Origin of the sequence: Geopseudomonas sagittaria (genome assembly GCF_900115715.1) — a bacterium.
In the GTDB taxonomy this organism is placed as follows: Bacteria; Pseudomonadota; Gammaproteobacteria; order Pseudomonadales; family Pseudomonadaceae; genus Geopseudomonas; species Geopseudomonas sagittaria.
Genome location: NZ_FOXM01000005.1, coordinates 113,697 through 170,312 on the forward strand (window position 1 = coordinate 113,697; position 56,616 = coordinate 170,312).

Genomic DNA, 56,616 nt, shown 5'->3' on the forward strand with positions numbered 1-56,616 from the left:
GCGGGTGGTTTCCTGCTTGGCCAGCTGGGCTTCCTCCTTGGTGATGCGCAGCAGGCGGTCGCGCGGATGCAGCTCGAGCAGCAGCAGGAAGCTGCTCAGGCCGGGAATCGGCGTGGCGGCGTAGTCCACCGCCAGCTGCTGGCCGCTGGCGGTGATCAGCTGGGCCTCGCGCTTGGTGAACGGATTGCCGCTGGCCACCGCCTGGCGCAGGGCCGGCAGGCCGTCCGGGCTCTCGTTGCACAGCTCGCTGATGAACTGGCCCTGGCTGCGCTGGCCGCTGACGCCCAGCAGCATCTCGGCCGCCGGGTTCATGTATTCCAGGCGCAGTTCGGCATTGAGCAGCAGCACGGCGGTGGTGAGGTTGTCGAGCAGCAGGCGCTGCAGTGAGTCGTAGGCCATGGCAAGCATGCGCTCCTGTGAGTGCACCGATTCTGCAAAAAACGCGCCAGCGACTGGCGGTACAGATGTGGGCATGCCTCTGCCGCTTTTTTGTGCATGGCCGCAGCGTGCGCCGGCTGCCCTCGCGGGGCGCGCGAAGGCCCGTCGTGCAAGGCCTGTCGTCCACTCGTGGCGGGCCCGGCAGGGCGTACCGCAACTCGCCGGAAGACGCCCGGCCGGGCGCGGGGCGGATGCCCGGCGTGAGTCAGTATAGGTCGTGGGGCATATTGGCGCACCAATGTGGTGCGCCGTGCTCAGGGCAGGGGCACGCCGAGGAAGCGTCGCGGTTCGGCTGGCTTGTCGCTCAGCGGGCACTCCGGGCGCACGCCGTAGTCGCCGCGCTGGCAGGGGTTGACCCGGCGCTTGTCGGCCAGGGTGGTGCGCTTGAGGTGGAACGGCTGGCTCGGCGTGCGCTCGACGATGCGCCCCTCGGCGTCGACGATCTCGGCGGCCAGCTGGTGGCTGCCGCGGTCGAGGTTGTCGAGGGCGAACACCGGGCTGCGTGCCGGCGCGCCGTGCACCTGGCCGTCCAGCAGCAGACGGTAGCTGTGGCCGTCGAGCAGGCCGGGGTCGCTCTCCAGGGTGACGATCAGGCCGCCGCTGTTGTCGCGGATGGTGGCGTCCGGTTCCGGCAGGGTGATGCGCAGCAGCTGGTAGGCCGGCAGCAGGGCGGTGGGCAGCGCCGGCGGCGCGCTGGGCGGCGGCGCCGGCAGGTCGGCGCTGTTGGTCGGCGCCAGCTCGATGCGCTGGGCATTGGCGCTGCGCGGCTTGTCGGTGAACACCCGGTTGCCGTCGGCGTCGAGGTAGGTGTACACGCCGGCGAAGGCCGGCAGGCTGGTCAGCAGGAGGAGGCAGAGCAGGACGTGCATGGGGTCAGTTGGCCGGTCGTGGTTGCGGGCGGGGCAGGGCGGGACTGCCGATGTGCACGCGCTGCACGGTGAAGCTCACGCTGGCGCTGCTCTGCAGCGGCTCGCCGTCGCGCAGGATCACCGCCTGCAGGCTGTGGGTGCCGCGGTCGACCTGGCCGAGCTGGAAGCTGGTTTGGGTGCCCGGGGCGCTCAGCGGCTGGCCGTCGAGCAGCACTTGCAGCAGGTCGCCCTCGTGCAGGCTCGGCTCCAGGCTGACCGCGAAGGTGAAGTTGCCGGCATTGGCACGCAGGGTGGCGTCGTCATCCGGCACCCCGGTGATCTCCAGGCGGCTGTAGTTGCCCGGTCCGGCGTCATCCTGGCTTGGCGCGCCACTGCCCGTGGCCGCCGGTGCGGCGACCGTGTTGGTCGGTCCCAGCCGGACGCTCTCGCTGGCCACGCCCTGCGGCGGCTGGTTGGTGTAGACCGGGTTGCCGCGTGCGTCGGTGTAGCGATAGATCTCGGCGCTGGCCGGCAGGGCCAGGGCGAGCAGCAGGCAGGCGCAGATCGGGCGCATGGGCGAATCCTTCCGGAAGCAGCGATGATGGAGCAAGCGTTGCACTGTCGCGGCACCCTGGCAAGTGTCGGTGCGGCGGGCTGTGCGGCCGGGCGCAATCGGGTGGTTTTTCCACCACACAAAGCACAAAGGCCTCCCGAGGGAGGCCTTTGTGACAATGCCGCTGCAGGGCCGGGCCTATGCAGTCCCGGCGACTGGCTTAGCAGCTGTAGTACAGATCGTATTCCAGCGGGTGCACGAAGGTGCGCACCTTGATTTCCTCGGCGGCCTTCAGCTCGACGTAGGAGTCGAGGAAGTCCTTGGTGAACACGCCGCCCTTGAGCAGGAACTCGTGGTCGGCTTCCAGGGCTTCCAGGGCTTCCTTCAGGCTGCCGCAAACCTGCGGGATGTGGGCAGCTTCTTCCGGCGGCAGGTCGTACAGGTTCTTGTCGGCGGCATCGCCGGGGTGGATCTTGTTCTGGATGCCGTCCAGGCCGGCCATCAGCAGGGCGGCGAAGGCCAGGTACGGGTTGGCCGCCGGATCCGGGAAGCGCGCCTCGATGCGGCGGCCCTTCGGGCTGGCCACGTACGGGATGCGGATGGAAGCGGAACGGTTGCGGGCGGAGTAGGCCAGCATCACCGGGGCTTCGAAGCCCGGGACCAGGCGCTTGTAGGAGTTGGTCGCCGGGTTGGTCAGGGCGTTCAGCGCCTTGCCGTGCTTGATGATGCCGCCGATGAAGTACAGGGCGGTGTCGGACAGGCCGGCATAGCCTTCGCCAGCGAAGGTGTTCTTGCCGTCTTTGGCGATCGACATGTGCACGTGCATGCCCGAGCCGTTGTCGCCGTACAGCGGCTTCGGCATGAAGGTCACGGTCTTGCCGTAGGCTTCGGCGACGTTGTGCACGCAGTACTTCAGGGTCTGCACTTCGTCGGCCTTGGCGACCAGGGTGTTGAACTTCACACCGATCTCGTTCTGGCCACCGGCCACTTCGTGGTGGTGCACTTCGACGATCTGGCCCATTTCTTCCAGGGCGTTGCACATGGCGGTGCGGATCTCGTGATCCGGGTCGCTCGGCGGGGTCGGCAGGTAGCCGCCCTTCACCGCGATGCGGTGGCCGTTGTTGCCCTGGCGGCCGTCGACGTCGGCGTCGCTGTTCCAGGCAGCCTGCTCGGAGAAGATCTTGAACATCGAGCCGGACATGTCCGACTTGAACTTCACGGCGTCGAAGATGAAGAACTCCGGCTCCGGACCGGCGAACACGGTGTCACCGATACCGGTGGTCTTCAGGTATTCCTCGGCGCGCTTGGCGATGGCGCGCGGGTCGCGCTCGTAGCCCTGCATGGTGGACGGCTCGATCACGTCGCAGACCAGGATCAGGGTCGGCTCTTCGGTGAACGGGTCCATCACGGCGGTGCTGTCGTCCGGCAGCAGGATCATGTCGGAGGCTTCGATGCCCTTCCAGCCTTCGATGGAGGAGCCGTCGAACATCTTGCCGACTTCGAAGAAGTCGTCATCGGCGTCGCGTGCCGGCATGGTGATGTGGTGCTGACGGCCCTTCGGGTCGGTGAAGCGCAGGTCAATCCACTTCGCGTCGTGTTGTTGAATCAGTTCAAGCGCCTTCGACATGCTGTCCTCCAGGGTGTAGACGTGGGCGATGGGGCGCCCGCTATTCGATTTTTCTTCGGGCATCAGGCCCGCCGGAAAATTTGACCCGTTTCCAAAAGCAAGTTGCGTGCCATTCCTCGCGTGCAGGCGCGAGGCGCGGAAAATGCGGCTTTTCCGTGCGTCGGCAACGAATTGGGCAAGGATCGTGCACCAAGGTCGTGCTTTCAAGTATCGGAGTGAAACATTTTGGTGCAAGAAGGCGCCTTGCGGATTTCTGCTCAAAGCTTGAGCAATTTCCGCTATAATCCGCGCCCGTCTTTTTTCCAGCTGTCGCCCTTGCCTGTTCGCCCATGAAACTCATCGTCAAACCCTTCGCGGAAATCACCATCAAGAGCCGGCCGGTGCGCAAGCAGTTCATCCGCCAGCTCGGCAAGAACATCCGCACCGTGCTCCGGGACCTCGATCCCGCGCTGGAGGTTGCCGGTGAGTGGGACAACATCGAGCTGCAGACCGCGGTCAGCGATCCGCACCTGCTCGGCGAGATGCTCGAGCGCCTGCGCTGCACGCCGGGCATCGCGCACTTCCTCGAGGTGCACGAGTACCCGCTGGGCGACTTCGACGACGTCCTCGACAAGTGCAAGACCCATTTTGGTGCGCAGCTGGCCGGCAAGATCTTCGCCGTGCGCTGCAAGCGCTCCGGCACCCACGCGTTTTCCTCGGTCGAGCTGGCGACCTACGTCGGCAGCCGCCTGCGCCGCGAGTGCGGTGCCGCCGGCATCGACCTCAAGCATCCCGAGGTCGAGGTGCGCTTCGAGGCGCGCTACGACCGCCTGTACATCATCCATGCCCAGCACGACGGCATGGGCGGCTACCCGCTGGGCTCCATCGAGCAGACCCTGGTGCTGATGTCCGGCGGCTTCGACTCCACCGTGGCCTCCTACCAGATGATGCGCCGCGGCCTGCTCACCCACTTCTGCTTCTTCAATCTCGGCGGGCGCGCCCACGAGCTGGGGGTGATGGAAGTCGCCCACTACCTGTGGGAGAAGTTCGGCCGCTCGCACCGCGTGCTGTTCATCAGCGTGCCGTTCGAGGAAGTGGTCGGCGAGATCCTCGACAAGGTCGACAACAGCCACATGGGCGTGGTGCTCAAGCGCATGATGCTGCGCGCCGCCTCGCGGCTCGCCGAGGAGCTGCACATCGACGCGCTGGTCACCGGCGAGGCGATCTCCCAGGTGTCCAGCCAGACCCTGCCCAACCTCTCGGTGATCGACGCGGTGACCGACACCCTGGTGCTGCGTCCGCTGATCGCTGCCCACAAGCAGGACATCATCGACACCGCGACGGCGATCGGCACCGCCGAGTTCGCCAAGAACATGCCCGAGTACTGCGGGGTGATCTCGGTCAACCCGACCACCCGCGCCAAGCGCGGGCGCGTCGAGCACGAGGAAAAGCACTTCGACATGGCCATCCTCGAGCGCGCCCTCGAGCGCGTGCGCAAGGTGACCATCGACAAGGTGATCGACGAACTGGGCCAGGATATCCAGGTCGAAGAGGTGCGCGAGGCGCTGTCGGGGCAGATCGTCCTCGACATCCGCCACCCGGATGCCGCCGAGGACGCCCCGCTGGTGCTGCCCGGCATCGAGGTGCAGGCCCTGCCGTTCTACGCGATCAACAACCGTTTCAAGGAACTGGATGCCAATCGCCAGTACCTGCTGTACTGCGACAAGGGTGTAATGAGCCGCCTGCATGCCCACCACCTGCTCAACGAGGGGTATGCCAATGTGCGCGTTTATCGTCCGGCCTAAACAGCCGGGCCTGCTGGGCGGCAGTATCCGTCACCGCCCTCCCGACTGCCGGCTGTCGCGTTAATCAAGTTGTCGCCGGCAGTCGGGGAGAATCCCCTCCGGCATCCGAATTCCAGCGTTATCTATCGAGAAGACCCACAAGTGATCGAAAATCTGCGCAATATCGCCATCATCGCCCACGTCGACCATGGCAAGACCACCCTCGTCGACAAGCTCCTGCGCCTGTCCGGCACCCTGGACCGCAAGGAACTGGAAAACGAGCGCGTGATGGACTCCAACGACCAGGAAAAGGAACGCGGCATCACCATCCTGGCCAAGAACACCGCGCTGAAGTGGGGCGACTACAACATCAACATCGTCGACACCCCCGGCCACGCCGACTTCGGCGGTGAAGTCGAGCGCGTGATGTCGATGGTCGACTCCGTGCTGCTGGTGGTCGACGCCCAGGACGGCCCGATGCCGCAGACCCGCTTCGTGACCCAGAAGGCGTTCAAGGCCGGCCTGCGTCCGATCGTCGTGGTCAACAAGATCGACCGTCCGGGCGCCCGTCCGGACTGGGTCATCGACCAGATCTTCGACCTGTTCGACAACCTCGGCGCCACCGACGAGCAGCTCGACTTCCCGATCGTCTACGCCAGTGCCCTGAACGGCATCGCCGGCATGGACCACGAGAAGATGGACGACAACATGGACGCGCTGTTCCAGGCGATCATCGACCACGTGCCGGCCCCCAAGGTCGACACCACCGGTCCGTTCCAGATGCAGATCTCCCAGCTGGACTACAACAGCTTCCTCGGCGTGATCGGCATCGGCCGTATCGCCCGCGGCACCGTGAAGACCAACACCCCGGTGGTGGCCATCGGCGCCGACGGCAAGAAGCGCAACGGCCGCATCCTGAAGATCATGGGCCACTCCGGCCTGCAGCGCGTCGAGGTGGCCGAAGCCACCGCCGGCGACATCGTCTGCGTATCGGGCATGGACGAGCTGTACATCTCCGACACCCTGTGCGACCCGCAGAACGTCGAGGCGCTGCCGCCGCTGACCGTCGACCAGCCGACCGTGAGCATGACCTTCCAGGTCAACGACTCGCCGTTCGCCGGCAAGGAAGGCAAGTTCGTCACCAGCCGCAACATCAAGGACCGTCTGGACAAGGAGCTGCTGCACAACGTGGCGCTGCGCGTCGAGCAGGGCGATTCCCCGGAGAAGTTCAAGGTTTCCGGCCGTGGCGAGCTGCATCTGTCGGTGCTGATCGAGACCATGCGTCGTGAAGGCTTCGAGCTGGCCGTGGGCCGCCCGGAAGTGGTGATCATCGAGAACGAGGCCGGCGAGAAGCAGGAACCGTACGAGAACGTCACCATCGACATCGAGGAACAGCACCAGGGTCCGGTGATGGAACAGATGGGCCTGCGCAAGGGCGATCTGACCAACATGATCCCGGACGGCAAGGGCCGTGTACGTCTCGAGTACACCATCCCGGCGCGCGGCCTGATCGGCTTCCGCAACAACTTCCTGACCCTGACCTCGGGCACCGGCATCCTGACCTCGACCTTCAGCCACTACGGCCCGATCAAGGCCGGCGAAGTCACCAACCGCCAGAACGGCGTGCTGGTCTCGATGGCCACCGGCACCGCGCTGACCTACTCGCTGGAAACCCTGCAGGCCCGCGGCAAGCTGTTCCTCGAGCCGGGCCAGGACATCTACGAAGGCCAGCTGGCCGGCATCAACAGCCGCGACAACGACCTGGTGATCAACCCCACCAAGGGCAAGAAGCTCGACAACATGCGCGCTTCCGGCAAGGACGAGGTCATCGCCCTGGTGCCGCCGATCAAGTTCACCCTCGAGCAGGCGCTGGAATTCATCGCCGACGACGAGCTGGTGGAAGTGACGCCGAAGTCGATCCGCCTGCGCAAGAAGTACCTGAACGAGAACGACCGCAAGCGTTACGAGCGCAGCAAGGTCTGATTCGCGTCCAGTGAGCTGAACCGAAAAAGCCCCGCCAGAGCGATCTGGCGGGGCTTTTTTCTTTGCTGCACTCGAAAGGGGGCGATTGTTGCGTCTCACGTAAAACAGGCTTCTCCACTTCGGCATTTTTCCCGCCGGAGGACCGGCGGAAAATACGCACATGCCCGATGGCGAACCAGCCGCCGGGTGCTGCTTTCCACCCAAGAGGTCGAGTTGCTCATGAAATCCAAAGCCCTGTTCCTGACCGTCATGCTGGCCTCTACCGGGGCCTTCGCCGCCGAGGCCTCGGCTGGCAACGACGTGCAGGCAACCCAGTACACCTATGGCATGGATCTGGATGTCGCCGAGGTGATTTCCATCCAGGAAGCGCCCCACGCGCGTTGCGACCTGGTGCCGACCGAGATGACCTACCGTGATTCGCAGGGTCAGGTGAAGTCCGTCAGCTACACCAAGCAGGACATGTACTGCGAGTAAGTTGGTTTCTGTAGTCCGCTTTTGTTTCCAGTTTCTCCACGGAGTGCCCCGCGAAGTTTTTGACTTCTCAACGCTCCATTTTCAGGCAGGCTCTTCGAGTCTGCCTTTTTTTATTTCAGCTTCAGGGAAGAACCGTCCGGGACAGGGATGAGCGTCACGGCCCAGCCATGTCCGGCGCGCCGGTCTGCGCGGGAGCCGCTGCGCTATGCTGGCGCGGCAGATCCGCCAGGCCGGGGATCGGTCCCACTCATGTTGCGGAGGTGGTTTTTTCCATGGATATCCTGCAGGCCATGCGCGTGTTCACCCGGGTCACCGACAGCGGCAGTTTCACCGCCGCCGCCCAGGCCCTCGAGCTGTCCACCGCCCAGGTGTCGCGGCTGGTCTCCGAGCTGGAGGCCAGCCTGCAGGCGCGTCTGCTCTATCGCACCACCCGTCGTCTGCGCCTGACCGAGGCGGGCGAGCGCTATCTGGAGCGCTGCCGGCAGATTCTCGCCCAGGTCGACGAGGCCGCCGCCGAGGCCAGCGGCGCGCACCTCACACCGCGGGGCAGCCTGCGCGTGCATGCCTTCACCGGGCTGGGCAGCCAGTACCTTGTGCCGCTGGTGGCGCGCTACACCGAGCTGTACCCGCAGGTCGACGTCGACCTCACCCTGTCGCAGCGCACCCCCGACCTGCTCGAGGAAGGCCACGACGTGCTGATCACCCACTCCCGCGATCTGCCCGATTCCGACCTGGTCGCCCAGCGCCTGGGCAGCATCTACAGCGTGGTGTGCGCCGCGCCGGCCTACCTGCGCCAGCACGGCGTGGCGCAGAGTCCGGAGGAGCTGCGCGAGCACCGCTGCCTGCGTCTGCTCGATCCGGTGTATCCGGGCGACTGGGTCTTCGAGCGGCTGGGCGAGATGCAGGTGATCAGCCCGGGGCGGACCTTCCAGGTCAATGTCTCCGAGGCGATGGTGCAGGCCGCGGTGGCCGGCATGGGCGTGTGCCTGCTGCCCAGCTTCGTGGCCGCCAAGGCGCTGCGCGAAGGCGGCGTGGTGCGCCTGCTGCCGGAGTGGCAGTTGCACGAGCGCAGTCTCTACGCGCTGTATTCCTCGCGGCGCTTCCTCGATGCCAAGATCAAGACCTGGGTCGAGTTCCTCAAGGCCGAGCTGCCGCGCCTGCTGGCGCGCGACAGTGCGGATCTCGACAATCCCGTCTACTGGGCCTGAGCCGCTGCGCCGGCGGCGTCCGTGGCGCGCGGCTTGACGACCACCGTGCAGGTGATCCCGGCGGCCAGCAGCACGCCGTCGGGCACCCGGTCGATGCTGATGCGCACCGGCACGCGCTGGGCCAGGCGCACCCAGTTGAAGGTCGGGTTGACGTCGGCGATCAGCTCGCGGCTCTGCGGATTGTCGCGGTCGTAGATGGCGCGGGCGATGCTTTCGATGCGGCCTTCGAGTAGCTGGCCGCTCATCAGCTGCATCTCCACCGCGTCGCCGACCTTGAGCAGCGGCAGCTTGGTTTCCTCGAAGTAGCCGTAGACCCAGTAGGAGTGGCGGTCGACCACCGCCAGCTGGGCTTCGCCGGCGTGCGCGTAGTCGCCGGGATAGACGCTGAGGTTGGTCACGTAGCCGTCCACCGGGGCCAGCACGCGGGTGCGGCGCAGGTTCAGTTCGGCGACTTCCAGCAAGGCCTGCGCCTGCTGGTATTCGGCGCGGGCCCGGGCGGCGGCGTTGCTGGCGTCGTCGCGGTCCTCGCGGGAGACCACCTGCTCGTCCAGCGCCAGGCGGCGCTTGGCGTTCAGCTCGCGCATCGCCAGGCTGGCCTGGCGTGCGGCGAGCAGGGCGCGGGCTTCCTGCACGGCCAGCTCGAAGCGCGCCGGGTCGATGCGCAGCAGCAGGTCGCCCTTCTTCACCGCCTGGTTGTCGCGCACCGGCACCTCCAGCACCAGGCCGGCGACGTCCGGCGCCACGGTGACCACCTCGGCGCGCACGCGGCCGTCGCGGGTCCACGGCGATTCCATGTAGTTGACCCACAGGCTGCGGCCGAGCCAGAGGGCGGCGAGCACCACGCTGAGGGTGGCGAGAAAGCTGATGATCGATTGGCGGGACAACATGGGCGGTCTCGGGCTCAGGGGTGGACGGTCAGGGCGAGGCCGGCGAACACGCAGGCGAACAGGCTGATGCGCAGCAGGATCGGGTGCCAGACGTGGCGGTAGACGCCGCTGCCGGCGAGCAGGCGGTCGAGGCCCCAGCTCAGCAGCATGGCGAGCAGGAACAGCGCGGCGACGGTGGGCAGCAGCACGCCGTGGAAGGCGATCTCGCGCGGCAGGGGATCAGGCAGCATGGGCGGCTCCGGGGCAGGGCAGGTACTCGGCCAGCGGCGAGTGCGGGTCGAGCAGGGCGGTGCGGATGAAGTGCAGGTAGCTTTCCAGGCGGCGCAGCGGCGAGCTGTCGAAGTGCGGCGCGCGCGCCTCGGGGGTGCGCCGCACGGCGTCGATGGCCCGCTCGACCTGGGCCAGCGCCTGGCTCAGGTGCGCCGGGCTGGGCTTGGAGAACAGCCGCACCAGTGCCGCGGCCAGGGCGTCGAAGGCGCGCCGCCAGGCGGTACCCTGGGCATAGCTGGACTCGTCGGGCAGCCGGGCCTTCTCCTGGCGCAGCTCGATCACCGCGTGGCCGATCTCCAGCACCAGGGTCATCCAGCGCAGCAGGTCGCGCTGCACCGCCGGGTGGCCGGCGGCGAGGTCGTGGGCCTGGCTCAGCAGGTCGCGGGTCGAGCTGTCGAAGGCGGCGGCCACTCCCTGGAGCGGTGCGCGCACCGCGTGCACTACCCGGCGGCGCAGGTCGCGCTCCAGATGCCGCCACAGCCAGGGACGGTTGGGCGGCAGCACGCAGGCCATCACCACCGCCACCAGCAGCTGCGAGAGCACCAGGGCGATGTAGTTGTTGAGCAGGGTCGCGGGGTCGTGGACGGTGAGGTTGGCCGGCAGGGTGCCGAAGCCGAACAGAATCAGCAGGCCGAGGCCGTAGCCGGCCCAGCGCGGGCGGGTGGCCAGGTACAGGCCGAACAGGAACACCGGGGTCACCGCCAGGGCGAGCATCGGGAAACCGCTGATCCGCGGGAACACCAGGAAGCTCTCGACGAAGCCCAGCAGCGCGGCGAGGCAGGTGCCGCCAGCCATCTGCAGGCCCATGCGCGCCGGGTTGGCGGTGGTCGAGGCCAGCGCGCCGATGATCACCGCGGTGATCAGGAACATGTTGCCGCTGGGCCAGGCGGTGTGGATCCACAAGGCGCTGCCCAGACCGGTCAGCAGCAGCATGCGCAGGCCGACGACGGCGACGGCGAGGCGGTTGGCGCGCGGCGCGAAGCTGGCGCTCCAGCGCTCGCGGTGGTGGCGGGTCGGCGCCAACGAAGCGTGGGTCAGCGCGTAGTCATGCAGATCGTCGGCGAGGCGGTAGAGCAGTTCGGCGGCGGTGTCGAAGTCCAGGCGCAGCGGGCTGTCCGCGGGCAGCTCGCCCAGGGCCTGGCGGCTCGCGCGGATCAGCGGCATCAGCTGCGCGCGGTAGTCCTCCAGCTGCGCGGCCAGCTGCGCCGCGCCGCGCTCGTCCAGCGCGCCGTGCTGCCAGGGGGCGAGCAGGGCGCTCAGGCTGTCCAGGCAGGGGGCGAAGGCGTCCAGGGCCAGGCTGTCGCCCTGCTCAGGCAGGCGCTCGAGCAGCTGCTGCAGGGAGTGGAAGCGGCTGGTCATGGCCATGAAGTCGTGGTTCAGGCGGGTCAGCCGGCCCATGCGCAGGTTGAGCTGCGGGTCGTCGTAGCCGCTCATGCTGCGCAGGGTCTCCAGGCGCACGGTGTGCGCGGCGAGGCGCGCCTGGGCGTCCTCGAAGGCGCGGCGATCGCCGCCGTGCAGGTGCGTCACGACCACCGCGGCGAAGTCGCCGAAGCGCCGGGCGACGGCCTGGCGCATGGCGGCGCCGGTGGTCTGCGGCAGGATCGCGGCGCTGAACACCGAGCAGCACAGCACGCCGAGGCCGATCTCCAGGACCCGCCACAGCGCCTGGATGAAGGCGGTCTGCGGGTTCTGGATGGCGGTGAGGCTGACCAGCGTGGCGGTGTAGCCGGCCAGCACGCAGCTATAGCTGCGCAGGTCGCGGTAGCGCGCGGCGCCGGCGGTGCACAGGGCGACCCAGACGGCCATGCCGGCGAGGAACAGCACCGGCTCCTGGTTGAACAGGGCGATCAGCGGCAGCATGGCCAGCATGCCGATGACGCTGCCGAGCAGGCGGTGCAGGCCCTTGGCGATCACCTGGCCGCTCTGCGGCTGCATGACGATGAACACCGCCATCACCGCGGTGCTCGGCTGCGGCATGTCGAGGCGCATGGTCAGCCACAGGGTGGTCAGCGCCGCCGCCAGCATCTTGAATATGAAGATCCAGCTAAGCCCCTCGCTGCGCGCCCACACGCTCAGGTCGTGGCGCAGGCCGGAGGCGATGGTGCTCATTGCGGCGCCGCTCCGCCATGGGCGACCGGCACGCGGCGCGGTTCGAGCAGGTGCTCGGCGGGGCTGCGCTGCGGGTCGAGCAGGCCGCCACCGAGGGCGGCCATCAGCTCGGCGTGGGCGGCCAGGCGCGCCGCCCAGACCTGCTGCTGCACGCGCTGCTGGTCGAACAGGCGGGTCTGCGCCTCGAGCACGGCGAGATAGTCGGTCAGCCCGCCGCGCCAGGCCTGCTCGGCGATGCGCCAACTGGCCTCGGCGGTGGCGGTGGCCTCGGCGGCCAGACGCTGCTGCTGGTCCAGCGAACGCAGGCGGATCAGCTGGTCGGAAATCTCCCGCAGCGCGCCGATCAGGGTCTGGTTGTAGCGCGCCACCGCGGCGTCGTAGGCGGCGCTGGCGGCGCCCAGCCGGCCGCGCAGGCGGCCGCCGTCGAACAGCGGCAGGCTCAGCGCCGGGCCGACCGCGCCGCCCAGCTTGCCGGCCTGCAGCAGGTTGAGCGCGCCGCCGCCCACCGCGCTGAAGCCGAGGCTGGCGACCAGGTCGATGTTGGGATAGAAGTCGGCGCGCGCCACGTCCACGCCGCTGGCGCGCGCGGCCACCTGCCAGCGCCGGGCGACCACGTCGGGGCGGCGGCCGAGCAGCTCGGCGGGCAGCACCGCCGGCAGTGTCGGCTGGGCGGTGAGCTGCAGGTTCGGCCGTTGCAGTTCGGCCGCCGCACCGGGACCCTGGCCGGCGAGGGCGGCCAGCTGGTTGCCGGCCAGGGCGATGCGCGCGTCCAGCGCGGCGATCTGCCGGCGGGTTTCCGGCAGCGGCGCGCTCGCCTGGCTGACCTCGAAGGCGGTGCCCAGGCCGCCGGCCAGGCGGCGGCGGGCGATGGCGAGGATGTGCTCCTGCTGGGCCAGGGTGGCGGCGAGGATGTCGCGCTCGGCATGGCGCAGGGCCAGCTGCACGTAGACCCGCACGATGTTGCGCTCCAGCTCCAGCTGCACCACCCGGCCCTCGGCGGCGCGGGCGTAGGCGGCGTGCAGGGCGCCTTCGCTGGCGCTGCGCTCGCGGCCCCAGAGATCGAGGGCGTAGCGCAGGCCGAGGCCGGCGGAGCTGTTCCAGTGGCTGCTGCCACCCAGTGCGCCGGGGCCGTGCAGGCTGTCGTCCGGCCAGTGCTGGCGGTCGAGGCGGGCGCCGGCAGCGAGCTGCGGTGCTTCGGCCGCCTGCGCCACGCCGGCCAGGGCCATGGCCTGGCGCACGCGCGCCTCGGCTTCGGCCAGGCTCGGGCTGTGCGCCAGGGCGCGGGCGATCCAGGTATCCAGCTGCGGGTCGCGGTACTGCCGCCACCAGCTCTCCCGCGGCCAGCCGGCCTCGCGCTGGGCCTGGCGCAGGGCGGCGTCGCTGCTCAGGGCGTTGGCGTCCAGGCGCTGCTCCTGGGGAGCGATGCCGCCCGTGCCGATGCAGCCGCTCAGGATGACGGCAACGGCAATGAGGACACTGACGAGGGTCAGGCCCGATTTGAGACGGGAAGGCACAGAGGGGAGTCCTGGGAACGACGGGGGAACGCGGGTGGGAACCCGCCCGGTCATTCTAGGGAAGCGCTCTGCAGTGGATAAATCCGGGCTGGCGAGAAGCTTTGTTGTGCGCTGTGCAACAGTGGCGGCGGCGCCGTTGCGCGGCGCGGCTGGCCTCCCGACGGGGCGGCCTTTTGCCGGCGGACTGATCCGGCGCAAGATTGGCGGGCGCGCAGGCCGTTAGGCTGCGCGCAGGCAAGACTGGATGGGGGCGGGACATGGCACAGACTTCATCGGTGGTGGCCGGCTGGCTGGCCGCGGTGACGCGCACGCTGGAGGCGCTGGGGCACGACGCCGACCAGCTGCTGCTGGAGGCGGGTGCCGACCTGGCCGACAAGTACGTGCAGGAGGCGCGCTTCTCCTCGGCGCTGACCCGGCGCTTCTGGCCGCTGGCGGTGGCGCGCACCGGCCACGCGGACATCGGTCTGCATGCAGCGCGCTTCGTCTGCCCGACCACCTTCCACGCCCTGGGCTTCTCGCTGTGGGCCAGCGCCTCGCTGTACGAGGCGCTCGAGCGCATGGTGCGCTTCGCCGCGCTGCTCAACGACGGCGCCGATCTGGCCCTGGAAGCCGAGGGCGACAACTACCGTTTCTGCATGCGCGTGCAGGTGATCGACCAGCAGGCGCAGATCGCCCCGGAAGGGGTGGACTACTTCCTCGGCGCGGTGAGCAAGCTGCTGCGCGACATGCGCGGGCCGACCTTCGCCCCGCTGCAGGTCAACCTGCGCCGCGCCGCGCCGGCCGATCCGCAGCCCTGGCGCGAGCACTTCGGCGCGCCGGTGCACTTCGCCGTCCATGACGACAGCCTGTTGCTCAACGCCGCCGAGCTGCGCCGGCCGTTGCCCACCGGCAATCCCGAGCTGGCGCGGCAGAACGACCGCCTGGTCGGCGAATACCTGGCGCGTCACCAGCTGCTCAACCCGGCGCTGCAGGTGCGCGCCCGCCTGCTCGAACTGCTGCCCGGCGGTGTGCCGACCCTGGAGGCGGTGGCCGCGGCGCTCGGCAGCAACCCGCGCACCCTGCAGTACCGCCTGACCCGCCAGGGCACCTCGTTCAGCGAAATCCTCGACGAGGTACGCGCCAGCCTGGCCCGCCAGTACGTGCAGCAGTCGCAGCAGTCGTTCAGCGCGCTGGCCTATGCGCTGGGCTTCTCCGAGCCGAGCCACTTCAACCGCGCCTTCAAGCGCTGGACCGGCGAGACGCCGAGCCGCTTCCGGGCGCGGCTGGGGCAGGAACCTGCGGCGTCGTAGGCTAGAAGACTCGCGCAGCGATCTTCTACCGATGCCGGTGCCGCGGCCCGATTGGTGGGTAATCGCTGCGCGAGTTAACCACCCTACGGGTAGCCTCTGGATGCAGCACCTTGCGCGTAAAGGCTAGTCTTTTGCCGCCAGCGGCAATGTCCTCCCCACGACACGTGCGGATACTGGACTCACCAAGCGCCGGCCATCGCCGCCGCCAGTCCCAGAGCCCACAACAAGAGGAAGCCGCCATGGGTGAAGTCGTTCTTGCCGCCAAGGTCACGCACGTGCCGTCGATGTTCATCTCCGAGCAGCCCGGCCCGCACCACGGCTGCCGCGCCGCCGCCATCGCCGGCCACCGCAAGCTGGGCGAGATGATCCGCGCCCTCGAGGTCGACACCATCGTGGTCGCCGACACCCACTGGCTGGTCAACGCCGGCTACCACCTCAACGCCAACAGCGACTGCTCGGGCCTGTACACCAGCACCGAGTTTCCGCACTTCATCCGCGACCTGCCCTACGACTACGTCGGCGACGCCGAGCTGGGCGACCTGATCGCCGCCACCGCCACCGCCAACGACGTGTTCACCCGCAGCCATACCGACGTGCCCTCCTTGGGCCTGCAGTACGGCACCCTGGTGCCGCTGCGCTACATGGGCATCGACAAGAGCATCAAGATCGTCTCGATCGCCGCCTGGCTGTACGACGCCGCGCTGGAGGACTCGAAGACCATGGGCGAGTCGATCCGTCAGGCCGTGGAGCAGTCCGACCGCCGGGTGGCCTTCCTGGCCAGCGGCTCGCTGTCGCACCGCATCGCGCCGAACCGCGAGGTCAGCGACCACCTGATGAAGATCAGCCGGCCGTTCAACAAGCAGGTCGACCTCAAGGTGATGGACATGTGGCAGCGCGGCGAGCACGCCGACTTCCTCGACATGCTGCCGCAGTACGCCCGCGACTGCGACGGCGAGGGCGGCATGCACGACACGGCGATGCTCTACGGCCTGCTCGGCTGGAAGGACTACAAAGGGAAAGCCGAGGTGCTCACCCCGTACTTCGAGAGCTCCGGCACCGGGCAATGCAACGTGCTGTTCCCGCTTGACTGAAGCCGGATGGGAAAGAAGAAGGGCGCCAATCGGCGCCCTTCGTCGTTTCAGCGGTTGTGCAGCGCCTTCTGCTGGTACGCGCAGTAGCCGGGCTTGGGGCCGATCTTCGGATGGTTGCGGCAGGTGTCCGGACGGTTGGCGTAGACCGTGCACAGGCGGGTCTTCTGGTCCAGGTACAGGCAGTCGCCGCTGGAGTGTTGTTCCAGGGTGAAGATGCCGGACTTCTGGTTGAAGCGGCCGACGATGCCTTCCTTGCTCAGGCGCTTGGCGATCTGCTTGGCCGGCTCGCCGGCCTCGAACTCGTCGATCACGCCGAGGCGGATCAGATCCTTGAGGCGCACCTCCACCGGCAGGCTGCAGCAGGTGGCGCGGCAGGTGTGGCACAGGTCGTTGCCGGTGAACTTGATCCAGGTTTCAGTGCGCTCGGGGTCGGCGCCGACCAGCAGGTGTTTGCTCATTGGGTTCACAGGGTGACAGGGCGGAAGGCGCGCGATGATAAGCAGTCGGCGGCGGCCTTGCAGCAGTTTTTACCGGCAGCCGGTCGGCTGGATGGCGGCGGATTGATGCGCGGCAGGAGGCGGCGGCGGCCGAGTCGGGTTAAAATGCGCCGATTTACCCCTTGCCCCATCTTCGGAGCCGTCCATGTCCCGCGTTACCCTCAGTCGCTACCTGATCGAAGAGACTCGCAGCAACCACACTCCGGCCGACCTGCGCTTCCTCATCGAGGTGGTGGCGCGCGCCTGCAAGGAGATCAGTCACGCGGTATCCAAGGGCGCGCTGGGCGGCGTGCTGGGCAGCGCGGGCAGCGAGAACGTGCAGGGCGAGGTGCAGAAGAAGCTCGACGTGCTGTCCAACGAGATCCTCCTCGAAGCCAACGAGTGGGGCGGCCACCTGGCCGGCATGGCCTCCGAGGAAATGGACAACGCCTACCAGATCCCCGGCAAGTACCCCAAGGGTGCCTACCTGCTGGTGTTCGACCCGCTGGACGGCTCCAGCAACATCGACGTCAACGTCTCGGTCGGCACCATCTTCTCCGTGCTGCGCTGCCCGGAAGGCTGCGACAACGGCTGCGACCTCGGCGAGGAAGCCTTCCTGCAGCCGGGCACCCAGCAGGTGGCCGCCGGCTACGCCATCTACGGCCCGCAGACCATGCTGGTGCTGACCCTCGGCAACGGCGTCAAGGGCTTCACCCTCGACCGCGAGCTGGGCAGCTTCGTGCTCACCCACGAAGACATCCGCGTGCCGGCAAGCACCGCCGAATTCGCCATCAACATGTCCAACCAGCGCCACTGGGAAGCCCCGGTGCAGCGCTACGTCAGCGAGCTGCTGGCCGGCAAGGAAGGCCCGCTGGGCAAGAACTACAACATGCGCTGGATCGCCTCGATGGTCGCCGACGTGCACCGCATCCTCACCCGCGGCGGCGTGTTCATGTACCCGCGCGACGGTCGCGATCCGTCGATGCCCGGCAAGCTGCGCCTGATGTACGAAGCCAACCCGATGTCGATGATCATCGAGCAGGCCGGCGGCGCCGCCACCACCGGCACCCAGCGCATCCTCGACATCCAGCCGACCTCGCTGCACCAGCGCGTGCCGGTGTTCCTCGGCTCGAAGGAAGAGGTCGAGCGCATCACCGGCTACCACCAGGCCTGACCGGTGGCCGCACCCTGGCAGCCGCTGCTCGACTGGTGGTTCGGCCCGTCGAGCCAGGCCGCCGAGGTGGTGGCGCACAAGCACGGGCTGTGGTTCGCCAAGCGAGCCGCACAGGACTGTGATGCGCGCGAGCGCTTCGGCGTTTTCGTTGAACAGGCGCTGAACGGCGATCTGGAGGAGTGGAGCGGTGCTGCCGAGGGCTGGCTGGCGCTGCTCCTGCTGCTCGACCAGCTGCCGCGGATGATCCACCGCGATACGCCACGTGCCTTCGCCGGCGATGCCCGCGCCCGCGCGCTGGCGCTGCAAGGACTCGCCGCGGGCCGCGAAGCGCGGCTGCCGGCGATCCGCCAGGTGTTCGTCTACCTGGTGCTCGAACATGGCGAAGACCTCGCCCTGCAGGACGAGGCGGTGCGCCGTTTCCGCCAGCTGCACGAGCAGGCCGCCCCCGCCGAGCAGGCCGCGTTCGCCGACTTTCTCGCCTACGCCGAGCGCCACCGTGCGGTCATCGCCCGCTTCGGCCGCTTTCCTCACCGCAACGCGATCCTCGGCCGCCCCTCGACGCCCGAGGAGCAGGCCTTCCTCAAGGAACCCGGCACGCGCTTCTGACGTCCAATCGGCAGAGCGGCGGGCGCCAGTGTGGCAAGCTGCGCCGCTCACTCGTCCACGGGAGTTCGTCCATGTCGTTTCGCTCTGCCCTCGTACTGGGGGCCTGTCTGCTGCTGGCGGCCTGCAACAAGGTCAACCAGGAAAACTTCTCCAAGCTCAAGACCGGCATGAGCAAGACCGAGGTCGAGCAGCTGCTCGGCGCGCCGCGCGAGTGCGCCGGCGCCCTGGGCTTCACCAGCTGCACCTGGGGCGACGAGAAGACCTTCATCAGCGTCCAGTTCGCCCAGGACCAGGTGCTGATGTTCTCCGGCTCCGGGCTCAAGTAGCCGGCGGTTGGTACCGGCGGGGCGCCGCCAGCCCCTCGCGCCGCTCGGCTAGCCGCGGATGTACTGCTCCAGCTGCTGGATCAGCTCGTCCTGTTCGGCGAGGGCTTCCTTGACCAGGTTGCCCACCGAGAGCATCCCCACCAGGCGCCCGTCGTCGATCACCGGCAGGTGGCGCAGGTGGCCCCGGCCCATCAGGCGCAGGCAGTCGCGGCTGGTCTGGTCGGGGGTCACGCTGATCACCGGCGCGGACATCACCGCGCTGACCGGCGTGCCTACCGAGGAGCGCCCCTCGAGCACCATCTTGCGCGCGTAGTCGCGCTCGCTGACGATGCCGACCACCTGGTCCTCTTCGGTGACGATCAGCGCCCCGATGTTCTTCTCCGCCATCAGCTGCAGGGCCTGCAGCATCGTGGCTGTGGGCGCGATGGTGTAGATGTCCTGGTTCGGCTTGGCGCGGAGCATATGCGCAACGGTCTTCATGCTTCCTCCTGATCGGTTGTCCCTGGGGCATGTCCGGGTGGTTGTTATTGTTGAAGCACGTTTCTTGCCATGGCTTGTGGCGGCAAAGGACGACAACGCGCAACGGCGCCATGAGCATGTTCAGGCGCGGTGCGCCAAGACCAGTATTTAACCGATCCCGGCGGGACGCGCACCTGCCCAAGCGTTGCCGGATATGCCCGCCTTCACCGTTCTGTCATGCCGACGGCCTACAACACAGGGAATGTCCGCCCGCGGGCGGGCGGATCGCTTGCAAGGAATCGCCATGACTCAGGATCTCCAGCTGTTTCACGCGGCGCTGGCCGCCCCCGACGACCAGTCGATCAACCCCAGCGGCAATCCCGGTCTCGACCAGCTGGTCGACCGGGGGCGGCGCACCCTGCTCAAGGGTGGCCTGGGCCTGGCCGCGCTGAACCTGTTCGGCGGCGTGCTGGGCAGCCGCGAACTGTTCGCCCAGCCGGCGCCGCTGCTCGGCTTCGCCGGCGTGCCGGTGCAGACCGCCGCCGACTTCGACCGCGTGCTGGTGCCGCCGGGCTACCGGGCGCAGGCGTTCTTTTCCTGGGGCGATGCGGTGCTGGCCGACGCGCCGGTGTGGCGCAGCGATGCCAGCGACGACTGGCAGGCCCAGCTCCGCCAGGCCGGCGACAACCACGACGGCATGCACTTCTTCCCCTTCGCGGACGCGCCGCACAGCCACGGTCTGCTGGCGATCAACCACGAGTACGTCAACCCGACCCTGCATCCCGACGGCATGACCTTCGAAGACGGCCGGCGCCCGTTGGCCGAGGTGAAGAAGGAGCAGGCGGCGCACGGGGTGAGCGTCATCGAGGTGCGCAAGGACGCCGCCGGCCACTGGCAGCGGGTCATGCCCTCGCGCTACAACCGGCGCATCTCGGCGCTGACGCCGATGGCCATCGGTGGCCCGCTGGCCGGCCACGCGCTGATGAAGACCGCCAGCGACCCGTCCGGGCGCGAGGTGCTTGGCACCCTCAACAACTGCGCCAACGGTTTCACCCCCTGGGGCACCTACCTGGCCTGCGAGGAGAACTGGCACCACTACTTCGTCAACCGCGACGCGGCCGACCACGGTCAGCGGGTGGCGCACCAGCGCTACGGCGTCGGCAACGGCGGGCGCAGCAAGTACTACGCCTGGGAAACCGCCGACCCGCGCTTCGACGCCACTCCCGACCCGCGTCAGCCCCACGGCGGCCAGGTCAACGAACCCAACCGCTTCGGCTGGGTGGTGGAGATCGATCCCTTCGACCCGGCCAGCCAGCCGGTCAAGCGCACCGCCTTCGGCCGCTTCAGCCGCGAGTGCGCGGTGCTCTCGCTGGGCGCCGACGGGCGCATGGCCTTCTACTCCGGCGACGACGCCAAGGGCGAGTACGTCTACAAGTTCGTCCCCGCCGGGCGCTTCGACGCCGACAATCCGCAGGCCAACCGCGACCTGCTGGACGAAGGCACCCTCTACGTCGCCCGCTTCGATGCGGACGGCACGGGGCGCTGGCTGGCGCTGCTGCACGGGCAGAACGGCCTGACCGCCGAACACGGTTTCGCCAGCCAGGCCGAGGTTCTGGTCAACGCCCGCGCCGCCGCCGACCGGGTCGGCGCCACGCCGATGGACCGCCCGGAGTGGATCGCCGTGCATCCGCAGAGCCGCGAGGTCTACGTCACCCTGACCAACAACGACGAGCGTGGCGAGACGCAGCCGCTGGATGCGGCCAACCCGCGCCCGCACAACCTGCACGGGCAGATCCTGCGCTGGAACGAGAAGGATGGCGACCCGACCGCCAGCGAGTTCCGCTGGGAGCTGTTCCTGCTCGCCGGCGAGCCGCCGGGGGCGAAGGATCCGGACGGCCAGGCGGTGGCGGAGCACCTGACCGGCAGCATCCGCGGCGACATCTTCTCCTCGCCGGACGGCCTGGCCTTCGACGGCGCCGGACGGCTGTGGATCCAGACCGACTACGACGATGCCGAGTCGGCGATGCAGGCCATGGGCTGCAACCAGCTGCTCTGCGCCGACCCGCTGAGCCGCGAGGTGCGTCGCTTCCTGGTCGGCCCGCGCGGCTGCGAGATCACCGGCATCACCTGGAGCCCGGACTACCGGGCGATGTGGATCAACGTCCAGCACCCGGCGCTGAGCTATCCGGCCAGCGACGGCCAGACCCGCGCGCGCTCGACCACGGTGCTGGTGACCCGCGACGACGGCGGGGTGATCGGCGCCTGAAACAAAACGGGGCGGGCCGCGCCTGCGCGCGACCCGCCCCGGGTGCTTGATCAAGCCGGCGTAGAACCGGCTTACGATCTCGCGAGCTAGAGCCAGGCAAGGCGAAATCGGTTGAGGAAGCGGAGTTTGCTGGCTGCAAATGAGCATTCCGAAACCGATTTCAACGCAGCATGGCCGACGCGCAGCAGATCGTCAGCCGGTTCTCAGAACAGGCCGAGGCTGTGCAGAAACATCAGCGCAATCGCCAGCGGGGTGATCCAGCGAATCGCCAGCCACCACAGGCCGAAGCCGCCGGACTGCTCGAGGCCGAGGGCCTGCGCGGCGAGGGCGCGCTGCATCACCCAGCCGGTGAACAGCACGGTGAACAGGCCGCCGAGCGGCATCATCAGGTTGCTGGTCAGGAAGTCCAGGCCGTCGAAGAAGGTCTTGCCCAGCAGGGTGACCTCGCTCCAGGCGTTGAACGACAGCACCGAACCGATGCTCAGCAGCCACACCGCCGCGCCGCTGAGCAGCACCGCCTTGACCCGGCCCATGCCGAACCGCTCGCCGAGCCAGGCGATGGCTGGCTCGATCAGCGAGATGGTCGAGGTCAGCGCGGCGAGCGCCAGCATGACGAAGAACAGGCCGCCGACCAGCGCGCCCAGCGGCATCTGGCCGAAGGCGATCGGCAGGGTGACGAAGATCAGCCCCGGGCCGGCGCCCGGCTCCAGGCCGTTGGCGAATACCAGCGGGAAGATTGCCAGGCCGGCGAGCAGGGCCACCGCGGTGTCGGCCAGCGCCACCATCAGCGAGGTGCGTACGATCGAGGTGCCGGCCGGCAGGTAGGAGCCGTAGGCCATCATCGCGCCGCTGGCCAGGCTCAGGGTGAAGAAGGCATGGCCGAGGGCCATCAGCACGCCCTGGCCGGTCAGCTTGCTGAAGTCGGGGGCGAACAGGAACTCCACCGCCTGCATGAAGTACCCGGTGGTGGCGGCGTAGCCGACCATCACCAGCAGGATCAGGAACAGCCCGGGCATCATGAAGCGCAGCGCGCGCTCGAGGCCGTCGCGCACGCCGAGGGCGACGATGCCCAGGGTCACCGCCAGCACCAGGCTGCCGTAGCCGGCGAGCTGCCAGGGATCGGCGAGCAGGGCGTCGAACAGTGCGCCGCTGCTCTTGCCATCCAGGCCGGCGAAGCTGCCGCTGAACGCCGCCGGAGCGTAGGCCAGGGTCCAGCCGGCGATCACCGCATAGAAGCTGAGGATCAGGAAGCCGGTGAGCACCGCCATGCTGCCGATGCGCCGCCAGTGGCGGCTGGCGCCGGCCTCGCGGGCCACCGCGGCGATGGCGCCCTCGGGGTTGGCGCGGCCGCGGCGGCCGATCATGAACTCGGCCATCAGCAGCGGGATGCCGATGGCGAGGATGCAGGCCAGGTAGACCAGCACGAAGGCGCCGCCGCCGTTCTGCCCGGTGATGTAGGGGAATTTCCAGATGTTGCCCAGGCCGACCGCGGAGCCGGTGGCGGCGAGGAAGAACACCCAGCGCGACGACCACAGGCCTCGACCGGCCGTGCTGCGGGTGGAGCCGGCGATGGCGCCGGCAGCGATGCTCTCATGACTCATGGGGCTTGCCCTCATTGTTGTTGTAGTGGGTCAGAATGGGGGACGCCTGGGCGTCCCCGGTACATCAGCGGCCGGCCTGCAGGCGCTCGCGCGCCAGGCGGTCGGCAATGCTCGTGGTGGTGGCGCCCTCGGCGTCGGCGCGCGCGAAGATCTCCGCCAGGGTCGCGCCGATGCCGTCGAGGTGCGCCCGCAGTTCGGCGGGCGTGGCGTCGCCGCGCTGGAAGGCGACGTCGATGATGCCGCCGGCGTTGATCGCGTAGTCCGGCGCGTACAGGCAGCCGCGGCTGCGCAGCTCCTCGGCCAACTCCGGGCTGGCCAGCTGGTTGTTGGCGGCGCCGGCGATCACCGGCGCGCGCAGCGCCTCGAGGCTGTCGCGGTTGACGATCGCGCCGAGGGCGCAGGGGGCGAACACGTCGACGTCCAGACCGTAGATGTCGTGCTGGCGCACCGCATGGGCGCCCAGCTCGTCGACCGCGCGCTGCACGTTGGCGGCGACGATGTCGGTGACGAACAGCTCGGCGCCGGCCGCGTGCAGGTGGCGGGCGAGGCCGAGGCCGACCTGGCCGACGCCCTGGATCGCCACCCTGAGGCCCCTGAGGTCGTCGCGGCCGAGGCGGTGGCGCACGGCGGCCTGCAGACCGACGAACACCCCGTAGGCGGTGGACGGCGACGGGTCGCCATTGAAGCCCTCGCGCGCCTCGGCGCCGGCGACGTGGCGGGTGCGGCGGGCCATCAGCTGCATCTCGGCCACCCCGGTGCCGGAGTCGGCGGCGCTGATGTAGCGCCCGCCGAGGCTGTCGATCAGCGCGCCCATCGCCTCGAACAGCGCCGCACTCTTGCCGCGGTGCGGGTCACCGATGATCACCGCCTTGCCGCCGCCGAGCGGCAGGTTGGCCAGCGCCGACTTGTAGGTCATGCCGCGCGACAGGCGCAGCACGTCGCGCAGCGCTTCCTCGTCGCTGGCGTAGGACCACATGCGGCAGCCGCCCAGGGCCGGGCCCAGGGTGGTGTCGTGGATGGCGATGATCGCCTTCAGGCCGCTGGCCTGGTCGTGGCCGAAGACCACCTTCTCGTGCTGGTCGAACTCGCAGTGGGAAAACACGGACATCGGGGCACCTCGGGTTTCTTGTTGTTGGGGATTGGGGACGGTAACGACCGCTGTAGGAGGCCCGCCCTCGGGGCGAAGCTTCAGCACCTGGCAGCCCGGCGGGCTGCATTCGCCGCGAGGGCGCGCCTCCTACAATACGGATCGCCTGTCAGGCCGCCGGCTCGCAGAGCTGCACCACCGGGATCGCCCGGGCGCTCAGGCGCTCGCGCAGCGCTGCGGCCTGCGCGCGGACCTTGGCCAGCGCGCGCTCCTTGACGTGGCCGTAGCCGCGGATCTCGGCGGGCAGCTCAGCCAGGGCCAGGGCGCTGGCGTAGTTGCCGGGGCTGAGCGCGTTCAGCAGCAGCGCGACGTCCTGCTCGTACTCCTTGATCAGCGCGCGCTCCAGGCGCCGCTCGGCGCTGTGGCCGAACGGATCGAGGACGCTGCTGCGCAGGAACTTGCCGCGCGCCAGCACGGCGAAGGCCTTGAGCAGCCACGGGCCGAATTGGCGCTTGCGCGGCTCGCCGGTGGCGGGGTCGGTCTTGCACAGCCAGGACGGCGCCAGGTGGAACTGCAGGCGGTAGTCGCCCTGGAACTGCGCATCGAGCTGGCGGACGAACTCGCCGTCGCTGTACAGCCGCGCCACCTCGTACTCGTCCTTGTAGGCCAGCAGCTTGTGGTAGCTGCGCGCCACCGCCAGGGCGAGGCGCTGCTGCGGATCGCGGTCGGCGGCGCGCACGCGCTCGACCAGGGCGCGGTAGCGCTGCGCGTAGGCCGCGTCCTGGTAGGCAGTCAGCCGTGCCACGCGGTCGGCGACGATCTCGTCGAGGCTCTCGCAGCGCGGCGCCTCGACCACCTTGGGCTTGGCCAGTTGTTCGACGGCGGCCAGATCGAAGGCGGCGCGGCGGCCCCACAGGAAGGCCTGCTGGTTGAGTGCCACGGCTACGCCGTTGAGCTCGATGGCCTTGGCGATAGCCGCGGCGGACACCGGCACCAGGCCCTTCTGCCAGGCATAGCCGAGCATGAACAGGTTGCTGGCGATGCTGTCGCCGAGCAGCGCGGTGGCCAGGCGGGTGGCGTCGACGAAGTGGGTCTTGCCTGCGCCGACCGCCTCCACCAGCGCCTCGCGCATCGCCGCACCGGGCACCTCGGCGTCCGGGTTGCGGGTGAACTCGGCGGTGGCGGCCTCATGGCTGTTGACCACCGCGTGGGCGATCTTGTCGTTGAGCTTGGCCAGCGCTTCTTCACTGGCCGCGACCACCAGGTCGCAGCCGAGCAGCAGGTCGGTCTCGCCTGCGGCGATGCGCACCGCGTAGATGTCGTCCTGCTTGGCGGCGATGCGGATGTGGCTGATCACCGGGCCGAACTTCTGCGCCAGGCCCGCCTGGTCGAGCACGGTGCAGCCCTTGCCCTCCAGGTGCGCGGCCATGCCGAGCAGGGCGCCGACGGTGGTCACGCCGCTGCCGCCGACGCCGGGCAGGAGGATGTTCCACGGCCGCTCCAGGCTAGGCTGCTGCGGTTCCGGCAGCTCGGCGAAGCTGGCGTTGCGGCCCTGGGCCTCGGGCTGGCGCAGCTCGCCGCCGTGCACGGTGACGAAGCTCGGGCAGAAGCCCTCGACGCAGGAGAAGTCCTTGTTGCAGGCGTTCTGGTCGATCTGCCGCTTGCGGCCGACTTCGGTTTCCAGCGGCAGTACCGACAGGCAGTTGGACTTCACGCTGCAGTCGCCGCAGCCCTCGCACACCGCCGGGTTGATAAAGGCGCGTTTTGCCGGGTCAGCGAGCTTGCCGCGCTTGCGCCGGCGGCGCTTCTCGGTGGCGCAGGTCTGGTCGTAGAGGATCACCGACACGCCCTGGAACTCGCGCAGCTCGCGCTGCACGGCGTCCAGCTCGCGGCGGTGGTGGAAGGTGACGATGGGCGCGAAGCCGGCGCGGCTCGGGTACTTGTCCGGCTCGTCGCTGACCAGGGCGATGCGCTTCACACCTTCCGCATAGACCTGCTGGCTGAGCTGGTCGATGCGCAGCTCGCCGTCGATCGGCTGGCCGCCGGTCATCGCCACCGCGTCGTTGTAGAGGATCTTGTAGGTGATGTTCACCCCGGCGGCTACCGCGGCGCGCAGGGCCAGCTGGCCGGAGTGGAAGTAGGTGCCGTCGCCGAGGTTCTGGAACACGTGCGGGGTGTCGGTGAACGGCGCCTGGCCGATCCAGGTGGCGCCTTCGCCGCCCATCTGGGTGAAGGTGTCGGTATTGCGGTCCATCCACTGGGTCATGTAGTGGCAGCCGATGCCGCCCAGCGCGCGGCTGCCCTCCGGCAGTTTGGTCGAGCTGTTGTGCGGACAGCCCGAACAGAAGTGCGGAGTGCGCAGGGTGTGGTGCTTGGGCGCGGCCAGTGCGGCTTCCTTGGCGGCGAGGAAGGCCAGGCGTTCCTCGATCTGCGCGCTGGAATAGATCGGCGCCAGGCGCTTGGCGATCACCCGGGCGATCATCGCCGGGGTCAGCTCGGCCAGGTTGGGCAGCAGGGAATTGCCGTCTTCGTCGAACTCGCCGACCACCCGCGGGCGCTTGTCCACCGGCCAGTTGTACAGCTGGCCGGTGAGCTGGTCCTCGATGATGCTGCGCTTCTCCTCGACCACCAGGATCTCGTCGAGGCCCTGGGCGAACTCGTGCACCGACACCGGCTCCAGCGGCCAGCTCATGCCGACCTTGAGCACGCGCAGGCCGACGCGGGCGCACAGTTCGTCGTCGAGGCCCAGGTCGTCGAGTGCCTGGCGCACGTCGAGGTAGGACTTGCCGGTGGTGATGATGCCGAGACGCGGGTTGGGCGAATCCAGCTTGATCTGGTTGAGATGGTTGGCGCGGGCGAAGGCGCGCGCGGCGTAGATCTTGTAGGTGTTGAGGCGTGCCTCCTGGACCAGAGGCGGGTCCGGCCAGCGGATATGCACGCCGTCTTCCGGCAGGACGAAATCCTCGGGGATCTGCACCTGCACGCGCAGCGGGTCGACCTCGACCACCGCCGAGGAGTCGACGTTCTCGGCGATGGTCTTCAGCGCCACCCAGCAGCCGCTGTAGCGCGACAGCTCCCAGCCGAGGATGCCGTAGTCGAGGATTTCCTGGACGTTGGCCGGGTTGAGCACCGGGATCGAGGCGGCGATGAAGGCGTGCTCGCTCTGGTGGGCGATGCTGGAGGACTTGCAGCCGTGGTCGTCGCCGGCCAGCAGCAGCACGCCGCCGTGCGGCGACACCCCGGCCGAGTTGCCGTGCTTGAACACGTCGCCGCAGCGGTCGACGCCCGGGCCCTTGCCGTACCACATGGCGAACACGCCGTCGTAGCGCGCGCCGGGGAACAGGCTGGTCTGCTGGCTGCCCCACACCGCGGTGGCCGCCAGCTCCTCGTTGACCCCGGGCTGGAAGTGGATGTGGTTGTCCCTGAGGTACTGCTTGGCTTCCCACAGGCTCTTGTCGAGGTTGCCCAGGGGCGAGCCGCGGTAGCCGGAGATGAAGCAGGCGGTATTCAGGCCGAAGGCGGCGTCGCGCTGCTTCTGCAGCATGGGCAGGCGGGTCAGCGCCTGGGTGCCGGTCAGGTAGAGGTGACCGGTGGCAAGGCGATACTTGTCGTCCAGACGGATCTCGGCCAGAGACATGGGGCGCTCCTTTTATTCTTATGGCGAGCGAAGCGGCGCCGGTGGGCGCCGCGGTCGGCCTGTCCGCGGGATCGCCGCGGCAGACGGTGTGGACAAGAATATGCGGCAGGCGTGACGGCATTTTCTTTCTATTTTTCCGGCCTGCTGGCCATAATCCGCATGACTTTTTCCATAAGAAATCCAAAAGAGAAAAAATCATGCACAGCCCGCTGAGCCCCCTCGACCGGCGCATCCTGCGCCTGCTGCAGCACGACGCCGACCTGTCGGCGGCGGAGATCGCCGAGAAGGTCGAGCTGTCGCAGTCGCCGTGCTGGCGGCGCATCCATCGCCTGCAGGAGGAGGGGCTGATCGAGCGCAAGGTCGCCCTGCTCGACCGCCGCAAGCTCGGCCTGGCCATGGTGGTGTTCGTCAGCATCAAGCTGTCGGCGCACGGGCGGCGCAATCTTGAGGAGTTCGAGGCGAGCGTGGTCGGCCATCCGGAGGTGCTGGAGTGCTACACCATGGCCGGCGCCTCCGACTACCTGCTCAAGGTGGTGGCCCGCGACATCGCCGGCTACGAGCGCTTCCTGCGCGACCACCTGCTGGGCAGCCCTCACGTGCAGGAGGCGCATTCGCACATCACCATGAGCGAGGTGAAGCGCACCACCGAGCTGCCACTGGACTGAGGGACGTGCGGTTCGGCCGGCTCTGCACTGGGCGCTGGCGGGCGATCGGCGTCCCGCGGTCGCGGTCTGGCGGGGTGTCATGCGTCGCTTCGGGCTGGTCCCTGTGCCGTGGGCTGACTATCCTGACGCCCCCCGGAAGATCCCGGGGCGTTCCAGTCACCCCTGCCGGCGTGACGTCTGGCCCGCGCCAGCCGACGTCGGCCGCTGTAATGTCGAGACGCTGTACCGCATGAAACTGTCCCTGATCGCCCTTTTCGCCGGCCTGACCCTGCTGTCGGCAGAAGGCATGGCCTCCACCAAGCAGGTCTACGGCCTGCACGAGAAGGCCCTGCTCCCCGAACTCGGCCTGGAACTGCCGGCCAAGCTGGACACCGGCGCCGTCACTGCCTCGCTGAGTGCCCGCAACATCGAGACCTTCAAGCGCGACGGTGAACGCTGGGTGCGCTTCCAGCTGGCCGCCGACGGCCACGAGCCGCGCACCCTGGTGCGCCCGCTGGTGCGCATCAGCCAGATCAAGCGCCGCGCCGGCGACATGACGCCTGGCGACACCGCGGCCTATACCGCCCGCCCGGTGATCGAGATGCCGGTGTGCCTGGGCGACAGCGTGCAGCACATCGAGGTCAATCTCACCGATCGCAGCGCCTTCGACTTCCCGCTGCTGATCGGCTCCACGGCGCTCGGCGAGTTCGATGCGCTGGTCGACCCGAGCCGCTCCTACGCCCACGGCCGTCCGGGCTGCGCCTGAAGCCCAGGCCTCTTCGGCTGCGGTGCTGGGTCAATGCCGGCGCCGCGCGGCTCGGGTAGAGTGGCCGGCCGACCTGTGAGGAGATGCCCGGAGCCATGTGGATGAATCTGTCGCTGCTCAGCCGTTACGCCTTTTTCGCCGCCTGCGTGCTGCTCACCCTGATCAGCCTGCCGTTCCTCGCCGACCTCTGGCCGCTGACCCTGCTGTGCGGCGCGCTGAGCGCGGTGGGCGTCAACGACCTGCGGCAGAGCCGCCATGCGGTGCGGCGCAACTACCCGATCCTCGGCAACATCCGCTACCTGGTCGAGTTCGTCCGCCCGGAGATTCGCCAGTACCTGCTGGAGGGCGACAACGAGCGCCTGCCGTTCTCGCGCGCGCAGCGCTCGCTGGTCTACGCGCGGGCCAAGAACGAAGCGGCCGACAAGCCGTTCGGCACCCTCAGCGACGTCAGCCAGACCGGCTTCGAGTTCATCGGCCACTCCATGCTGCCGGCCGAGCATGCCGATCCGGCGTCCTTCCGGGTCGCCATCGGCGGCCCGCAGTGCCTGCAGCCGTACTCGGCGTCGCTCTTCAACATCTCGGCGATGAGCTTCGGCTCGCTGAGCGCCAACGCCATCCGCGCGCTCAACCAGGGCGCGGCGCTGGGCGGCTTCGCCCACGACACCGGCGAGGGCAGCATCAGCGCCTACCACCGCGAGCACCGCGGCGACCTGATCTGGGAGCTGGGCAGCGGCTACTTCGGCTGCCGCACGGCGGACGGCCGTTTCGACCCGCAGCGCTTCGCCGTGCAGGCCAACGATCCGCAGGTGAAGATGATCGAGGTCAAGCTCAGCCAGGGCGCCAAGCCCGGCCACGGCGGTATCCTGCCCAGACACAAGATCACCGCCGAGATCGCCGCCACCCGCGGCGTGCCGATGGACCGCGACTGCGTGTCGCCGGCGCGGCACAGCGAGTTCGCCACCCCGGTCGAGCTGCTGCAGTTCCTCGCCCGCCTGCGCGAGCTGTCCGGCGGCAAGCCGGTCGGCTTCAAGTTCTGCCTCGGCCATCCGTGGGAGTTCATGGCCATCGCCAAGGCGATGCTGAAGACCGGCATCCTCCCCGACTTCATCGTGGTCGACGGCAAGGAGGGCGGTACCGGCGCGGCGCCGGTGGAATTCACCGACCACATCGGCGTGCCGCTGCGCGAGGGGCTGCTGTTCGTGCACAACACCCTGGTCGGTCTCAACCTGCGCGACAGGATCCGCATCGGCGCCAGCGGCAAGATCGTCAGCGCCTTCGACATCGCCAGCGTGCTGGCCATCGGCGCCGACTGGGCCAACTCGGCGCGCGGCTTCATGTTCGCCATCGGCTGCATCCAGAGCCAGAGCTGCCACACCAACAAGTGTCCGACCGGGGTGGCCACCCAGGATCCGCTGCGCCAGCGCGCCCTGGTGGTCGAGGACAAGGCGCAGCGGGTGCACAACTTCCACCGCAACACCCTCAAGGCGCTGGCCGAGATGACCGCCGCCGCCGGCCTTGCGCATCCGTCGCAGCTCGAGCCCAAGCATCTGGCGCTGCGCGTGTCGTCCAGCGAACTCAGCCTGTTCTCGCAAAAGCACGTCTACCTCAAGCCCGGCGAGCTGCTCGGCGGGCAGATCGACGGCGAGTTCTACGCGCGCATGTGGCGCATGGCGCAGGCGGACAGCTTCGCTCCGGCGGTGGCCTGATCAGGCGCCGAACAGCTCCACCAGCCAGTCGATGAGCACCCGCAGACGCGGGGGCAGATGGCGGTGGTGGGGGGAGAGCACGCTCATCGGCAGCGCCGGCGGACGGTAGTCGGCGAGCGGCTCGATGCGCTCGATCCGCCCGCCGGCGCTGAGTTCCAGCGGCTGCAGCTGGCCGCTGGTGGCCGACAGGTAGGCGATGTCGCGGTGCCCGACCAGCTCGGCGATGCGGGCGAACAGCTGCATGGCCTGGAAGCGGCCCATGGCGGATGACCACTGTTCTGAAATCCTGAACAGTGTTGCCATTGCCAGCGGATTTATCAGTTCAGGCAAGACAGCCAAGATGGCCGGCATGCGCCCGTGGTGCGCCCGCTTCAGAGGTGACGGTTCATGCTGCACAGAGACGTTTCGTTTTCCGCGCTGGCGGCGGGGTTCCTCGCCGTGCTGATTTCCTACGCCGGCCCGGCGGTGATCTTCTTCCAGGCCGCGCAGAGCGCCCAGGTGTCCCACGAGATGATGGCCTCGTGGATCTGGGCGATCTCCATCGGCGCGGCCCTCGGCAGCATCGTGCTGAGCTGGTGGCTCAAGGTGCCGGCGGTGATCGCCTGGTCGGCGCCGGGCACCGCCCTGCTGGTCCCCCTGTTTCCCGCGCTGAGTCTGGGCGAGGCGGTCGGCGCCTACATCACCACCGGCGTGGTGGTGCTGCTGATCGGCCTGTCCGGCGCCTTCGACCGCATCGTCCGCGCCATCCCCAAGGGCATCGCCAGCGCGATGATGGCCGGCATCCTGTTCCAGTTCGGCGTCGGCGCCTTCGCCGTGGTGGAGTCGGCGCCGGCGCTGGCGCTGGGCATGATCGGCGCCTACCTGGCGCTCAAGCGGCTGTTCCCGCGCTACTGCCTGGTGCTGCTGATGCTGGTCGGCGTGGCGCTGTCGCTGGGCGTCGAGGGTACCCGCCTGCCCAGCCTGGAGCTGGCCCTGGTCGCGCCGCAGTTCATCGTGCCGCAGTGGAGCTGGAACGCCACCCTGAGCCTGGCCGTGCCGCTGCTGCTGGTCAGCGTGACCGGCCAGTTCCTGCCCGGCCTGGCCCTGCTGCGCAATTGCGGTTATCAGGTGTCGGCGCGCCCGCTGCTCGCCGGCTGCGGGCTGGCTTCGATCGCGGTGGCCTTCTTCGGCGGCATCACCATAGTCACCGGGGCGATCACCGCCACCCTGTGCACCGGCAAGGAGGCCCACGAGGACCCGGGCAAACGCTACGTCGCCGGCATGGCCAACGGGCTGTTCTACCTGATCGGCGGCAGCTTCGCCGGCGCCATCATCCTGCTGTTCGCCGCCATGCCGCCGGCCTTCGTCGCGGTGCTGGCCGGCCTCGCCCTGCTCGGCGCGATCACCGCCAACCTGCAGGGCGCGCTGGAGGATGCCGAGCACCGCGAGGCGTCGGTGATCACCTTCCTGGCCACCGCCTCGGGGATGACCTTCTTCGGTCTCGGTGCGGCGTTCTGGGGCGTGGTGCTCGGCGGCGTCGCCTACCTGGTGCTGCACAAGTCCGGCTGGGTGGCGGGGCCGGTGCGCCAGGCGGCGCTGGCGCCGGTCGAGCGCAAGTGACTCCTCAGTCGCGCCGGCGGCGCACCCAGGCCTTGCGCGCCTCCTCGAGCAGCAGCAGGAGCGCGGCGAACGGCAGCATGGCCAGCCAGGCCTCAAGGGGCAGGGCGGCGGTGCCGAACAGGATCTGGCCGATCGGCGTGTAGATGATCGCGCCGATCAGCAGCAGTTCGCAGGCGATGCCCCACAGCAGCAGCGGGTTGCCGCCCAACCCGGTCCTGAGGATGGATGCGGTCGGGCTGCGACAGGCCAGCAGGTTGGCCACCTGCATCACCACGATGGCGGCCAGGCAGGCGCCGGTGGCCTGCAGGTACAGCGGGTCGAGGCGGGCCAGCGGGTTGCCGTAGTCCCAGCCGCCCCAGGCCAGCACCAGGAAGAACAGGCCCATCCCCGCCAGCGCCTCCAGCGGGCCGAGGAACAGGTAGGCACGCGCCAGCAGCGGCCAGGACAGCAGGCGCTCGCCACGCGGCCGCGGCGGACGCTGCATGACCTGCGGGTCGGCGCGTTCGGCGCCGAGGGCCAGCGCCGGCAGCATGTCGGTGCCGAGGTCGACGGCGAGGATCTGGATGATGGTCAGCGGCAGCGGGATGGGCAGCACGACGAAGGCCAGGTAGGGCACCAGCTCGGGGATGTTGGAGCTCAAGATGTAGGTGAGGAACTTGCGGATGTTGGCGTACACCGCGCGGCCTTCCTCGACCGCCCTGACGATGCTGGCGAAGTTGTCGTCGAGCAGCACCATGTCCGCCGCCTCGCGGGCCACGTCGGTGCCGCCGATGCCCATGGCGATGCCGATGTCGGCGCGCTTGAGCGCCGGCGCGTCGTTGACCCCGTCGCCGGTGACCGCCACCACCTGGCCCTTGCGCTGCAGCGCCTCGACCACCAGCAGCTTCTGGTCGGCGGTGACCCGGGCGAACAGCAGCTCCGGGGCGTCGAGGGCGAACTGCAGCTGGCTGGCGGACAGGTGGCGCAGGTCGTCGCCGCTGATCACCCGTGGCGCGGCGCCGGTTACCAGGCCGATCTCGCGGGCGATGGCGCTGGCGGTGACCGGGTGGTCGCCGGTGAGCATGATCACCTGGATGCCGGCCTCGCGGCAGCGGCGGATCGCCTCCGGCACCTCGGCGCGCGGCGGGTCCTCGATGCCGACCAGGCCGGCGTGGATCAGCTGGCTTTCCAGCTCGATGTGCAGCGCCTCGCCGTCCACCCGTCGCCAGGCCAGCGCCAGCACGCGCAGGCCGCGGGCGGCCATGTCCTCCTGGGCCTGACGCAGGCGCTCGCGCTGCGCCGCGTCGAGCGGCTGCACGCCGTCGCCGGTCAGCACCTGGCTGCACAGCGGCAGCAGCACTTCCGGGGCGCCCTTGCAGTAGAGCAGGCGGCCCTCGGCCAGTTCGTGCACGGTGGACATGCGCCGCCGCGTGGTATCGAAGGCGAACTCGTGGATGCGGGTGGCGTGGCCGGTGTCGTCGTGCGCCTGGCGGCCCAGCTCGACCAGCGCCACCTCCATCGGGTCGCCGAGCACGCTCAGCCGCGTGCCTTCCGAGACCTCGCGCAGGCTGTGGCAGTGGCGGGCGACGTCGAGCAGCGGGCGGCAGCGTTCCAGCCGCTCGGCACTCAGCGGCAGGTCGAGCGGCTCGCCGGCGACGAACAGCTGGCGCACGGTCATGCGGTTGAGGGTCAGGGTGCCGGTCTTGTCGGTGCAGATCACCGTGGCCGCGCCGAGCGCCTCGACCGCCGGCAGGTGACGGATCAGCGCGTTTTGGCGGGCCATGCGCTGAGTGGCCATGGCCAGCGCCAGGGTCACGCTGGGCAGCAGGCCCTCGGGGACATTGGCGACGATGATGCCGATGGCGAAGATCAGGTTGCCCCAGAACGGCAGGCCGAGCGCCTGGCCGAGCAGGAAGAACAGCACGCCGATGGCCAGGGCGAGCAGCGCCAGCTGGCGCGACAGGCGGATGATCTCGCGCTGCAGCGGCGAGTGGCCCTCGCTGCCGCTTTGGGTCAGGCGGGCGATCCTGCCGAACTCGGTGTGCATGCCGGTGGCGAACACCAGGGCGCGGCCGTGGCCGGCCACCGCCGTGGTGCCGGCGAGCAGCAGGTTGGCCGCGGCCAGCCGCTCGGCGGCGTCGCTGGCCGCGGGGGTGCGCCGCTGCGGCAGCGACTCGCCGGTCAGGGTGGCCAGGCTGACGCGCAGGCCGTCGGCCTCGAGCAGCCGGCAGTCGGCCGGGATGCTGTCGCCTTCCTGCACCAGCACCACGTCGCCGGGCACCAGCTGCTCGGCGTCCAGGCGGCAGGCGCGGCCGTCGCGCAGCACGGTGACCTGCTGCGGCAGCAGGCGGGTCAGCGCGGCCATCGCCCGCTCGGCGCGGTAGGCCTGCCAGAACGAGAAGCTGCCGTTGATGACGATGACCCCGACGATGGCCGCGCCGAGGGTGGCCATGCCCTGCCCGGGGTCCTGGTATTCGGCGAACAGCGCCAGCGCCGCGGCCAGCCATAGCACCAGGGCGAAGAAGTGCACGAACTCGCGGGCGAACTGCCGCCACAGCGGTTCGCCGCGGATCCGCTCGATACGGTTGAGGCCGTATTCGGTGCGCCGCCGGGCCGCTTCGGCCGAGCTGAGGCCGCCGCTGCTGCTGTGCAGGCTGGCGAGGGCGTCGCGGGGGGCGAGCTGGGCGATGCGCACGGTTTCGCTCCGCAAGTGTCGGGCGGGGCGGGCGGGGTGCCGGCCGCTCTGGATTCACCATAGGCGCTGGGCGTGGCTGTGCAACCTCGGCGGGTGCGGACGAGGCTGCCGTCGTGCGGCTCCGGCAATGGCCGTGGCGGTGATGCGCGACATCCCGCAACGCGCCATTCCTCGCTATGATCCCTTGCACCACGGCAGGACGGATGGTCCTGTGTCAGCCTCGGAGGCCCTGCATGCACACCCTGTATCCGGAGATCAAACCCTACGCCCGCCACCAGCTGGCGGTGGACCATCCGCACGAGCTGTACATCGACGAAAGCGGCACGCCGGACGGTCTGCCGGTGCTGTTCGTCCACGGCGGGCCAGGCGCCGGTTGCGATGCGGCCAGCCGCCGCTGGTTCGATCCGACCCTGTATCGCATCGTCACCTTCGACCAGCGCGGCTGCGGCCGCTCGACCCCGCACGCCAGCCTGGACCGCAACACCACCTGGGATCTGGTGGCGGACATGGAGCGCATCCGCGAGCACCTGGGCATCGACAAGTGGGTGCTGTTCGGCGGCTCCTGGGGCTCGACGCTGTCGCTGGCCTACGCGCAGACCCATCCCGAGCGCGTGCATGCGCTGATCCTGCGCGGCATCTTCCTGTGCCGGCCGCAGGAGATCCGCTGGTTCTACCAGGAAGGCGCCAGCCGCCTGTTCCCCGACTACTGGGAGGACTACCTGGCGCCGATTCCCCATGAGGAGCGCCACGATCTGGTCGATGCCTTCTACCGCCGCCTGGCCGGCCCGGACCAGATCGCGCAGATGCACGCGGCCAAGGCCTGGTCGATCTGGGAAGGGCGCACCGCGACCCTGCGTCCCAACGGCCAGGTGATCGAGCGTTTCTCGGAGCCGCAGCGCGCTCTGTCGATCGCCCGCATCGAGTGCCACTATTTCATCAACAACGCCTTCCTCGAGGAAGATCAGCTGCTGCGCGACATGCACAAGATCGCCCACATTCCCGGAGTGATCGTGCATGGCCGCTACGACGTGGTCTGTCCGCTGGACAACGCCTGGGCGCTGAACCAGGCCTGGCCGAACAGCGAGCTGGCGATCATCCGCGACGCCGGCCACGCCGCCGGCGAGCCGGGCATCACCGACGCGCTGGTGCGCGCAACCGGCGAGGTGGCCCGGCGCCTGCTCGAGCTGCCGGAGGGCCACGCGTGAAGGCATTGCTGCAACGGGTGCGCAGCGCGCGGGTGGAGGTCGCCGGCGAGGTGGTCGGCGCCATCGACCAGGGCCTCTTGGTGCTGGTCGGCGTCGAGCCGCAGGACGACGCGGCTCGCGCCGACAAGCTGCTGCACAAGCTGCTCAACTACCGGGTGTTCAGCGACGCCGACGGCAAGATGAACCTGTCGCTCAAGGACGTCGGCGGCGGCCTGCTGCTGGTCTCGCAGTTCACCCTGGCCGCCGATACCAGAAGCGGCCTGCGCCCGAGCTTCTCCACGGCAGCGCCGCCGGCGCAGGGCGCGGCGCTGTTCGACTACCTGCTGGCGCGCGCCGGCGAGCAGCACCCGCAGGTGGCCAGCGGGCGCTTCGGCGCCGACATGCAGGTGCACCTGGTCAACGACGGGCCGGTGACCTTCCTGCTGGAAGTTTGAGTTGCTGCGACGGTTTGCCGCAGGAATCGCTTGAGGCGCCGGGCGGCGCCCTCTAAGGTGTGGCTTCCACCACTGCGCAGGAAGCCAGCCGATGACTCCACAGGGACAACGCATGAAGGTGCTCGGTGCGGGCATCTTCAGTCTCCTCCTCGCCCTGGGCGTCGCCCGTTTCGCCTACACCCCGCTGCTGCCGGTGATGCAGGCGCAGGCCGGGCTCGGCCTGGCCGAAGGCGGCTGGCTGGCCGCCCTCAACTATGCCGGCTACCTGTCCGGTGCGCTGATCGCCTCGCTGATCAGCGACCTGGTGCTCAAGGACCGTCTGTACCGCATAGGGATGGTGCTGGCGGTGCTCAGCACCCTGCTCATGGGCCTGACCAGCGACTTCACCCTGTGGGCGGTGTCGCGCTTCGTCGCCGGCCTGAGCAGCGCGGCGAGCATGCTGCTGGGCACCGGGCTGATCCTCAACTGGCTGATTCGCCACAACCAGCGCGGCGAGCTGGGCATCCACTTCTCCGGCGTCGGTCTGGGCATCGTCGGCTGCTCGCTGGTGGTGGCGCTGCTGGGCCAGTGGCTGGACTGGCGCGAGCAGTGGTTCGCCCTCACCGCGCTGGCCTGCCTGCTGCTGGTGCCGGCGCTGGCCTGGCTGCCCAGGCCGGACCGCAGCCCGCTGACCACCTCCGGCCAGCCGATGCGCGACAACCCGCCGAGCCGGCTGTTCCTGCGCCTGTTCATGGCCGCCTACTTCTGCGCCGGGGTCGGCTACGTGGTCAGCGCGACCTTCATCGTCGCCATCGTCGACCGCCTGCCGGGGCTGGCCGGCCAGGGCAGCTGGAGCTTCCTGGCCATCGGCCTGGCCGCGGCGCCGGCATGCATCGTCTGGGACCTGGTCGCCCGGCGCACCGGCGAGCTCAACGCGCTGATCCTCGCCGCCGCCCTGCAGGTGGTCGGCATCCTGCTGCCGCTGAGTGGTGGCATGGCTGGCGCAATTGCCGGCGCGCTGCTATTCGGCGGCACCTTCGTCGGCATGGTCAGCCTGGTGCTGAGCATGGCCGGGCGCTACTACCCGACGCGGCCGGCGAAGATGATGGGCAAGATGACCCTGTCCTACGGCGCGGCGCAGATCGTCGGCCCGGCGGTGACCGGCTGGCTGGCCGTCAGCCTGGGCAGCTATGCCGGCGGGCTGTACTTCGCGGCGGCGCTGATGGTGGTCGGCACCCTGCTGTTGCTGGCGCTCAAGGGCGTCGAGCGTCGCGACCGCCCCGCAGAGGCGCCCGCCGTGGTCTGCTGAGGGCTGGGTAGGGGGCGACCGCAGGTTTTTTCCACCGCCTGCACACTGGGCACGGTGGAAAATCGCTGCGCGAGTTTTTCCATCCTGCGGCAGGCTTAGAACAGACGGGCGAGCAGGGCGGTCACCGCGGTCTCGACGCGCAGGATGCGCTCGCCGAGCTGCACCGGCGCCAGGCCGGCCTCGTGCAGTTTGTCCACCTCGTAGGGAATCCAGCCGCCTTCCGGGCCGATGGCCAGGGTCACCGCGCCCTCGACCGCGCGCGGGCAGGCCGGCCAGGCGCCGGGGTGGCCGACCAGGCCGAGGCTGCCGGCGGCCAGTTGCGGCAGGCGGTCCTCGACGAACGGCTTGAAGCGCTTCTCGATGAGCACCTCGGGCAGCACGGTGTCGCGCGCCTGCTCAAGGCCGAGGATCAGCTGCTCGCGGATCGCCTCGGGGGTCAGGAACGGCGTCTGCCAGAAGCTCTTTTCCACCCGGTAGCTGTTGAGCAGCACCAGGCGCGGCACGCCCATGCTGGCCACGGTCTGCAGCACGCGCTTGAGCATCTTCGGCCGCGGCAGGGCGAGCAGCAGGGTCAGCGGCAGCTTGGTCGGTGGCGGTTGGTCGAGGGCGAGGACCTCGATTTCCGCTGCGTCGGCGTCCAGACGCAGCAGGCGCCCTTCGCCCATCAGGCCATCGAGGCGGCCGACGCGCAGGCTGTCGCCGGCCGTGGCGCGGTGCACCTCATGCAGGTGCTGGAGACGCCGGCCGCGCAGCAGGGCGCGGCCTTCGGCGATGAAGTCGCCGTCTTCGAGCAGCAGCAGGTTCACGCCTGCGGCGCCGGTGGCTGTGGATCGTCATCATGGGTGGCGAGCGCGGTGCCGTCGCTGGCTGCGGCGTCGGCCGCGGCTTCCGCTTCCGCCTCGTCGCGGCGGCGCGCCATGGCGCCGAACAGCAGGCCGACCTCGAACAGCATCCACATCGGCACGGCCAGCAGGGTCTGCGAGAACACGTCCGGCGGGGTGAGCACCATGCCGACCACGAAGCAGCCGACGATCACGTAGGGCCGGCTCTTGCGCAGGGTGGCGACGTCGACGATGCCGATCCAGATCAGCAGGAAGGTCGCCACCGGGATCTCGAAGGCCACGCCGAAGGCGAAGAACAGGGTGAGCACGAAGTCGAGGTACTGGCCGATGTCGGTCATCATCGCCACGCCTTCCGGGGTCACGCTGGCGAAGAAGCCGAACATGATCGGGAACACCACGAAGTAGGCGAAGGCCATGCCGCCGTAGAACAGCAGGATGCTGGAGATCAGCAGCGGCACGGCGATGCGCTTCTCGTGCTGGTACAGGCCGGGGGCGATGAAGCCCCAGATCTGCTGGAGGATCACCGGCATGCCGAGGAACAGCGAGACCATCAGGGTCAGCTTGAACGGGGTGAGGAACGGCGAGGCCACCCCGGTGGCGATCATCGTCGCGCCTTCCGGCAGGTAGGCGCGCAGCGGCGCGGCGACCAGCGCGTAGATGTCCTGGGCGAAGTAGAACAGCCCGGCGAAGATCAGCAGGATGATCACCACACAGCGCAGGATGCGGTTGCGCAGCTCGGTGAGGTGCGCGACCAGGGGCATTTCCTGGTCCGGCAGGGGAGTCTGGTCGGTCATGTCGGGCGCGGTGGCTCACTGGGGGCGGGCGACGGGCTGGCGTGCGCTGCGGCGGGATTGCTTGCGGCGGCAGCTTCCGCGGCCGGCACGGCCGGACTGGCCGTCTGGTATTCCGGCAGCGAGGCCAGGCGGCTGTTGGCGGCGATGGGCGCGTTGGCCTGTTCCGCGCTGGGCGCGGTAACCGGCGCTGCCTCGCCGAACGGGGCCGGGGTGGTGCCGGCGGCACCGGCAGCCGGCGAACTGCCCGGCTGGGCTGCTTGCTGCTGGCGCTCCTGGGCGAGGATGTTCTCGTTGTGCAGCTGGCGGCGGATCTCGTCGGCGCCGATCTCGCGCTCGACCTCGCTCTTGATCGCCGCGAAGCTGCGCTTGAGCCGGCCGATCCACAGCCCGGCGGTGCGCGCGGCGCCCGGCAGGCGCTCGGGGCCGAGCACCAGCAGGGCCACCAGGGCGACCAGCAGCAGTTCGGAAAAGCCTACGTCGAACATGATTCAGCCACGCTCCGGCACCCGCGGGTGCGTCAGTCCTTCTTCGCCGGTTCGTCGACCTTGCGCACTTCGCCCTGGATGGTGTGGCCCTTGGGCTCTTCCACCTGGGGCTTGCTGGCTTCCTCGTCGCCGGCGTTCACCGACTTGCGAAAGCCCTTGATCGCTTCGCCGACGTCCGAGCCGAGCGACTTGAGGCGCTTGGTGCCGAACAGCATGACCACGATGAGCAGGATGATCAGGAGTTGCCAGATGCTGATGCCGCCGAGTCCCATGATGGAATCTCCGAGTAGGTTGTTATCAGGATTGCGAACGGGCGGCCTTTTCGGCGTGCCCGGAGAGGCCGAAACGGCGGTCCAGTTCGTCGAGCACCGCCTGCGGGTGCTGGCCGAGGGAGGCGAGCATGACCAGGGAATGGAACCACAGGTCGGCGGTTTCGTAGATCAGCTCGCTGCAGTCGCCGCTCAGCGCGGCGTCCTTGGCGGCGAGGATGGTTTCCACCGACTCCTCACCGACCTTTTCGAGAATCTTGTTCAGGCCCTTGTGGTACAGGCTGGCCACGTAGGAGCTGTCCGGCGCGGCGCCCTTGCGCGCCTCGAGCACCTCGGCGAGGCGGGCGAGGGTGTCGTTGCTGCTGGCTTCACTCATGGTGGTGGCCCTTGTGCTCGTAGATGGCGTGCGGGTCCTTGAGGACCGCGTCGACGGTCTGCCAGGCGCCGTTCGCGTAGACGCGGTAGAAGCAGCTCTCGCGCCCGGTGTGGCAGGCGATGCCGCCGAGCTGTTCGACCTGCAGGACGATGACGTCGGCGTCGCAGTCCAGGCGCAGCTCGTGCAGCCTCTGCACGTGGCCGGACTCCTCGCCCTTGCGCCACAGCTTGCCGCGCGAGCGCGACCAGTAGATGGCGCGGCCCTCGTCGACGGTGAGCTGCAGGGATTCGCGGTTCATCCAGGCCATCATCAGGATGCGCCCGCTCTTGTAGTCCTGGGCAATCGCCGGGACCAGCCCGTCGGCGTTCCAGTGAATTTCGTCCAGCCAGTTGTTCATCGCTCTTCGCTTGTCCGGGGCGCCGCGGGGCGCCGGTTCAACGGTTGATTCGGTCAGTGTGCCAGTGCCGCCACGCGCTGGCTATCGGCGTAGGACCAGATACAGGCCGCCGGCCAGCATGCTCCAGGCCGGCCAGGTCTCGGCCGTCGGCGTCAGACCGCTGCTGGCGGCGCCGAGCAGCAGCACGGCGCCGAGCAGGCGCGGCAGCCAGTGGGGGCTCGTGGCGGCCGGCGCCGGGGCGCCGCTACCGGCCTGGCCGAGGCGCTCGAGCGCCGCGCCGGCCTTCTTGGCCAGTTGCGGCACCTGCTCGGCCTGGCTCTGCAGGTTGCGCAGCAGGTGCAGCGGGCTCATGCGCTCGCGCATCCAGCGCTCGAGGAACGGCTTGGCGGTGCTCCACAGGTCGAGCTCGGGATACAGCTGGCGACCGAGGCCCTCGATGTTGAGCAGGGTCTTCTGCAGCAGCACCAGCTGCGGCTGCACCTGCATGTTGAAGCGCCGCGCGGTCTGGAACAGGCGCAGCAGCACCTGGCCGAAGGAGATGTCCTTCAGCGGCTTCTCGAAGATCGGTTCGCACACGGTGCGGATCGCCGCCTCGAAGTCGTTGACCTGGGTATCGGCCGGCACCCAGCCGGAGTCGATGTGCAGCTGTGCCACCTTGCGGTAGTCGCGCTTGAAGAAGGCCAGCAGGTTGCGCGCCAGGTAGTCCTGGTCCTCGGCGGTGAGGCTGCCGACGATGCCGCAGTCGATGGCGATGTACTGCGGGTCGTGCGGCGCGCGGGTGCTGACGAAGATGTTGCCGGGGTGCATGTCGGCGTGGAAGAAGCTGTCGCGAAATACCTGGGTGAAGAAGATCTCCACGCCGCGCTCGGCGAGCTTCTTCATGTCGGTGTGCTGGTCGTGCAGGGCGGCCAGGTCGGTGACCGGGATGCCGTAGATGCGCTCCATCACCAGCACCTTGGGGCGGCACCAGTCCCAGTACACCTGCGGTACGTAGAGCAGCTTGGAGTCCTCGAAGTTGCGCCGCAGCTGGCTGCCGTTGGCGGCCTCGCGCAGCAGGTCGAGCTCGTCGAAGATGGTCTTCTCGTAGTCGCCGACCACCTCCACCGGGCGCAGGCGGCGGGCATCGCTGGAGACGCGCTCGGCCAGCCTGGCCAGCGCGAACAGCCAGGCCATGTCCTGGCGGATCACCGGCTCGAGGCCGGGGCGCACCACCTTGACCACCACGTCCTCGCCACTGCGCAGCTGGGCGGCGTGCACCTGGGCGACCGAGGCGGAGGCCAGCGGCTGGCGCTCGAAGCGGCTGAACACCTGATCGATGGTCGCGCCGAGCTGCTGCTCGATCAGCGCCACCGCCTGCTCGGGCGGGAACGGGGGCACCTTGTCCTGCAGATGGGCCAGCTCGTCGGCGATGTCCGGCGGCAGCAGGTCGCGGCGGGTGGACAGCAGCTGGCCGAACTTGATGAACACCGGGCCGAGGTCTTCCAGGCTGCGGCGCAGGCGCTCGCCGCGCGACATCGCGATGGGCTGGCGCGGCAGCCAGCGCCAGGGCATGGCGCGCAGCAGGCTGCGCAGCCACCAGGGCAGCGGCAGGTCGAGCAGCAGGTCGTCGAGGTGGTAGCGGGTGGCGGTCCGCTGGATGCGGATCAGGCGGCGCAGGGCGAGCAGCTTCATGCGGTCAGTCGGTTTCCGTGAGGCGGCGGGCAAGGCGCTCGCTGCGCGCCTCGAGACGGTCGAGGGCGAGCTTGAGGTGGTCCAGTTCGGCGAAGCGCGCTTCGGCCTCGCGGCGGCCGAGCAGTGGGCGCGCTTCCTCGGCCAGCCAGTCGGTCAGGTTCAGGCGCAGGTTGGCCAGGCTGCCGGCGCTCCACTGCCGGGCGTCACGCAGCGGGCGGGCCGCGGCGACGGCGCCGAGCGGGCCGAGCCAGTCGGCCAGCGCGCCTTCCCAGTCCAGTTCGAGATCCTGGAGGATCGCGGCGAGATCGAGCAGACAGGCGCTGTGGCCGTCCAGCTCGACGTCGGCGGCATGCAGCACGGCGGTCTTGTCGCGGCGGGTGGCCAGCTGCAGCAGGCGGCCCGCCGGCGCGCGCAGGGTGCAGTCGGCCGCCGCCTCCCAGTGGCCGGCCAGGCGCAGACCGTCGGCGCCGGGCAGCAGGTACAGGCGCAGGGCCGGCGCCGTGCAGTCGACGGCGATCACCCGGCCTTGCAGGGCGGCGAGGCGCGGGCCGGCGGTGGCGTCCAGCGCCAGCACGCGGTTGAGGCCGGCCTCGACGGCCGCCAGCGCGGCGCCCAGCAGCAGCGAAGGGACCATCAGGGCTTGATGCCGCGGTGCAGGGCGACGATGCCGCCGGTCATGTTGTGGTAGGTGACCAGGTCGAAGCCGGCGTCGACCATCATGGCCTTGAGGGTTTCCTGGTCGGGGTGCATGCGGATCGACTCGGCCAGGTAGCGGTAGCTGTCGGCGTCGTTGGTGATCAGCTTGCCGGCCAGCGGCATGAAGGCGAACGAGTAGGCGTCGTAGGCCTTGCCGAGCAGGGCGTTGGCCGGCTTGGAGAACTCCAGCACCAGCAGGCGGCCGCCGGGCTTGAGCACGCGCAGCATGGAGCGCAGGGCGTCTTCCTTGTGGGTGACGTTGCGCAGGCCGAAGGCGATGGTGACCACGTCGAAGTGGTTGTCGGGGAACGGCAGCTTCTCGGCGTCGGCCTGGACGAACTTGACGTTGCCGGCCACGCCGCAGTCGAGCAGCTTGTCGCGGCCGACCTGGAGCATCGAGGCGTTGATGTCGGCGAGCACCACCTCGCCGCTCGGGCCGACCAGACGGGAGAACTGGCGGGTCAGGTCGCCGGTGCCGCCGGCGATGTCGAGCACGCGGTTGCCCGGGCGCACGCCGGACAGCTCGATGGTGAAGCGCTTCCACAGGCGGTGCATGCCGGCGGACAGCACGTCGTTCATCAGGTCGTACTTGGCGGCCACCGAGTGGAACACCTCGGCGACTTTCTGCGCCTTCTGGCTTTCCGGCACGCTCTGGTAACCGAAGTGGGTGGCGGGTTCGGCGTTGTCGGGCTTGCGCGGATCGCTCATGTCGCAGTCACCTGAAAAAATGTGGTGGCCATTCTAATCCGCGCGTCGGGCTTTGTCTTGGCGAGAGCAGGCTCCGGCCCTTGTGGGAGGCCCGCCCTCGGGGCGAAGCTGTTTGGCGGTCGTGCGGCCCGCATCGCCGCGAGGTCGCGCCTCCTACAGGGCGGCTGGAGCCGCAGGCTTGTCCGCCCCAAAACGGCGCCGGGACTCAGAGCATCAGCCTGACCACCGACTCGGCGGGGTCGCGCGACTTGCCGGCGGCGGCCAACTGGGCGAGGTAGTCGGCCCACAGCTGTTCCTGGCGGGTGGCCAGCTCGTACAGGTAGTCCCAGGTGAACAGGCCGCTGTCGTGGCCGTCGTCGAACACCAGCTTGAGGGCGTACTGCCCGGCCGGCTCGGCGCCCTTGAAGCCGACGTTGAGCTTGCCGTACTGCAGTACGGGGTTGCCGTGGCCCTGCACCTCCGCGGAGGGCGAGTGCACGCGCAGGAACTCGGCGCTCAGGCTGTAGTGGGCGTCGCCGTAGTGCAGTTCGAGGGTCTTCGACGCCTTGTGCAGCTGGATGGCGGTGGGGATGTGCATCGTTGGCTCCTGCGGGTGGCAGCCCGTAGGGTGGACAACTCGCGCAGCGGTTGTCCACCCCTCAGGCCGCGGTGCGTGGGGGCGGTAGAAAACCGTTGTGCGGGTTTTCTGCCCAGGGTCGGAGCCGCCCCTACGGTTTGGCGTTACAGGATGTAGCGCGACAGGTCTTCGTCCTGGGCCAGTTCGGCGAGGTGGCTGTTGACGTAGGCGGCATCGATCACGATCGGCCGACCGCTGTGGTCGGCGGCCAGGTCGGCGGCGCTGAACGACACTTCCTCGAGCAGGCGCTCGAGCAGGGTGTGCAGGCGGCGGGCACCGATGTTCTCGGTCTTCTCGTTGACCTGCCAGGCGATCTCGGCGAGGCGCTGGATGCCGTCGGCGGCGAAGGCGATCTCGAGGCCCTCGGTCTTCAGCAGCGCGCAGTACTGCTCGGTCAGCGAGGCGTGCGGTTCGCTGAGGATGCGCTCGAAGTCCTGCGGGGTCAGCGCCTTGAGTTCGACGCGGATTGGCAGGCGGCCCTGCAGTTCGGGCACCAGGTCGCTCGGCTTGCTCAGGTGGAAGGCGCCGGAGGCGATGAACAGGATGTGGTCGGTCTTGACCATGCCCAGCTTGGTGTTGACCGTGCAGCCCTCGATCAGCGGCAGCAGGTCGCGCTGTACGCCCTCGCGGGACACGTCGGCGCCGCCGACGTTGCCGCGTTTGGCGATCTTGTCGATCTCGTCGATGAACACGATGCCGTGCTGCTCGACCGCTTCCAGGGCGCGGGCCTTGAGCTCCTCCTCGTTGACCAGGCGCGCGGCTTCCTCGTCGCGGACCATCTTCAGCGCGTCGGCGACCTTGAGCTTGCGGCTCTTCTTCTTGCCCTTGCTCAGGCCGGAGAACAGGTTCTGCAGCTGGCTGGTCATCTCCTCCATGCCCGGCGGGGTCATGATCTCGACGCCGGCCGGCGTTTCGGCCACCTCGATGTCGATTTCCTTGTCGTCCAGCTGGCCTTCGCGCAGGCGCTTGCGGAACAGCTGGCGGGTGCTGGAGTCCTCGCGCGGGGCCGGCTCGTCGCCGAAGCCGCTGCGCGCCGGCGGCAGCAGGGCGTCGAGGATGCGCTCCTCGGCGGCGTCCTCGGCGCGGTAGCGCATCTTGTGCACTTCCTGCTCGCGGAGCATCTTCAGCGCGGCGTCGGCCAGATCGCGGATGATCGACTCGACGTCACGGCCGACGTAGCCGACTTCGGTGAACTTGGTCGCCTCGACCTTGATGAACGGCGCGTTGGCCAGCTTGGCCAGGCGCCGGGCGATCTCGGTCTTGCCGACGCCGGTCGGGCCGATCATCAGGATGTTCTTCGGGGTCACCTCGACACGCAGCTCGGCGGGCAGCTGCATGCGCCGCCAGCGGTTGCGCAGGGCGATGGCGACGGCGCGCTTGGCGTCGTCCTGGCCGATGATGTGGCGGTTGAGTTCGTGGACGATCTCGCGGGGCGTCATGGACATGGAATGGCTCCGGGCAGGACAGGGATGGGCGTCAGGCGGGCTGCAGCGGCACTGGGCGGCTTCAGGCGTCCTGGGCGCAGTCCTGCTCCTCGATGGTCAGGTTCTGGTTGGTGAATACGCAGATGGAGCCGGCGATGTTCAGCGCGGTCTCGGTGATCTCGCGGGCCGACAGTTCGGTCTTCTGCAGCAGGGCCATGGCCGCGGCCTGGGCGAAGCCGCCGCCCGAACCCATGGCGATCAGGCCGTGCTCGGGCTCCACCACGTCGCCGTTGCCGGTGATGATCAGGGAGGCGTCCTTGTTGGCCACCGCCAGCATGGCCTCCAGACGGCTCAGCGAGCGGTCGGTGCGCCAGTCCTTGGCCAGTTCGACGGCGGCGCGCACCAGGTGGCCCTGATGCTTCTCCAGTTGGCCCTCGAAGCGCTCGAACAGGGTGAAGGCGTCGGCGGTGGCGCCGGCGAAGCCGGCCAGCACCTGGCCGTGGTACAGGCGCCGCACCTTCTTGGCGTTGCCTTTCATCACGGTGTTGCCGAGGGAAACCTGGCCGTCGCCGCCCATGACGACTTTGCCGTTGCGGCGGACTGAAACGATGGTGGTCAAGGGAGCGCTCTCCTGCAGCTGGACGCGGGCGTCCGGGATGCCGGGAGATATGGGGCGCGGTGGCGGGCTTTTCAACCGCCCGCCCGACCATGGTCGATGGCGGGCGCTCGAAGGGTCTCAGCGCCGCTGCTGGACCACGCTGCTGACGCCGTTGCTGCCGAGCTGCTTCTGCGCGCCGTCGGCCTGCTGGCGGCTGGCGAAGGGGCCGACCACCACGCGGTGCCAGGTCTTGTCGCCGACCTTGCCCGACTCGATGCGCGCATCCTGGCCGAGCAGGATCAGCCGGGCGCGGGTGCTTTCCGCCTGGTCACGGCTGGCGAAGGAGCCGGCCTGCAGGATGAAGCGGCTGGGTGCCGCGGCCGGCTTTGCGGCGGGCGCCGCTGCCGACCCCTTGGGCGCAGGAGCCGGTGCCGCCGCCGGTGCTGGCGTGGGCTTGGGCGCGCTCGGCGCGGCGGTCAGCGCCGTGGTGGCCGGGGCCTGGGTGGCTGCCGGCGCCGTCGCGGCCGGTGCGACGACCAGGCGCGGCGGCGGGGTGCGTCCTTCGAGCAGGGCCTGGGCGCGGGCGGCTTCCACCGCCTGCACCTGTTCTGGCGTCGGCTGGTTGCCCGGCAGCGGCGGCGGGCTGGCCTTGGTCAGCTCCTCGTAGAACTCGTACTTGGGCTTGGGCGGCGTGGCGGGTTGCGCCGGCTTGGCCGTGGCGATGCTTTCCGGCTTGCCCGCAGGCGCACGCTTGACCTCGTCGCTGCCCGGCTTGAGCTGCGACAGGAACACCAGGAAGCCGCCGATCACCAGGCCGCTGGCCAGCCAGATCCAGCCCGGCACCGGCTGCCGGGCCGGGGCGGAGCGGGTACGGCTGGCGCCGCGCGGTTTGGGCTTCTGCTTGCGGGCGGCCATTTACATGCGCTCGAGGGTGGTCAGGCCGAGCAGCTCGAGGCCCTGCTGGAGGGTGCGCCCGGTCAGCGCGGCCAGGCGCAGGCGGCTCTGCTGCACGGTCTCATCCTCGGCGGACAGGATCGGGCAGTTCTCGTAGAAGCTGGAGAACAGCCCCGCCAGCTCGTACAGGTAGCTGCACAGGATGTGCGGCACGCCCTTGTCGGCGACGCTGTTGAGCACCTCGGCGAACTGCGCCAGCTTGGCGGCGAGGGCCAGTTCCTGCTCGGCCTGCAGGTCGATCTTGCCGCCGATCTCGCTCACGCCCTTGCCCAGCTTGCGGAACACGCTGGCCACGCGGGTGTAGGCGTACAGCAGGTAGGGCGCGGTGTTGCCCTCGAAGCTGAGCATCTGCTCGAAGTTGAAGCTGTAGTCGCTGGTGCGGTGCTTGGACAGGTCGGCGTACTTTACCGCGCCGATGCCGACCGCGCGGGCGATCTGGCGCAGTTCGGCTTCGTCCAGCTCGGGGTTCTTGCCCTTGACCAGCGCGTAGGCGCGCTGTTCGGCCTCGTCGAGCAGGTCGATCAGCTTGACGGTGCCGCCGTCGCGGGTCTTGAACGGGCGGCCGTCGGCGCCGTTCATGGTGCCGAAGCCCATGTGCTCGAGGTCCATGCCTTCATGCACGAAGCCGGCGCGGCGCGCCACCTCGAAGACCATCTGGAAGTGCAGGGCCTGGCGCTGGTCGACGAAGTACAGGGCGCGGTCGGCCTTCAGCACCTGGCTGCGGTAGCGCATGGCGGCCAGGTCGGTGGTGGCGTACAGGTAGCCGCCGCCGGCCTTCTGCACGATCACCGGCAGCGGATTGCCCTCGGCGTTCTTGAACTCGTCCATGAACACGCACTGCGCGCCTTCGCTCTCGCTGAGCAGGCCCTTGGCCTGCAGCTCGCTGACGATGGCCGGCAGATCGCTGTTGTAGGCGCTCTCGCCGCGCACGTCGGCCGGGCTCAGCTTGACGCCGAGGCGGTCGTAGACGGCCTGGCAGTGGCTCAGCGACACCTCGTTGAAGCGCTGCCACAGGCGCAGGCAGTCGGCGTCGCCGGCCTGCAGCTTGACCACCAGAGCGCGGGCGCGGTCGGCGAACTCGGCGGAGTCGTCGAAACGCTTCTTCGCCACGCGGTAGAACTGCTCGAGGTCGGCCAGCTCGCTCTCGGCGGCGGCCGGATTCTCTTCCAGGTAGGCCAGCAGCATGCCGAACTGGGTGCCCCAGTCGCCGACGTGGTTCTGGCGGATCACCGTATCGCCGAGGAACTCCAGCACGCGGGCCACGGCGTCGCCGATGATGGTCGAGCGCAGGTGGCCGACGTGCATTTCCTTGGCCAGGTTGGGCGAGGACAGGTCGACCACCACGCGCTGGGCGGCGCCGCTCTTGCGCACGCCGAGCTGCGCGTCGGCCAGCGCGGCTTCCAGGCGCTCGGCCAGGGCGTCGCTGTTCTGGAAGAAGTTGAGAAAGCCCGGTCCGGCGATTTCCACCTTGCTGACCGCGGCGTCGGCGGGCAGTGCGGCGATCAGCTTCTCGGCCAGCTCGCGCGGCTTCAGGCCGGCCGGCTTGGCCAGCATCATGGCGATGTTGCTGGCGAAGTCGCCGTGGGTCTTGTCCCGGGTGTTTTCCACCTGGATCGCCGGGGTCAGCCCCTCCGGCAGCACGCCTTGTTCGGTCAGGCGGGTCAGGGCTTGCTGGATCAGGTGGCGGATGCTGTCTTTCATCGGGATGCTCTTCAGGCCGGGTGCGCGGGCGCCGGGGCGCTGCTCGAAAACTGCACATTATCCGCAGGGCGCCGGGGCTTGCCAACCGCTGTGGCGTGTCGGCTTCACAGCCTGTGCAGGGGACGCCCGGCGCTCAGAACAGGTCGATCGGGTCGACGTCCAGCGACCAGCGCACCTGGCGGTTGCCCGGCAGGCTTTCCAGTTGCACCAGCCAGGGGCTGAGCAGGCGATGCAGGGCGGCGCGACTGGACGCCTGCAGCAGCAGCTGGGCGCGGTGGCGACCGGCGCGGCGCTCCATCGGCGCCGGCACCGGGCCGAGCACCTGCACCTCGGGATGTTCGGACTGCTCCAGCAGCCGCTCGGCCAGCGTGGCGGCGCCGTCGAGGAAGGCTTCGGCCTGCTCGCCTTGGTGGGCGTCGGCACGCAGCAGGGCGAGGTGGGCGAACGGCGGCAGGCCGGCGGCGCGGCGCTCGCTGAGCGCCTGGGCGGCGAAGGCGAAGTAGCCCTGCTCGGTGAGCTGGACCAGCAGCGGGTGGTCGGCCAGATGGGTCTGGATGATCACCCGTCCCGGCGCCTCGGCGCGCCCGGCGCGGCCGGCGACCTGGACGATCAGCTGGGCCATGCGCTCGCTGGCGCGAAAGTCGGCGCTGAACAGCCCGCCGTCGGCGTCGAGGATCGCCACCAGGGTGACCCGCGGAAAATGGTGGCCCTTGGCGAGCATCTGGGTGCCGAGCAGGATGCACGGCGCGCCGCTCTGCACGGTGGCGAACAGCTGCTCCAGGCTGCCCTTGCGCGCGGTGCTGTCGCGGTCCATGCGCAGGATCGGGTAGTCGGGGAACAGGATGCGCAGGCGCTCCTCGCTGCGCTCGGTGCCGACGCCGACCGGGCGCAGGTCGACGTGCTGGCACTGTGGGCAGGCGGCCGGCGGGCGCTGGCGGTGGTCGCAGTGGTGGCAGCGCAGCTCGCCGCTGCGCTGGTGCAGGGTCAGACGTGCGTCGCAGCGCGGGCACAGCGCCATCCAGCCGCAGTCGTGACACAGCAGGGTGGGGGCGAAGCCGCGGCGGTTGAGGAATACCAGCACCTGCTGGCCGGCGGCCAGGGTTTCGCCGATCAGCCGCTGCAGCGGCGGCGAGAAGCCGCTGTCCAGTGGCCGGCTGCGCACGTCGAGGCGCTCGAAGCGCGGCTGGCGGGCGCCGCCGGCGCGCTGCTCGAGGCGCAGCAGGGCGTAGCGGCCCTGCTCGGCGTTGTGCAGGCTCTCCAGCGACGGCGTGGCCGAGCCGAGCAGCAGCGGCACGCGCTCCAGGCGCGCGCGCATCACCGCCAGGTCGCGAGCGTGGTAGCGCAGACCTTCTTGCTGCTTGTAGGAGGCGTCGTGCTCCTCGTCGACGATGATCAGCCCCGGCGACTGGAGCGGGGTGAACAGCGCCGAGCGGGTGCCGATGACGATCTGCGCGTGGCCCTCGCGGGCGGCCTGCCAGGCCTCCAGACGCTCGCGGTCGGTGAGCCCCGAGTGCAGCAGGGCGATGCGTGCGTTGAAGCGGCGGGCGAAGCGTTCGAGGGTCTGCGGGCCGAGGTTGATCTCCGGGATCAGCACCAGCGCCTGCTTGCCGGCCTCGAGGGTCTCGCGGATCAGCTGCAGGTAGACCTCGGTCTTGCCGCTGCCGGTGACCCCGGCCAGCAGGCAGGGGTGGAAGCGGCCGAACCCGGCGCGCACCGCCTCGAAGGCGCCGCGCTGCTCGTCGTTGAGGGTCAGCTCCGGCTGCAGCAGCCAGGCGCCATGGTGCTCGGGAAGGCTTGGACGGCGGCGGATGACCTCGACCAGGCCCTTGTCATGGAGCAGCTTGAGGCTGTCGCGCGACAGCTGGAACTGCTCGAGCAGGTTCTGGTTGATGCCGTGCGGATGCTGGGCGAGGGTGGCCAGCGCCTGACGCTGGCGCGGGGCGCGGGCCACGCGCGGGTCGTCGAGGCGCGCGCCGGCGGCGGCCTGCCAGATGCGCTCCTCGCTGCGCTCGGCCGATTCGCCCTGGCGCAGCAGGTTGGGCAACGCCCAGCTGAAGGTGTCGCCGAGGCTGTGCTGGTAGTAGCTGGCCGTCCACAGGCAGAGTTCGAACAGCGCCGCCGGCAGCAGCGGGCGGCGATCGAGCAGGGCGCTGGCTGCGCGCAGACGCTCCTCGGGGACCTCGCTGTGGGCCACCCGCTCGACCAGCACGCCGACCAGCTCGCGGCGCCCGAAGGGCACGCGCAGGCGCACGCCGGGCTGCAGCAGGGCGGGGTCGCAGTCGGTCGGGGCACGGTAATCGAACAGGCGGCGCAGCGGCGAGGGCAGGGCAAGGCGCAGGATGGGTTGGCTCACGCAGGGGCTCCGCAGGCGAAGGCCGGCGATCTTAGCACGGGGCGGGCCGGTCGGCGGGGCGGGCTGCCCGGCGGATCTTGCATCGCTTGGGGGGTCTGTTATCATGCCGCCCTATTTTTCCGGGTGGCCAGACCGCCCCGGTGAAACTACCTCGTGCGGTACCTGGCATGGTGCCTGGTGGCGGCACATCATCCCTGAGGATCCAAAGATGAAACCGGAAATCCATCCCGCGTATGACGAAGTCGTGGCTACCTGCAGCTGCGGCAACGTGGTCAAGACCCGTTCCACCCTGTGCAAGAACCTGAGCCTCGACGTGTGCTCCGAGTGCCACCCGTTCTACACCGGCAAGCAGAAGGTTCTCGACGCTGGCGGCCGTATCGATCGCTTCAAGCAGCGTTTCGCTGGCTTCGGCGCGACCAAGTAAGCAAGGCGTATCCGGGATGCACCTGCTGTCTCCCGGTACAGCAAGAAAGGCGTCCCTGTGGGGCGCCTTTTTTGTTTGTGCCGTCGTTGCACTCACGCCGCTGCGGGCGCTGGCCGACGCCTGCCGGGCGCCCGGCCCGCTGCGCGAAGCGCAGGTTGCCAAGGTGGTGGATGGCGACACCCTGCGCCTGCGCGATGGGCGCAGCGTGCGCCTGATCGGGGTCAATGCGCCGGAAAAGGCCCGCGCCGGGCGGCCGGCCGAGCCCTTGGCCGAGGCGGCGAGCCGTCACTTGCAGCGGCTGGTCGAGTCCAGCGGCGGACAGGTCCGGCTGGTGGTCGGCGAGCAGGACCGCGATCACTACGGGCGCAGCCTGGCGCATGCCTTCGGTCGTGACGGGCGCAGCTGGGAGGCGCAGCAGCTGGCGGCGGGGCTGGGCTTTGCCGTGGCGATTGCGCCGAATACCGCGCTGGTCGACTGTCTGCAGGCGGCCGAGCGTCAGGCGCGGCAGACGGGCAAGGGCGTCTGGCGTCGGAATCCGCTGCTCGAGGTCGGCGAGCTGCGCCGCGCGGGGTTCGCCGTGCTGCGCGGGCGGGTCACTGCGCTTGAGCGCAACCGCGGCGGGGTCTGGCTGCAGCTGGACGGACCGCTGGTGCTGCGCATCGAGCCACAGTGGCTGGCACAGTTCGACGAAGGGGCTCTGCGCCGCCTCGAGGGGCGCGAAGTCGAGGTGCGCGGCTGGGTGGTCGACCGCAGTCGGCGTGGCGCGCTCCGGTCTGGCCAGGCGCGCTGGCTGCTGACCCTGAGTCATCCGTCGATGCTCGAGGTGCGCTGAGCGGATTGCTCGGGCCTGTCGTCGTGAGCGGCTGGTGGTCGCCACACGGGGCGGGCTTTTTCGCGCTGCCGGCGGAGTGCGGCGCTGACTCTGTCGCTCTGCGGGGTGCCCAAAGGTCTAGTCAATCTGTGCTTGACAAGCCTGTTCGAGGCTCTGGCGCAACGCTCTTGTGAGCGGCTGGCCTCATGCCGTATGCTCGGGTTCCCTGTCTTTATCTATAAATAATAAGCGGAAGCACCAACATGTCTGATCTGAAAACTGCCGCGCTCGAGTACCACGCCCAGCCCCGTCCCGGCAAACTGAGCGTTGAGCTGACCAAGCCCACTGCTACCGCGCGCGACCTGTCCCTGGCCTACAGCCCTGGCGTTGCCGAGCCGGTTCGCGAGATCGCCCGCGATCCCGAGCTGGCCTTCAAGTACACCGGCAAGGGCAACCTGGTGGCAGTCATCTCCGACGGCACTGCGATCCTCGGTCTGGGTGACCTGGGGCCGCTGGCGTCCAAGCCGGTGATGGAAGGCAAGGGGGTGCTGTTCAAGCGTTTCGCCGGCGTCGACGTGTTCGATATCGAGGTGGATTCGGAAAGCCCGCAGGCCTTCATCGACACCGTCAAGCGCATCTCGATCACCTTCGGCGGCATCAACCTGGAAGACATCAAGGCGCCCGAGTGCTTCGAGATCGAGCGCGCGCTGATCGAGCAATGCGACATCCCGGTATTCCACGACGACCAGCATGGCACCGCCATCGTCACCGCGGCCGGCATGCTCAACGCCCTGGAAATCGTCGGCAAGAAGCTGGAGGAGGCGAAGATCGTCTGCCTCGGCGCCGGCGCTGCAGCGACCGCGTGCATGAAGCTGCTGGTCAGCCTCGGCGCGAAGATCGAGAACATTTACATGATCGACCGCAAGGGCGTGATCCACGCCGGTCGCGACGATCTGAACCAGTACAAGTCGGTGTTCGCCCACGAGACCGACAAGCGCACCCTATCCGACGCGATGGAGGGTGCCGACGTGTTCGTCGGCCTGTCCGGCGCCAACCTGCTGCCGGCCGAAGACCTGGCGCGCATGGCGGCCAACCCGATCGTGTTCGCCTGCTCCAACCCCGATCCGGAGATCGCGCCGGAACTGGCGCATGCCACGCGCGCCGACGTGATCATGGCTACCGGGCGTTCCGACTACCCGAACCAGGTCAACAACGTCCTCGGCTTCCCGTTCATCTTCCGCGGTGCCCTGGACGTGCGCGCCACCCGCATCAACGAGGAGATGAAGATCGCTGCGGTCAACGCCATCCGCGAGCTGGCCAAGCTGCCGGCACCCAACGAAGTCTGCGCGGCCTATGGCGTCGAGTGCCTGGAGTTTGGTCGCGACTACATCATTCCCAAGCCGATGGATCAGCGCCTGATCCAGCTGGTGCCGGATGCGGTGGCCAAGGCCGCGATCGAGAGCGGGGTGGCGCGTCTCGGCTACCCGAAGCACTATCCGCTGACCTCGGTGGATGACGTGTTCAACGGCTGATTGGCTGCTTGAACGAAAAAACCCCGCTGCGGCGGGGTTTTTTGTGGGCGTGTGGCGGCCGTTCGAATCGGCTGACTCAGAACAGGTCGATCGGCACCGGGGCTGGCTCGCTGCCGAAGTTGTCCTGGAAGCTGCTGCTGACTTCCTGGGCGGGCTGCGGCGGGGCGTCCTTGTTGAACAGCTCGAAGAAGGCGCCGCTGGCGCTGGCCGTCGCGGCGCGCCCGGTGACGGGGTCGATGCGCAGGCGCAGCAGGCCGTCCGGCTCCGGCGGCAGGTGCGTCGGCCGATCCTTGAGCGCCACGCCCATGTAGTCGATCCAGATCGGCAGGGCGACGGTGCCGCCGTATTCGTGGCGGCCGAGGCTCTGCGGCTGGTCGAAGCCGCTCCAGGCGGTGGTGACGAAGTCGCCGTTGTAGCCGGCGAACCAGGAATCCTTCTGCTCGTTGGTGGTGCCGGTCTTGCCGGCCAGATCGCTGCGCCCCAGGCTCAGGGCGCGGCGGCCGGTGCCGCGGCTGATCACGTCCTGGAGCATGTTGGTCATGATGTAGGCGGTGCGCGGATCGAGCACCCGCTCGGCGGCCGCGGGCGCTTCGACTGCCGGGGCGGCGGCGCCGCTGCTCGCGTCGGCGCTGGCGGGCGGGATGGCTGCCGTCGCCTGCGCTGGCGCCGGGCGGTCCGGTACGCGCGGCGGATTGGCCAGGAACAGCGGCTCGCCGTCGCGATCGTCGATGCGGGTGATCAGGTAGGGCTGTACGCGATAGCCGCCGTTGGCGAACACCGCATAGCCGGTGGTGACTTCCAGCGGGGTCAGGTTGGCGGTGCCGAGGGCCAGCGAGAAGTTGCGCGGCAGTTCCTCCGGCGGCAGGCCGAAGCGCTTGCTGTAGTCGAGGGCGTAGCCGATGCCGATTTCCTGCAGCAGACGGATCGACACCAGGTTGCGCGACTTGAACAGGGCCTCGCGCATGCGGATCGGGCCGAGGAAGGTGTTGTTGTCGTTCTTCGGGCGCCAGACTTCGCCGGTGTAGGGGTCGACGAATTCGATGGGCGCGTCGTTGATTAGGCTGGCCGCGGTGAAGCCCTTGTCGAGGGCGGCGCTGTAGACAAACGGCTTGAAGCTCGAGCCGGGCTGGCGCTTGGCCTGGGTGGCGCGGTTGTAGTTGCTCTGCTCGAAGGAGAAGCCGCCGATCAGGGCGCGGATCGCGCCGTCGGCTGGATCCAGCGAGACCAGGGCGCCCTGCGCCTGGGGCAGCTGGACGAAGCGCAGGCTGCCGTCGTCCTGGCGCTGCACGCGGATCAGGTCGCCCTGCTGCACCACGTCGGCCGGCTTGCCGGGCTGGCGGCCGAGGCTGTTGGTGTTGATGTGCGGTCGCGCCCATTTCATGGTCTGCCAGTCGACGCGCTCCTCGCTGCCGGCGCGGGTCAGGACCTGGATGCCGTCGCCGTCGATGCGGGTGACGATCGCCGGCTCCAGGCCGCCGAGGGTGCGCTGTTCGGCGAGCTTGGCCTGCCAGCCGGCCAGGTCGAGCCCGGCCAGACGTTGCTCGGCGCCGCGGTAGCCGTGGCGCTGGTCATAGGCAAGCAGCCCCTCGCGCAGGGCCCGATTGGCGGCGGTCTGCAGGTCGCTGCTTACGCTGGTGTGGACGCGGTAGCCTTCGGTGTAGGCATCGCCGCCGAAGCGGCCGACGATTTCGGCGCGAGCCATTTCCGCCACATACGGGGCTTCCAGTTCCGGCGGGCTGGCGGCCTGCTGGCGCACTTCGACCGCCTCGGCGAGGGCGCTCTGGTAGCGCTGCTGGTCGATCTTGCCCAGCTCGTACATGCGCGCGAGAATCCAGTCGCGACGGATCTTGGCGCGTTCGGGGTTGACCACCGGGTTGTAGCGCGAAGGGGCCTTGGGCAGGCCGGCGATCATCGCCAGCTGGGCCAGCGACAGTTCGCCGATCGACTTGCCGTAGTAGGTCTG

At 69.3% G+C, this 56,616-nt stretch carries 51 protein-coding genes (2 of these 51 running past the window's edge); 20 read left to right on the plus strand and 31 right to left on the minus strand.

Features of this window, described 5'->3' with window-relative positions:
* The 4 genes from glnL to glnA all read right to left on the minus strand — a co-directional run.
* Positions 1-399 carry the start of a nitrogen regulation protein NR(II) gene (gene glnL, locus BM297_RS08090; protein WP_092430065.1) on the minus strand. The gene continues 687 nt to the left of window position 1, outside the view, so 399 of the gene's 1,086 nt are visible here — the first part of the coding sequence; the start codon lies at positions 397-399; its stop codon lies off the left edge, out of view.
* 293 nt (positions 400-692) lie between these two features.
* A complete protein-coding gene (locus BM297_RS08095; protein ID WP_092430066.1) occupies positions 693-1,307 on the minus strand; it encodes a DUF4124 domain-containing protein in 615 nt (204 codons plus the stop codon).
* Positions 1,308-1,311: 4 nt separating this feature from the next.
* Positions 1,312-1,860 (minus strand): DUF4124 domain-containing protein, encoded by a 549-nt coding sequence (locus BM297_RS08100; protein ID WP_092430068.1) that lies wholly within the window; start codon positions 1,858-1,860, stop codon positions 1,312-1,314.
* Between the two features lie 199 nt (positions 1,861-2,059).
* Positions 2,060-3,466, minus strand: a complete 1,407-nt coding sequence (gene glnA / locus BM297_RS08105; protein ID WP_092430070.1) for a type I glutamate--ammonia ligase — start codon at positions 3,464-3,466, stop codon at positions 2,060-2,062.
* 329 nt (positions 3,467-3,795) lie between these two features.
* On the opposite strand from glnA, the gene thiI reads away from it, so the two are divergent.
* From thiI to BM297_RS08125, 4 genes are all read left to right on the plus strand, one after another.
* Complete coding sequence (gene thiI / locus BM297_RS08110; RefSeq protein WP_092430072.1) at positions 3,796-5,250, plus strand: tRNA uracil 4-sulfurtransferase ThiI; 1,455 nt, start codon at positions 3,796-3,798, stop codon at positions 5,248-5,250.
* Positions 5,251-5,391: 141 nt separating this feature from the next.
* Complete coding sequence (typA, locus tag BM297_RS08115; protein ID WP_092430074.1) at positions 5,392-7,212, plus strand: translational GTPase TypA; 1,821 nt, start codon at positions 5,392-5,394, stop codon at positions 7,210-7,212.
* Positions 7,213-7,431: 219 nt separating this feature from the next.
* Positions 7,432-7,686, plus strand: a complete 255-nt coding sequence (locus tag BM297_RS08120; RefSeq protein WP_092430076.1) for a DUF2790 domain-containing protein — start codon at positions 7,432-7,434, stop codon at positions 7,684-7,686.
* Positions 7,687-7,958: 272 nt separating this feature from the next.
* Positions 7,959-8,894, plus strand: a complete 936-nt coding sequence (locus BM297_RS08125; protein WP_092430078.1) for a LysR family transcriptional regulator — start codon at positions 7,959-7,961, stop codon at positions 8,892-8,894.
* Here BM297_RS08125 and BM297_RS08130 read toward each other — a convergent pair.
* From BM297_RS08130 to BM297_RS08145, 4 genes are read right to left on the minus strand one after another with little or no spacing between them, the layout of a single operon-like run.
* On the minus strand, positions 8,882-9,781 hold the full coding sequence (locus tag BM297_RS08130) for an efflux RND transporter periplasmic adaptor subunit (protein WP_092430080.1): 900 nt from the start codon (positions 9,779-9,781) through the stop codon (positions 8,882-8,884). The two genes, BM297_RS08125 and BM297_RS08130, sit on opposite strands and share 13 nt — an antisense overlap.
* A gap of 14 nt (positions 9,782-9,795) precedes the next feature.
* Positions 9,796-9,996 carry a DUF1656 domain-containing protein gene (locus BM297_RS08135; RefSeq protein WP_092430359.1) on the minus strand — a complete coding sequence of 67 codons (201 nt, stop codon included), beginning with the start codon at positions 9,994-9,996 and terminating at the stop codon, positions 9,796-9,798.
* A gap of 4 nt (positions 9,997-10,000) precedes the next feature.
* On the minus strand, positions 10,001-12,160 hold the full coding sequence (locus BM297_RS08140) for an FUSC family protein (protein ID WP_092430082.1): 2,160 nt from the start codon (positions 12,158-12,160) through the stop codon (positions 10,001-10,003).
* Entirely contained in the window at positions 12,157-13,674 is a 1,518-nt protein-coding gene (locus tag BM297_RS08145; protein ID WP_245768230.1) for an efflux transporter outer membrane subunit, read from the minus strand. The genes BM297_RS08140 and BM297_RS08145 overlap by 4 nt, the downstream gene beginning before the upstream one ends.
* A gap of 257 nt (positions 13,675-13,931) precedes the next feature.
* On the opposite strand from BM297_RS08145, the gene BM297_RS08150 reads away from it, so the two are divergent.
* Positions 13,932-14,963 (plus strand): AraC family transcriptional regulator, encoded by a 1,032-nt coding sequence (locus BM297_RS08150; RefSeq protein WP_092430086.1) that lies wholly within the window; start codon positions 13,932-13,934, stop codon positions 14,961-14,963.
* 239 nt (positions 14,964-15,202) lie between these two features.
* Positions 15,203-16,054, plus strand: a complete 852-nt coding sequence (gene hpaD / locus BM297_RS08155) for a 3,4-dihydroxyphenylacetate 2,3-dioxygenase (protein WP_092430088.1) — start codon at positions 15,203-15,205, stop codon at positions 16,052-16,054.
* A gap of 47 nt (positions 16,055-16,101) precedes the next feature.
* Here the strand turns inward: hpaD and BM297_RS08160 are convergent, their stop codons facing one another.
* Positions 16,102-16,512, minus strand: a complete 411-nt coding sequence (locus BM297_RS08160; protein ID WP_092430090.1) for a YkgJ family cysteine cluster protein — start codon at positions 16,510-16,512, stop codon at positions 16,102-16,104.
* Positions 16,513-16,696: 184 nt separating this feature from the next.
* Between BM297_RS08160 and BM297_RS08165 the strand changes: the two genes are divergently transcribed.
* The 3 genes from BM297_RS08165 to bamE all read left to right on the plus strand — a co-directional run bounded on the left by BM297_RS08165 (position 16,697) and on the right by bamE (position 18,636).
* Positions 16,697-17,704 (plus strand): class 1 fructose-bisphosphatase, encoded by a 1,008-nt coding sequence (locus BM297_RS08165; RefSeq protein WP_092430092.1) that lies wholly within the window; start codon positions 16,697-16,699, stop codon positions 17,702-17,704.
* A 3-nt stretch (positions 17,705-17,707) separates the two neighbouring features.
* Complete coding sequence (locus BM297_RS08170) at positions 17,708-18,310, plus strand: DUF924 family protein (protein ID WP_092430095.1); 603 nt, start codon at positions 17,708-17,710, stop codon at positions 18,308-18,310.
* A gap of 71 nt (positions 18,311-18,381) precedes the next feature.
* Positions 18,382-18,636, plus strand: coding sequence for an outer membrane protein assembly factor BamE domain-containing protein (bamE, locus tag BM297_RS08175; protein ID WP_092430097.1), 255 nt, complete (start codon positions 18,382-18,384; stop codon positions 18,634-18,636).
* A gap of 48 nt (positions 18,637-18,684) precedes the next feature.
* Here bamE and BM297_RS08180 read toward each other — a convergent pair whose 3' ends face one another.
* Entirely contained in the window at positions 18,685-19,116 is a 432-nt protein-coding gene (locus tag BM297_RS08180; protein ID WP_092430099.1) for a CBS domain-containing protein, read from the minus strand.
* 283 nt (positions 19,117-19,399) lie between these two features.
* Between BM297_RS08180 and BM297_RS08185 the strand changes: the two genes are divergently transcribed.
* Entirely contained in the window at positions 19,400-21,361 is a 1,962-nt protein-coding gene (locus BM297_RS08185) for a PhoX family protein (protein ID WP_092430101.1), read from the plus strand.
* Between the two features lie 203 nt (positions 21,362-21,564).
* Here BM297_RS08185 and BM297_RS08190 read toward each other — a convergent pair whose 3' ends face one another.
* From BM297_RS08190 to BM297_RS08200, 3 genes are all read right to left on the minus strand, one after another.
* The gene (locus BM297_RS08190) at positions 21,565-22,962 is read right to left on the minus strand and encodes a sodium-dependent transporter (protein WP_092430103.1); all 1,398 of its coding nucleotides are present in this window, start codon (positions 22,960-22,962) and stop codon (positions 21,565-21,567) included.
* A gap of 64 nt (positions 22,963-23,026) precedes the next feature.
* The gene (locus BM297_RS08195) at positions 23,027-24,070 is read right to left on the minus strand and encodes a Leu/Phe/Val dehydrogenase (RefSeq protein ID WP_092430105.1); all 1,044 of its coding nucleotides are present in this window, start codon (positions 24,068-24,070) and stop codon (positions 23,027-23,029) included.
* A gap of 148 nt (positions 24,071-24,218) precedes the next feature.
* Positions 24,219-27,686: an indolepyruvate ferredoxin oxidoreductase family protein gene (locus BM297_RS08200; protein WP_092430107.1), complete on the minus strand. Its 3,468-nt coding sequence runs from the start codon at positions 27,684-27,686 to the stop codon at positions 24,219-24,221.
* A gap of 197 nt (positions 27,687-27,883) precedes the next feature.
* On the opposite strand from BM297_RS08200, the gene BM297_RS08205 reads away from it, so the two are divergent.
* The 3 genes from BM297_RS08205 (at position 27,884) to BM297_RS08215 (ending at position 30,802) form a co-directional block, all read left to right on the plus strand.
* Complete coding sequence (locus BM297_RS08205; protein WP_092430109.1) at positions 27,884-28,351, plus strand: Lrp/AsnC family transcriptional regulator; 468 nt, start codon at positions 27,884-27,886, stop codon at positions 28,349-28,351.
* Between the two features lie 229 nt (positions 28,352-28,580).
* Positions 28,581-29,096 (plus strand): ATP-dependent zinc protease family protein, encoded by a 516-nt coding sequence (locus BM297_RS08210; protein WP_092430111.1) that lies wholly within the window; start codon positions 28,581-28,583, stop codon positions 29,094-29,096.
* A gap of 101 nt (positions 29,097-29,197) precedes the next feature.
* A complete protein-coding gene (locus BM297_RS08215) occupies positions 29,198-30,802 on the plus strand; it encodes an FMN-binding glutamate synthase family protein (protein WP_092430361.1) in 1,605 nt (534 codons plus the stop codon).
* Here the strand turns inward: BM297_RS08215 and BM297_RS08220 are convergent, their stop codons facing one another.
* Positions 30,803-31,063, minus strand: coding sequence for a type 2 periplasmic-binding domain-containing protein (locus tag BM297_RS08220; RefSeq protein WP_092430113.1), 261 nt, complete (start codon positions 31,061-31,063; stop codon positions 30,803-30,805).
* 126 nt (positions 31,064-31,189) lie between these two features.
* Here BM297_RS08220 and BM297_RS08225 point away from each other — a divergent pair, with 126 nt between their 5' ends.
* Positions 31,190-32,401, plus strand: a complete 1,212-nt coding sequence (locus tag BM297_RS08225) for a benzoate/H(+) symporter BenE family transporter (protein WP_092430115.1) — start codon at positions 31,190-31,192, stop codon at positions 32,399-32,401.
* 4 nt (positions 32,402-32,405) lie between these two features.
* On the opposite strand, the gene BM297_RS08230 is transcribed toward BM297_RS08225, so the two are convergent.
* Positions 32,406-35,075 carry a cation-translocating P-type ATPase gene (locus BM297_RS08230; protein ID WP_092430117.1) on the minus strand — a complete coding sequence of 890 codons (2,670 nt, stop codon included), beginning with the start codon at positions 35,073-35,075 and terminating at the stop codon, positions 32,406-32,408.
* Positions 35,076-35,308: 233 nt separating this feature from the next.
* On the opposite strand from BM297_RS08230, the gene pip reads away from it, so the two are divergent.
* The 3 genes from pip to BM297_RS08245 all read left to right on the plus strand — a co-directional run bounded on the left by pip (position 35,309) and on the right by BM297_RS08245 (position 38,002).
* On the plus strand, positions 35,309-36,280 hold the full coding sequence (pip, locus tag BM297_RS08235; RefSeq protein ID WP_092430119.1) for a prolyl aminopeptidase: 972 nt from the start codon (positions 35,309-35,311) through the stop codon (positions 36,278-36,280).
* The gene (gene dtd, locus BM297_RS08240) at positions 36,277-36,714 is read left to right on the plus strand and encodes a D-aminoacyl-tRNA deacylase (protein ID WP_092430121.1); all 438 of its coding nucleotides are present in this window, start codon (positions 36,277-36,279) and stop codon (positions 36,712-36,714) included. Before pip ends, dtd begins: the two co-directional genes overlap by 4 nt.
* 91 nt (positions 36,715-36,805) lie before the next feature.
* On the plus strand, positions 36,806-38,002 hold the full coding sequence (locus BM297_RS08245; RefSeq protein ID WP_092430123.1) for a YbfB/YjiJ family MFS transporter: 1,197 nt from the start codon (positions 36,806-36,808) through the stop codon (positions 38,000-38,002).
* Positions 38,003-38,097: 95 nt separating this feature from the next.
* On the opposite strand, the gene BM297_RS08250 is transcribed toward BM297_RS08245, so the two are convergent.
* From BM297_RS08250 to BM297_RS08320, 15 genes are all read right to left on the minus strand, one after another.
* Positions 38,098-38,808: a 16S rRNA (uracil(1498)-N(3))-methyltransferase gene (locus BM297_RS08250; protein WP_092430125.1), complete on the minus strand. Its 711-nt coding sequence runs from the start codon at positions 38,806-38,808 to the stop codon at positions 38,098-38,100.
* Positions 38,805-39,638 (minus strand): twin-arginine translocase subunit TatC, encoded by an 834-nt coding sequence (gene tatC, locus BM297_RS08255; RefSeq protein WP_092430127.1) that lies wholly within the window; start codon positions 39,636-39,638, stop codon positions 38,805-38,807. Before tatC ends, BM297_RS08250 begins: the two co-directional genes overlap by 4 nt.
* Entirely contained in the window at positions 39,635-40,123 is a 489-nt protein-coding gene (tatB, locus tag BM297_RS08260; protein WP_092430129.1) for a Sec-independent protein translocase protein TatB, read from the minus strand. Before tatB ends, tatC begins: the two co-directional genes overlap by 4 nt.
* Before the next feature lie 32 nt (positions 40,124-40,155).
* Positions 40,156-40,395, minus strand: coding sequence for a twin-arginine translocase TatA/TatE family subunit (gene tatA / locus BM297_RS08265; RefSeq protein WP_092430131.1), 240 nt, complete (start codon positions 40,393-40,395; stop codon positions 40,156-40,158).
* A gap of 25 nt (positions 40,396-40,420) precedes the next feature.
* Entirely contained in the window at positions 40,421-40,768 is a 348-nt protein-coding gene (locus BM297_RS08270; RefSeq protein ID WP_092430133.1) for a phosphoribosyl-ATP diphosphatase, read from the minus strand.
* On the minus strand, positions 40,761-41,165 hold the full coding sequence (hisI, locus tag BM297_RS08275; RefSeq protein ID WP_092430135.1) for a phosphoribosyl-AMP cyclohydrolase: 405 nt from the start codon (positions 41,163-41,165) through the stop codon (positions 40,761-40,763). Before hisI ends, BM297_RS08270 begins: the two co-directional genes overlap by 8 nt.
* Before the next feature lie 81 nt (positions 41,166-41,246).
* Positions 41,247-42,836 carry a ubiquinone biosynthesis regulatory protein kinase UbiB gene (ubiB, locus tag BM297_RS08280; RefSeq protein WP_092430137.1) on the minus strand — a complete coding sequence of 530 codons (1,590 nt, stop codon included), beginning with the start codon at positions 42,834-42,836 and terminating at the stop codon, positions 41,247-41,249.
* 4 nt (positions 42,837-42,840) lie between these two features.
* Positions 42,841-43,458 carry a ubiquinone biosynthesis accessory factor UbiJ gene (locus tag BM297_RS08285; RefSeq protein ID WP_092430363.1) on the minus strand — a complete coding sequence of 206 codons (618 nt, stop codon included), beginning with the start codon at positions 43,456-43,458 and terminating at the stop codon, positions 42,841-42,843.
* A gap of 11 nt (positions 43,459-43,469) precedes the next feature.
* A complete protein-coding gene (gene ubiE / locus BM297_RS08290; protein ID WP_092430139.1) occupies positions 43,470-44,240 on the minus strand; it encodes a bifunctional demethylmenaquinone methyltransferase/2-methoxy-6-polyprenyl-1,4-benzoquinol methylase UbiE in 771 nt (256 codons plus the stop codon).
* Positions 44,241-44,445: 205 nt separating this feature from the next.
* Entirely contained in the window at positions 44,446-44,817 is a 372-nt protein-coding gene (locus BM297_RS08295; protein ID WP_092430141.1) for a gamma-butyrobetaine hydroxylase family protein, read from the minus strand.
* 143 nt (positions 44,818-44,960) lie between these two features.
* Positions 44,961-46,301, minus strand: a complete 1,341-nt coding sequence (gene hslU, locus BM297_RS08300) for an HslU--HslV peptidase ATPase subunit (protein WP_092430143.1) — start codon at positions 46,299-46,301, stop codon at positions 44,961-44,963.
* Between the two features lie 61 nt (positions 46,302-46,362).
* A complete protein-coding gene (hslV, locus tag BM297_RS08305; RefSeq protein WP_092430145.1) occupies positions 46,363-46,899 on the minus strand; it encodes an ATP-dependent protease subunit HslV in 537 nt (178 codons plus the stop codon).
* A gap of 117 nt (positions 46,900-47,016) precedes the next feature.
* Entirely contained in the window at positions 47,017-47,793 is a 777-nt protein-coding gene (locus BM297_RS08310; protein ID WP_092430147.1) for an SPOR domain-containing protein, read from the minus strand.
* Positions 47,794-49,533: an arginine--tRNA ligase gene (gene argS / locus BM297_RS08315; RefSeq protein WP_092430149.1), complete on the minus strand. Its 1,740-nt coding sequence runs from the start codon at positions 49,531-49,533 to the stop codon at positions 47,794-47,796. It abuts the gene before it with no gap.
* A 133-nt stretch (positions 49,534-49,666) separates the two neighbouring features.
* Positions 49,667-51,886 (minus strand): primosomal protein N', encoded by a 2,220-nt coding sequence (locus tag BM297_RS08320; RefSeq protein WP_092430151.1) that lies wholly within the window; start codon positions 51,884-51,886, stop codon positions 49,667-49,669.
* Positions 51,887-52,094: 208 nt separating this feature from the next.
* Here BM297_RS08320 and rpmE point away from each other — a divergent pair, with 208 nt between their 5' ends.
* The 3 genes from rpmE (at position 52,095) to BM297_RS08335 (ending at position 54,653) form a co-directional block, all read left to right on the plus strand.
* Positions 52,095-52,310, plus strand: a complete 216-nt coding sequence (gene rpmE, locus BM297_RS08325) for a 50S ribosomal protein L31 (RefSeq protein WP_090307047.1) — start codon at positions 52,095-52,097, stop codon at positions 52,308-52,310.
* Between the two features lie 16 nt (positions 52,311-52,326).
* Complete coding sequence (locus BM297_RS08330) at positions 52,327-53,142, plus strand: thermonuclease family protein (protein WP_092430153.1); 816 nt, start codon at positions 52,327-52,329, stop codon at positions 53,140-53,142.
* A gap of 242 nt (positions 53,143-53,384) precedes the next feature.
* On the plus strand, positions 53,385-54,653 hold the full coding sequence (locus tag BM297_RS08335; RefSeq protein ID WP_092430155.1) for a malic enzyme-like NAD(P)-binding protein: 1,269 nt from the start codon (positions 53,385-53,387) through the stop codon (positions 54,651-54,653).
* A 76-nt stretch (positions 54,654-54,729) separates the two neighbouring features.
* Here BM297_RS08335 and BM297_RS08340 read toward each other — a convergent pair whose 3' ends face one another.
* Positions 54,730-56,616, minus strand: partial view of a penicillin-binding protein 1A gene (locus BM297_RS08340; protein ID WP_092430157.1) — the 3' portion only. 540 nt of this gene lie beyond the right edge of the window; the window shows 1,887 of its 2,427 coding nt (coding positions 541-2,427); its start codon lies beyond the right edge, outside the window; its stop codon occupies positions 54,730-54,732.

Coding starts and splice junctions, on each gene's coding strand:
- BM297_RS08095 (WP_092430066.1), bottom strand. CDS start 1,307: ATGCACGTCCTGCTCTGCCTCCTCCTGCTGACCAGCCTGCCGGCCTTC.
- BM297_RS08100 (WP_092430068.1), bottom strand. CDS start 1,860: ATGCGCCCGATCTGCGCCTGCCTGCTGCTCGCCCTGGCCCTGCCGGCC.
- glnA (WP_092430070.1), bottom strand. CDS start 3,466: ATGTCGAAGGCGCTTGAACTGATTCAACAACACGACGCGAAGTGGATT.
- thiI (WP_092430072.1), top strand. CDS start 3,796: ATGAAACTCATCGTCAAACCCTTCGCGGAAATCACCATCAAGAGCCGG.
- BM297_RS08120 (WP_092430076.1), top strand. CDS start 7,432: ATGAAATCCAAAGCCCTGTTCCTGACCGTCATGCTGGCCTCTACCGGG.
- BM297_RS08125 (WP_092430078.1), top strand. CDS start 7,959: ATGGATATCCTGCAGGCCATGCGCGTGTTCACCCGGGTCACCGACAGC.
- BM297_RS08130 (WP_092430080.1), bottom strand. CDS start 9,781: ATGTTGTCCCGCCAATCGATCATCAGCTTTCTCGCCACCCTCAGCGTG.
- BM297_RS08140 (WP_092430082.1), bottom strand. CDS start 12,160: ATGAGCACCATCGCCTCCGGCCTGCGCCACGACCTGAGCGTGTGGGCG.
- BM297_RS08150 (WP_092430086.1), top strand. CDS start 13,932: ATGGCACAGACTTCATCGGTGGTGGCCGGCTGGCTGGCCGCGGTGACG.
- hpaD (WP_092430088.1), top strand. CDS start 15,203: ATGGGTGAAGTCGTTCTTGCCGCCAAGGTCACGCACGTGCCGTCGATG.
- BM297_RS08160 (WP_092430090.1), bottom strand. CDS start 16,512: ATGAGCAAACACCTGCTGGTCGGCGCCGACCCCGAGCGCACTGAAACC.
- BM297_RS08165 (WP_092430092.1), top strand. CDS start 16,697: ATGTCCCGCGTTACCCTCAGTCGCTACCTGATCGAAGAGACTCGCAGC.
- bamE (WP_092430097.1), top strand. CDS start 18,382: ATGTCGTTTCGCTCTGCCCTCGTACTGGGGGCCTGTCTGCTGCTGGCG.
- BM297_RS08180 (WP_092430099.1), bottom strand. CDS start 19,116: ATGAAGACCGTTGCGCATATGCTCCGCGCCAAGCCGAACCAGGACATC.
- BM297_RS08185 (WP_092430101.1), top strand. CDS start 19,400: ATGACTCAGGATCTCCAGCTGTTTCACGCGGCGCTGGCCGCCCCCGAC.
- BM297_RS08190 (WP_092430103.1), bottom strand. CDS start 22,962: ATGAGTCATGAGAGCATCGCTGCCGGCGCCATCGCCGGCTCCACCCGC.
- BM297_RS08195 (WP_092430105.1), bottom strand. CDS start 24,070: ATGTCCGTGTTTTCCCACTGCGAGTTCGACCAGCACGAGAAGGTGGTC.
- BM297_RS08200 (WP_092430107.1), bottom strand. CDS start 27,686: ATGTCTCTGGCCGAGATCCGTCTGGACGACAAGTATCGCCTTGCCACC.
- BM297_RS08205 (WP_092430109.1), top strand. CDS start 27,884: ATGCACAGCCCGCTGAGCCCCCTCGACCGGCGCATCCTGCGCCTGCTG.
- BM297_RS08210 (WP_092430111.1), top strand. CDS start 28,581: ATGAAACTGTCCCTGATCGCCCTTTTCGCCGGCCTGACCCTGCTGTCG.
- BM297_RS08215 (WP_092430361.1), top strand. CDS start 29,198: ATGAATCTGTCGCTGCTCAGCCGTTACGCCTTTTTCGCCGCCTGCGTG.
- BM297_RS08220 (WP_092430113.1), bottom strand. CDS start 31,063: ATGGGCCGCTTCCAGGCCATGCAGCTGTTCGCCCGCATCGCCGAGCTG.
- BM297_RS08225 (WP_092430115.1), top strand. CDS start 31,190: ATGCTGCACAGAGACGTTTCGTTTTCCGCGCTGGCGGCGGGGTTCCTC.
- pip (WP_092430119.1), top strand. CDS start 35,309: ATGCACACCCTGTATCCGGAGATCAAACCCTACGCCCGCCACCAGCTG.
- BM297_RS08245 (WP_092430123.1), top strand. CDS start 36,806: ATGACTCCACAGGGACAACGCATGAAGGTGCTCGGTGCGGGCATCTTC.
- tatC (WP_092430127.1), bottom strand. CDS start 39,638: ATGACCGACCAGACTCCCCTGCCGGACCAGGAAATGCCCCTGGTCGCG.
- tatB (WP_092430129.1), bottom strand. CDS start 40,123: ATGTTCGACGTAGGCTTTTCCGAACTGCTGCTGGTCGCCCTGGTGGCC.
- tatA (WP_092430131.1), bottom strand. CDS start 40,395: ATGGGACTCGGCGGCATCAGCATCTGGCAACTCCTGATCATCCTGCTC.
- BM297_RS08270 (WP_092430133.1), bottom strand. CDS start 40,768: ATGAGTGAAGCCAGCAGCAACGACACCCTCGCCCGCCTCGCCGAGGTG.
- hisI (WP_092430135.1), bottom strand. CDS start 41,165: ATGAACAACTGGCTGGACGAAATTCACTGGAACGCCGACGGGCTGGTC.
- ubiB (WP_092430137.1), bottom strand. CDS start 42,836: ATGAAGCTGCTCGCCCTGCGCCGCCTGATCCGCATCCAGCGGACCGCC.
- ubiE (WP_092430139.1), bottom strand. CDS start 44,240: ATGAGCGATCCGCGCAAGCCCGACAACGCCGAACCCGCCACCCACTTC.
- BM297_RS08295 (WP_092430141.1), bottom strand. CDS start 44,817: ATGCACATCCCCACCGCCATCCAGCTGCACAAGGCGTCGAAGACCCTC.
- hslU (WP_092430143.1), bottom strand. CDS start 46,301: ATGTCCATGACGCCCCGCGAGATCGTCCACGAACTCAACCGCCACATC.
- BM297_RS08310 (WP_092430147.1), bottom strand. CDS start 47,793: ATGGCCGCCCGCAAGCAGAAGCCCAAACCGCGCGGCGCCAGCCGTACC.
- argS (WP_092430149.1), bottom strand. CDS start 49,533: ATGAAAGACAGCATCCGCCACCTGATCCAGCAAGCCCTGACCCGCCTG.
- rpmE (WP_090307047.1), top strand. CDS start 52,095: ATGAAACCGGAAATCCATCCCGCGTATGACGAAGTCGTGGCTACCTGC.
- BM297_RS08330 (WP_092430153.1), top strand. CDS start 52,327: ATGCACCTGCTGTCTCCCGGTACAGCAAGAAAGGCGTCCCTGTGGGGC.
- BM297_RS08335 (WP_092430155.1), top strand. CDS start 53,385: ATGTCTGATCTGAAAACTGCCGCGCTCGAGTACCACGCCCAGCCCCGT.